Annotated in this window: 48 protein-coding genes (1 of these 48 running past the window's edge); 19 read left to right on the forward strand and 29 right to left on the reverse strand. The window is 59.6% G+C overall.

Features of this window, described 5'->3' with window-relative positions; translation table 11 throughout:
• Window positions 1–368: 368 nt before the first annotated feature.
• Entirely contained in the window at window positions 369–2,315 is a 1,947-nt protein-coding gene (locus BS627_RS20030) for a M23 family metallopeptidase (RefSeq protein WP_077984935.1), read from the forward strand.
• A gap of 68 nt (window positions 2,316–2,383) precedes the next feature.
• Here BS627_RS20030 and clpB read toward each other — a convergent pair whose 3' ends face one another.
• From clpB to BS627_RS20060, 6 genes are all read right to left on the reverse strand, one after another.
• On the reverse strand, window positions 2,384–5,008 hold the full coding sequence (gene clpB, locus BS627_RS20035; protein WP_077984936.1) for an ATP-dependent chaperone ClpB: 2,625 nt from the start codon (window positions 5,006–5,008) through the stop codon (window positions 2,384–2,386).
• A 353-nt stretch (window positions 5,009–5,361) separates the two neighbouring features.
• A complete protein-coding gene (locus BS627_RS20040) occupies window positions 5,362–6,144 on the reverse strand; it encodes a DUF4167 domain-containing protein (RefSeq protein ID WP_077984937.1) in 783 nt (260 codons plus the stop codon).
• A gap of 397 nt (window positions 6,145–6,541) precedes the next feature.
• A complete protein-coding gene (prmC, locus tag BS627_RS20045; protein ID WP_077984938.1) occupies window positions 6,542–7,411 on the reverse strand; it encodes a peptide chain release factor N(5)-glutamine methyltransferase in 870 nt (289 codons plus the stop codon).
• Window positions 7,408–8,487, reverse strand: a complete 1,080-nt coding sequence (gene prfA / locus BS627_RS20050; RefSeq protein WP_077984939.1) for a peptide chain release factor 1 — start codon at window positions 8,485–8,487, stop codon at window positions 7,408–7,410. Before prfA ends, prmC begins: the two co-directional genes overlap by 4 nt.
• A gap of 130 nt (window positions 8,488–8,617) precedes the next feature.
• A complete protein-coding gene (gene ptsP, locus BS627_RS20055; RefSeq protein ID WP_077984940.1) occupies window positions 8,618–10,885 on the reverse strand; it encodes a phosphoenolpyruvate--protein phosphotransferase in 2,268 nt (755 codons plus the stop codon).
• A 175-nt stretch (window positions 10,886–11,060) separates the two neighbouring features.
• Window positions 11,061–12,338, reverse strand: coding sequence for an aspartate kinase (locus BS627_RS20060; RefSeq protein ID WP_077984980.1), 1,278 nt, complete (start codon window positions 12,336–12,338; stop codon window positions 11,061–11,063).
• 390 nt (window positions 12,339–12,728) lie between these two features.
• Here BS627_RS20060 and BS627_RS20070 point away from each other — a divergent pair, with 390 nt between their 5' ends.
• The gene (locus BS627_RS20070) at window positions 12,729–14,576 is read left to right on the forward strand and encodes a DEAD/DEAH box helicase (protein ID WP_077984941.1); all 1,848 of its coding nucleotides are present in this window, start codon (window positions 12,729–12,731) and stop codon (window positions 14,574–14,576) included.
• A 276-nt stretch (window positions 14,577–14,852) separates the two neighbouring features.
• On the opposite strand, the gene BS627_RS20075 is transcribed toward BS627_RS20070, so the two are convergent.
• Both BS627_RS20075 and nspC read right to left on the reverse strand, forming a co-directional pair.
• Complete coding sequence (locus BS627_RS20075; RefSeq protein WP_077984942.1) at window positions 14,853–16,091, reverse strand: saccharopine dehydrogenase family protein; 1,239 nt, start codon at window positions 16,089–16,091, stop codon at window positions 14,853–14,855.
• Window positions 16,092–16,151: 60 nt separating this feature from the next.
• Window positions 16,152–17,249: a carboxynorspermidine decarboxylase gene (gene nspC / locus BS627_RS20080; RefSeq protein ID WP_077984943.1), complete on the reverse strand. Its 1,098-nt coding sequence runs from the start codon at window positions 17,247–17,249 to the stop codon at window positions 16,152–16,154.
• A gap of 277 nt (window positions 17,250–17,526) precedes the next feature.
• Between nspC and BS627_RS20085 the strand changes: the two genes are divergently transcribed.
• The 3 genes from BS627_RS20085 to galE all read left to right on the forward strand — a co-directional run bounded on the left by BS627_RS20085 (window position 17,527) and on the right by galE (window position 19,478).
• On the forward strand, window positions 17,527–17,871 hold the full coding sequence (locus tag BS627_RS20085; RefSeq protein ID WP_077984944.1) for an ElaB/YgaM/YqjD family protein: 345 nt from the start codon (window positions 17,527–17,529) through the stop codon (window positions 17,869–17,871).
• 4 nt (window positions 17,872–17,875) lie between these two features.
• A complete protein-coding gene (locus BS627_RS20090) occupies window positions 17,876–18,313 on the forward strand; it encodes a hypothetical protein (protein WP_077984945.1) in 438 nt (145 codons plus the stop codon).
• 181 nt (window positions 18,314–18,494) lie between these two features.
• Window positions 18,495–19,478, forward strand: a complete 984-nt coding sequence (gene galE, locus BS627_RS20095; RefSeq protein WP_089153274.1) for a UDP-glucose 4-epimerase GalE — start codon at window positions 18,495–18,497, stop codon at window positions 19,476–19,478.
• A gap of 104 nt (window positions 19,479–19,582) precedes the next feature.
• Here the strand turns inward: galE and BS627_RS20100 are convergent, their stop codons facing one another.
• On the reverse strand, window positions 19,583–20,158 hold the full coding sequence (locus BS627_RS20100) for a PRC-barrel domain-containing protein (RefSeq protein WP_077984981.1): 576 nt from the start codon (window positions 20,156–20,158) through the stop codon (window positions 19,583–19,585).
• A gap of 235 nt (window positions 20,159–20,393) precedes the next feature.
• Between BS627_RS20100 and BS627_RS20105 the strand changes: the two genes are divergently transcribed.
• A complete protein-coding gene (locus BS627_RS20105; RefSeq protein ID WP_077984947.1) occupies window positions 20,394–22,118 on the forward strand; it encodes a sensor histidine kinase in 1,725 nt (574 codons plus the stop codon).
• A gap of 260 nt (window positions 22,119–22,378) precedes the next feature.
• Here the strand turns inward: BS627_RS20105 and BS627_RS20110 are convergent, their stop codons facing one another.
• Together BS627_RS20110 and BS627_RS20115 are read right to left on the reverse strand one after the other, a co-directional pair.
• Window positions 22,379–23,371: a sensor histidine kinase gene (locus tag BS627_RS20110; RefSeq protein WP_077984948.1), complete on the reverse strand. Its 993-nt coding sequence runs from the start codon at window positions 23,369–23,371 to the stop codon at window positions 22,379–22,381.
• 95 nt (window positions 23,372–23,466) lie between these two features.
• The gene (locus tag BS627_RS20115; RefSeq protein WP_077984982.1) at window positions 23,467–24,261 is read right to left on the reverse strand and encodes a response regulator; all 795 of its coding nucleotides are present in this window, start codon (window positions 24,259–24,261) and stop codon (window positions 23,467–23,469) included.
• 138 nt (window positions 24,262–24,399) lie between these two features.
• Here BS627_RS20115 and BS627_RS20120 point away from each other — a divergent pair, with 138 nt between their 5' ends.
• Both BS627_RS20120 and BS627_RS20125 read left to right on the forward strand, forming a co-directional pair.
• Window positions 24,400–24,606 carry a NepR family anti-sigma factor gene (locus tag BS627_RS20120; RefSeq protein ID WP_077984949.1) on the forward strand — a complete coding sequence of 69 codons (207 nt, stop codon included), beginning with the start codon at window positions 24,400–24,402 and terminating at the stop codon, window positions 24,604–24,606.
• A complete protein-coding gene (locus BS627_RS20125) occupies window positions 24,606–25,172 on the forward strand; it encodes an RNA polymerase sigma factor (protein WP_003508744.1) in 567 nt (188 codons plus the stop codon). The genes BS627_RS20120 and BS627_RS20125 overlap by 1 nt, the downstream gene beginning before the upstream one ends.
• Before the next feature lie 59 nt (window positions 25,173–25,231).
• Here BS627_RS20125 and BS627_RS20130 read toward each other — a convergent pair whose 3' ends face one another.
• On the reverse strand, window positions 25,232–25,702 hold the full coding sequence (locus BS627_RS20130) for an Lrp/AsnC family transcriptional regulator (protein WP_077984950.1): 471 nt from the start codon (window positions 25,700–25,702) through the stop codon (window positions 25,232–25,234).
• A 177-nt stretch (window positions 25,703–25,879) separates the two neighbouring features.
• Between BS627_RS20130 and putA the strand changes: the two genes are divergently transcribed.
• Complete coding sequence (gene putA, locus BS627_RS20140; protein ID WP_077984951.1) at window positions 25,880–29,554, forward strand: trifunctional transcriptional regulator/proline dehydrogenase/L-glutamate gamma-semialdehyde dehydrogenase; 3,675 nt, start codon at window positions 25,880–25,882, stop codon at window positions 29,552–29,554.
• A 131-nt stretch (window positions 29,555–29,685) separates the two neighbouring features.
• On the opposite strand, the gene amaB is transcribed toward putA, so the two are convergent.
• Window positions 29,686–31,215 (reverse strand): L-piperidine-6-carboxylate dehydrogenase, encoded by a 1,530-nt coding sequence (amaB, locus tag BS627_RS20145; RefSeq protein ID WP_077984952.1) that lies wholly within the window; start codon window positions 31,213–31,215, stop codon window positions 29,686–29,688.
• 201 nt (window positions 31,216–31,416) lie between these two features.
• On the opposite strand from amaB, the gene BS627_RS20150 reads away from it, so the two are divergent.
• Window positions 31,417–32,319 carry a LysR family transcriptional regulator gene (locus tag BS627_RS20150; RefSeq protein ID WP_077984953.1) on the forward strand — a complete coding sequence of 301 codons (903 nt, stop codon included), beginning with the start codon at window positions 31,417–31,419 and terminating at the stop codon, window positions 32,317–32,319.
• A gap of 12 nt (window positions 32,320–32,331) precedes the next feature.
• On the opposite strand, the gene BS627_RS20155 is transcribed toward BS627_RS20150, so the two are convergent.
• Together BS627_RS20155 and BS627_RS20160 are read right to left on the reverse strand one after the other, a co-directional pair.
• Window positions 32,332–33,312, reverse strand: coding sequence for a glutathione S-transferase family protein (locus BS627_RS20155; protein ID WP_077984954.1), 981 nt, complete (start codon window positions 33,310–33,312; stop codon window positions 32,332–32,334).
• 104 nt (window positions 33,313–33,416) lie between these two features.
• Window positions 33,417–34,304: a DMT family transporter gene (locus BS627_RS20160; protein ID WP_077984955.1), complete on the reverse strand. Its 888-nt coding sequence runs from the start codon at window positions 34,302–34,304 to the stop codon at window positions 33,417–33,419.
• Window positions 34,305–34,686: 382 nt separating this feature from the next.
• Between BS627_RS20160 and BS627_RS20165 the strand changes: the two genes are divergently transcribed.
• Window positions 34,687–36,018, forward strand: coding sequence for a UDP-glucose dehydrogenase family protein (locus tag BS627_RS20165; RefSeq protein WP_077984956.1), 1,332 nt, complete (start codon window positions 34,687–34,689; stop codon window positions 36,016–36,018).
• An 86-nt stretch (window positions 36,019–36,104) separates the two neighbouring features.
• Window positions 36,105–37,124, forward strand: coding sequence for an NAD-dependent epimerase (locus tag BS627_RS20170; protein WP_077984957.1), 1,020 nt, complete (start codon window positions 36,105–36,107; stop codon window positions 37,122–37,124).
• Between the two features lie 6 nt (window positions 37,125–37,130).
• Here the strand turns inward: BS627_RS20170 and BS627_RS20175 are convergent, their stop codons facing one another.
• Genes BS627_RS20175 through BS627_RS20185 form a run of 3 tightly spaced genes read right to left on the reverse strand, consistent with a single transcriptional unit; the run spans window position 37,131 to window position 40,892 of the window.
• A complete protein-coding gene (locus BS627_RS20175; RefSeq protein WP_077984958.1) occupies window positions 37,131–38,177 on the reverse strand; it encodes a glutathione synthase in 1,047 nt (348 codons plus the stop codon).
• A gap of 10 nt (window positions 38,178–38,187) precedes the next feature.
• The gene (locus BS627_RS20180; protein WP_077984983.1) at window positions 38,188–40,065 is read right to left on the reverse strand and encodes a flavohemoglobin expression-modulating QEGLA motif protein; all 1,878 of its coding nucleotides are present in this window, start codon (window positions 40,063–40,065) and stop codon (window positions 38,188–38,190) included.
• Complete coding sequence (locus BS627_RS20185) at window positions 40,062–40,892, reverse strand: N-formylglutamate amidohydrolase (protein WP_077984984.1); 831 nt, start codon at window positions 40,890–40,892, stop codon at window positions 40,062–40,064. The genes BS627_RS20180 and BS627_RS20185 overlap by 4 nt, the downstream gene beginning before the upstream one ends.
• A 290-nt stretch (window positions 40,893–41,182) precedes the next feature.
• Here BS627_RS20185 and BS627_RS20190 point away from each other — a divergent pair, with 290 nt between their 5' ends.
• From BS627_RS20190 to BS627_RS20215, 6 genes are all read left to right on the forward strand, one after another.
• Window positions 41,183–41,404: a hypothetical protein gene (locus BS627_RS20190; protein ID WP_077984959.1), complete on the forward strand. Its 222-nt coding sequence runs from the start codon at window positions 41,183–41,185 to the stop codon at window positions 41,402–41,404.
• Between the two features lie 18 nt (window positions 41,405–41,422).
• A complete protein-coding gene (locus BS627_RS20195; protein WP_077984960.1) occupies window positions 41,423–41,983 on the forward strand; it encodes a type 1 glutamine amidotransferase domain-containing protein in 561 nt (186 codons plus the stop codon).
• 62 nt (window positions 41,984–42,045) lie between these two features.
• Complete coding sequence (locus BS627_RS20200; protein WP_077984961.1) at window positions 42,046–42,486, forward strand: PPC domain-containing DNA-binding protein; 441 nt, start codon at window positions 42,046–42,048, stop codon at window positions 42,484–42,486.
• Window positions 42,487–42,539: 53 nt separating this feature from the next.
• Window positions 42,540–43,400: a TIGR02587 family membrane protein gene (locus BS627_RS20205; protein ID WP_077984962.1), complete on the forward strand. Its 861-nt coding sequence runs from the start codon at window positions 42,540–42,542 to the stop codon at window positions 43,398–43,400.
• A 7-nt stretch (window positions 43,401–43,407) separates the two neighbouring features.
• Window positions 43,408–43,818, forward strand: coding sequence for a TIGR02588 family protein (locus tag BS627_RS20210; RefSeq protein WP_077984963.1), 411 nt, complete (start codon window positions 43,408–43,410; stop codon window positions 43,816–43,818).
• A gap of 19 nt (window positions 43,819–43,837) precedes the next feature.
• Window positions 43,838–45,064: an NAD(P)/FAD-dependent oxidoreductase gene (locus tag BS627_RS20215; RefSeq protein WP_077984985.1), complete on the forward strand. Its 1,227-nt coding sequence runs from the start codon at window positions 43,838–43,840 to the stop codon at window positions 45,062–45,064.
• 6 nt (window positions 45,065–45,070) lie between these two features.
• Here BS627_RS20215 and BS627_RS20220 read toward each other — a convergent pair whose 3' ends face one another.
• Window positions 45,071–45,556: an MgtC/SapB family protein gene (locus tag BS627_RS20220; RefSeq protein ID WP_077984964.1), complete on the reverse strand. Its 486-nt coding sequence runs from the start codon at window positions 45,554–45,556 to the stop codon at window positions 45,071–45,073.
• 172 nt (window positions 45,557–45,728) lie between these two features.
• On the opposite strand from BS627_RS20220, the gene BS627_RS20225 reads away from it, so the two are divergent.
• On the forward strand, window positions 45,729–46,229 hold the full coding sequence (locus BS627_RS20225) for a YciE/YciF ferroxidase family protein (protein WP_077984965.1): 501 nt from the start codon (window positions 45,729–45,731) through the stop codon (window positions 46,227–46,229).
• A 72-nt stretch (window positions 46,230–46,301) separates the two neighbouring features.
• Here the strand turns inward: BS627_RS20225 and BS627_RS20230 are convergent, their stop codons facing one another.
• The 10 genes from BS627_RS20230 to BS627_RS20275 all read right to left on the reverse strand — a co-directional run.
• Entirely contained in the window at window positions 46,302–48,638 is a 2,337-nt protein-coding gene (locus tag BS627_RS20230; protein WP_077984966.1) for a glucose/quinate/shikimate family membrane-bound PQQ-dependent dehydrogenase, read from the reverse strand.
• A gap of 103 nt (window positions 48,639–48,741) precedes the next feature.
• Entirely contained in the window at window positions 48,742–49,083 is a 342-nt protein-coding gene (locus tag BS627_RS20235; RefSeq protein WP_077984967.1) for a flagellar basal body-associated FliL family protein, read from the reverse strand.
• Between the two features lie 71 nt (window positions 49,084–49,154).
• Window positions 49,155–49,430: a hypothetical protein gene (locus BS627_RS24745; protein WP_077984968.1), complete on the reverse strand. Its 276-nt coding sequence runs from the start codon at window positions 49,428–49,430 to the stop codon at window positions 49,155–49,157.
• A gap of 152 nt (window positions 49,431–49,582) precedes the next feature.
• Window positions 49,583–50,626, reverse strand: a complete 1,044-nt coding sequence (locus BS627_RS20245; RefSeq protein ID WP_077984969.1) for a helix-turn-helix domain-containing protein — start codon at window positions 50,624–50,626, stop codon at window positions 49,583–49,585.
• Between the two features lie 119 nt (window positions 50,627–50,745).
• Window positions 50,746–51,531: a 3-hydroxybutyrate dehydrogenase gene (locus BS627_RS20250; protein WP_077984970.1), complete on the reverse strand. Its 786-nt coding sequence runs from the start codon at window positions 51,529–51,531 to the stop codon at window positions 50,746–50,748.
• Between the two features lie 4 nt (window positions 51,532–51,535).
• Window positions 51,536–53,491 carry an acetoacetate--CoA ligase gene (locus BS627_RS20255; protein WP_077984971.1) on the reverse strand — a complete coding sequence of 652 codons (1,956 nt, stop codon included), beginning with the start codon at window positions 53,489–53,491 and terminating at the stop codon, window positions 51,536–51,538.
• Window positions 53,488–54,372 (reverse strand): 3-hydroxyisobutyrate dehydrogenase, encoded by an 885-nt coding sequence (gene mmsB / locus BS627_RS20260; RefSeq protein WP_077984972.1) that lies wholly within the window; start codon window positions 54,370–54,372, stop codon window positions 53,488–53,490. The genes BS627_RS20255 and mmsB overlap by 4 nt, the downstream gene beginning before the upstream one ends.
• 13 nt (window positions 54,373–54,385) lie before the next feature.
• Window positions 54,386–55,981, reverse strand: a complete 1,596-nt coding sequence (locus BS627_RS20265; protein ID WP_077984986.1) for a GMC family oxidoreductase — start codon at window positions 55,979–55,981, stop codon at window positions 54,386–54,388.
• A gap of 73 nt (window positions 55,982–56,054) precedes the next feature.
• Window positions 56,055–57,062, reverse strand: coding sequence for a branched-chain amino acid ABC transporter permease (locus BS627_RS20270; RefSeq protein WP_077984973.1), 1,008 nt, complete (start codon window positions 57,060–57,062; stop codon window positions 56,055–56,057).
• A 1-nt stretch (window position 57,063) separates the two neighbouring features.
• Window positions 57,064–57,671, reverse strand: the 3' portion of a protein-coding gene (locus BS627_RS20275) for a branched-chain amino acid ABC transporter permease (RefSeq protein ID WP_077984974.1). 280 nt of this gene lie beyond the right edge of the window; only the last 608 of its 888 coding nucleotides appear in the window; the start codon falls outside the window, past its right edge; the stop codon is at window positions 57,064–57,066.

Raw genomic sequence — 57,671 nt, forward strand, 5'->3', positions numbered from 1 at the left:
AGAACCTCACCAAACAAGTCAACACACCAAATTCGAAAAAATAAAGAAATGTGATATCTGAATGATTCTAAAAGGAAATTTCGTTTTCATGAGCGTATCGGCATAATAAGACGCCACCGAGCTTGTGGTTTTGCACAGGAGAGTACGCCCACGCGCATGAAGGCGGGGCGCGCGCCTTCTTTTAGCCCCCTTCCTCGCTAATTGCTTTGCCAACGAAGCGTTAACACGAGACATGCCGGCGCGTGTCCCTATACAGACGGTTGCGACATGTCTTCCGGTGCGTCGACCGATTTGACTCACGGCTTTGAAAGTTGCACATCTTCGCGTGAAGTTTCTGGAGAGCGCATGACCGACAGGGCACAGCTGGTATGACTGCGGATCGCAATGTGATCCGGTCGCTAGGCACGGAACCGCCAATTCTGGCGGAAGGACGACTTGCACCCGATCGCCGTGAGATTTCGTTGCGCTGGCTTTCGGGCACGTTCCTCACGGGGATTACCTCTTCCATCTTGATGGGGGTTGCGCTGTTTGCCGCTCTTGACGGTCGCCAGCAGCTTGCCATTCCCGCCGAAGCTTTCGCCAAGACGGATATGGGCGACAATGTGACGGAGGCAGCTCGTCGCGGCACTCGCCTTGTTGCTCCGAACATCGCGGCCCGCCCCTCCGATCGCTCGATCATGGAAGTTTCCACGGTTATCAATGAAGGCGACAAGGAAGTGGTCCGCAAAGTCCCCTTCTCTCACGTCAAAATTCCGCTGGCGTCCAATTACGCGAAGCAGGATGACTACCCCGCCTTTGATCCGCTGAACATATTTGCCAGCAACGACGACAAGGATGCGCCCGCTCCGGCGGCGAGCCGCACCGGCACGATCTACGGCTCCGAAGTCGAATCCGAAGTCAGCCTGAAAACTGTCGCCTTTCCCATCCAGCACTCCAAATATGCTTTTGCGGGCTCCCTGAGCTTCGATGAGGTCGAGGAAGCAGTACGTTCAAACGGCTCGATCCTGACGGACGGTAACGAGCAAGTTGCGGCACTCTACTACATCGACCCACGCCGCTTCGATAATGATGATGGCGATGTCGACATTACCGCCGGCCTTGCTGCCCGCGTTGTCGAGCAAAACATGTCTGTTTCGACCCCGCAATCACCCTCGGTTCCCGCCAAGGAATATGCCGACGACGTCATCCCTGCCCGCCAGACGGAGACAATCGAAGCTGCCCTCTTCGGCGCCGGTTATTCGAAGGCTCAATCCTCCGAAATTGCCGGGCTGCTTTCGCCGCAAATCCAGTCGAACAATGTCGAAAGCGGCGACGTTCTGCGCGTCGGCATCATCCAAGAAGACGAAAAGAGCGACATCGTGCGCGTGAGCCTTTATCGCAAGGGACGCCACATGGTCACCATGGCCATCGATGATCGCAAGCGTTTCGTCAAGGCTAGCGAACCGCCGAAGCTCGACGCCGTGGCGACCGCCTTCGACAGTACGCCAGCGCCTGCCGCCGGTCGCGATCTGCCGAGCGTTTATGACGGAGTCTACCGTGCGGCTCTGGCTTACGGCATGAACCAGAGCATGGTTTCGCAGCTCATCAAGCTTCTGGCCAGCAGCGTCGATTTTCAGGCGCAGCTCAAGCCGGCCGATACGCTGGAGGCCTTTTTCTCCGTGGAGGACGCGGACGGCAAGGCGACGGACAAGTCGGAACTGCTCTACGTGAACGCCAAATTCGGCGACAACGAGACACGTTTTTACCGTTTCCAGAACCCGGACGACAACAGCATCGATTATTTCGACGAGAACGGCAAAAGCATCCGGCAGTTCCTGCTGCGCAACCCCGTTCCGAACGGCCGCATGACATCCGGTTTCGGTATGCGCCGCCATCCGGTTCTGAAATTCAGCCGCATGCACACCGGCACCGACTGGGCGGCGCCCCGTGGAACGCCGATCATCGCGACCGGTAACGGCATTGTGGAGAAGGCCGGCTGGGCATCTGGTTACGGCAACCAGACCCTGATCCGCCACGCCAATGGCTATGTCTCTTCCTACAACCACCAGAGCGCCATCGCCAAGGGCGTCACCGAAGGTTCCAAGGTCCGGCAGGGTCAGGTGATCGGTTATGTGGGATCGACCGGCCTTTCGACCGGCGCGCATCTGCATTACGAGCTGATCGTCAACGGCACCAAAGTGGACGCCATGAAGGTGCGCCTGCCGGGCGGCAAGTCGCTTTCCGGCGAGGCGCTGGCGCGGTTCTCCGATGAGAGAAAGCGCATCGACAATCTGCTCAACATCGCGGACAAGCCTAATCAGGTGGCGAGCCGGTAACTCGGCGGACTTTTACGGGTTAAAAAGTTGTCAAATGAAAAGGGCTCCGTTTCCGGAGCCCTTTCATTTTATGCCGCATCGGCCGTTTCAGTCTCAGCCTCACCCTTGGCGGGTTTGACCTTGAACAGCAACCGGTCGGTGCCCGAGGTTACCTTGACCCGCGAACCATCGGGGATTTCACCGCCGAGGATCATTTCCGCCAGCCTGTCCTGAACCGATTTCTGGATCACCCGCTTCAGCGGACGCGCGCCGTAAGCCGGATCGTAACCCTTATTGGCAAGCCAGTTGCGGGCATCCTCATCCAGTTCGAGCGTGATCTTGCGATCTGCCAGGAGCGAGACGAGACGCTTCAGCTGGATTTCCACGATCGCACCCATTTCGTCACGCCGCAGGCGGTGGAACAGGATGATATCGTCGATACGGTTGAGGAATTCCGGCCGGAAATGCGACCGGACCCGCTCCATGACCAGTTCACGAACCGAATCCACATCGTCATTGTCGCCCATCTGCGTCATGAATTCCGAACCGAGGTTCGAGGTCATGATGATGATGGTGTTCTTGAAATCGACGGTGCGGCCCTGGCCATCCGTCAGGCGGCCATCATCCAGCACCTGCAAGAGGACGTTGAACACATCCGGATGCGCTTTTTCGATCTCGTCGAACAGCACGACCTGATAGGGCCGACGGCGAACCGCTTCCGTCAGCGCGCCGCCTTCTTCGTAACCGACATAACCGGGAGGCGCGCCGATCAGCCGCGCGACGGAGTGTTTCTCCATATATTCCGACATGTCGAGGCGAACCATCGCGGTTTCGTCGTCGAACAGGAAGCGAGCGAGCGACTTGGTCAGCTCGGTCTTGCCCACGCCCGTTGGGCCGAGGAAGATGAACGAACCGATCGGCCGGTTGGGATCCTGAAGGCCGGCGCGCGAACGGCGAACCGCCTTGGAAACCGCCTGAACGGCCTCGCCCTGCCCGACAACGGACTTGGCAAGCTCGTCTTCCATGCGCAGCAGCTTTTCGCGCTGGCCTTCCAGCATCTTGTCGACCGGAATGCCGGTCCAGCGGGAAACGACATGGGCGATATTGTCCGCCGTCACCACTTCCTGAACCATTGAGCCGGCGCCGCTGCTGTCGCGGGCTTCCGCCGCAGCCAGTTCCTTTTCAAGGCTCGGAATGATGCCATATGTCAATTCGCCGGCTCGTTGGAACTGGCCGTTGCGCTGGGCGATCGCCAGCTCGTTGCGGGCTTCATCCAGCCGCTTCTTCAAGTCGGCGGCATGGCCGAGCTTCTGCTTTTCCGCCTGCCAGCGGGCCGTCAACGCATCCGCCTTTTCTTCCGTATCGGCCAACTCGTCCTCGAGCTTCTTGAGGCGGTCGGCGGACGACTGATCCGTTTCCTGCTTCAGGGCTTCGCGCTCGATCTTCAGCTGAATGATGCGGCGATCCAGTTCGTCCAGTTCCTCCGGCTTGGAATCCACCTGCATGCGAAGACGCGAAGCGGCCTCGTCCATCAGGTCGATTGCCTTATCAGGCAGGAAGCGGTCGGTGATGTAGCGGTTGGAAAGCGTCGCAGCCGCAACCAGGGCCGAATCCGAGATGCGGACCTTGTGGTGCTGTTCGTATTTTTCCTTCAGACCGCGCAGGATCGAAATCGTGTCCTCAACGGTCGGCTCATCCACCAGAACGGGCTGGAAACGGCGTGCAAGGGCCGGATCCTTTTCCACATGCTTGCGATATTCATCGAGCGTGGTGGCGCCGACGCAGTGCAGCTCACCGCGGGCAAGCGCGGGCTTCAAGAGGTTGGACGCATCCATCGCGCCATCGGCCTTGCCGGCGCCGACCAGCGTGTGCATCTCGTCGATGAACAGGATTGTGCCGCCATTCTCGGCCTGCACTTCGTTCAGAACCGCCTTCAGGCGTTCCTCGAACTCACCGCGATATTTCGCACCGGCGATCAGCGCGCCCATATCGAGCGCCATCAGCTTCTTGTCCTTCAGGCTTTCGGGCACGTCGCCATTAACGATGCGCAGCGCAAGGCCTTCCGCAATCGCCGTTTTACCGACGCCGGGTTCACCGATCAGAACGGGGTTGTTCTTGGTACGGCGCGACAGGACCTGGATGGTGCGGCGAATCTCGTCGTCGCGACCGATGACAGGGTCGAGCTTGCCTTCGCGGGCTTCTTCCGTCAGGTCGCGCGCGAACTTCTTCAGCGCATCGAAGCCCTGTTCGGCGTTGGCGCTGTCAGCCGTGCGGCCCTTGCGGATATCGTTGATGACCTGATTAAGCGCCTGCGCCGTTGCGCCGGCCTTCTTCAGGGAAGCCGAAGTGGTGGCGGAACTTTCAATCGCAAGTGCCTGCAGCAGACGCTCGACAGTGACGAAACTGTCGCCGGCCTTCTTGGCGAGATCTTCCGCAGTCGAGAACACTTTGGCAAGCGGCGCGGTGAGCGAAAGGCCGCCATTGCCGCCGGAAACCTTGGGCAATTTCGCAAGTGCCGCATCATTGGCAAGACGCGCTTCCTTGGCGTCGCCGCCGGCGCGCTCGATCAGCGATGCCGCCATGCCCTGCTCGTCATCGAGCAGTACCTTCAGAACGTGTTCGGGCGAAAATTGCTGATGGTTTTCGGCAAGCGCGAAGGTCTGCGCCGACTGCAGGAAACCGCGAACGCGCTCGGAGTATTTTTCAATATTCATAGTCGAACCTCCATAGACCGGCCCGCCCGCTTTCGGCACGGCACCGGGTGTTAGGGTTGAGGCTCCCTCAAAAGGCAAGCCCCGCTACGACAGCCGTGCTTAAGAGATTTCACGTCCGTCGCCTCTCGCTGGTCGGCACCGACGATGCGGTGTTTGTCCTTCCTGCACGAATATGGGAGCCGTTTTCATCGGTTTAAAGGGGAGCAAATCCGCCATATCGGGAAATTTTCGTTCGATCTGACAGGTGTCAATTCGCCTCGCCGGATGAAGCTGGAGAAGGTGAACTATCGCCGAAAACAAAAAACTCCGGCAAGCCGGAGTTTTTCAATCGCCATGTGATTTGCAGACGCTGCTTATTCGGCAGCATTCTCGAGAGGCGCGACCTCTTCACCCGCAGGCGTTTCTTCGCCTTCGGCGCCTTCCGCCGCGGCGGTACGGCGCGGGCGACGCTGACGGGGGGCAGCTGCACGGCGGGTCTTCGGGGCGCGTTCAGCCGCTGGCGCTTCCGCCTGCTGCTGCTCTTCCTCGACAGCCACTTCCATGGGCGTGCCTTCAATGACGGGCTGCGGCGCCTGGCTGGCGTCGTAAACCGGAGGCTGCTGTTCGGCGGTCACCTGCGGCTGGCGCGGCTGACGCTCCTGCCGTTCGCGGCGATCCGGACGCTCACGACGCTCCTGGCGCGGTTCGTTCCGCTCGTTACGCTCCTGGCGTTCGGGCTGCTGCGCCCGCTCGGCCTGTTCGGCCTGCTGCTGCGGCGCAACGGCACCTTCATCGCCGTCGTTCACTTCCATATCGTCACCGTCGGCGGCATTGTACTCACCGCGGTCGTCGCGCTGGAAGCGTTCCTGCATCTGGGCCTGAGCCGACGCAATGATGCGGTTATAATGTTCAGCGTGCTGCAGATAATTCTCAGCGATCACGCGGTCGCCGGAACTCTGCGCGTCGCGCGCCAGCGCCGCGTATTTTTCCGCTATATGCTGGGCTGTGCCACGGATTTTAACATCGGGGCCGGAACTGTCATAAGTCCTGGTGAGCGGGTTGCCGCCCTTGCGGTTGAAGTTGTTGTTACCGCCACCATTGTTATTGTTGTTGTTTCCACGCCCCCGGCCGCGCTTGTTTTGCTGTCCTGGCCTCATCAATTGCTCACCTGAATTCTGTTTTGCTGACAATCTGGTTGTTTTCATGCAATTCCGGGCGGAAAACCGCTGGAAATTTTTTCCTGAAATTGCTCCATCACGCGCCTTGCCGAAGATAACTCCCGGGCAAGACCTCGCGTATGACGACCGGCTGCGCAAATGCTGCACCGAGCCGCCTGCGAACAAAGTTTACTGATTCACATGCCGGAAACGCCCAGCCTTTCAGGGCTCCTTAAAGAACCCGCTTCGGGACTGACCCATACCCTGACGAATCTCAGTTCGTCCTCAGCCACCCGGCATGTGGCCGCAAACTATCCCGCTTCCCGCGGAAATCCAAGCCTTTTCTTTTGCTGTGCAAAATATCCTTGCAAAAAATCCGCAGACATATCGCGAACAACTATCTCCGGAAGGTCAAAACTCTGTCGTTACCGCCATAATCCTTGACGGCGTCCAGAAGAGAGAAGCCGTGGGAAGCAAATATAGCGGAAACATCAAGCCTTTGATCGAAACCGATCTCCACACCGACAATCCCGTTTTCCACAAGAAATCGGCCTGCATCGGCAGCGATGAGGCGGTACGGTGCAAGGCCGTCCTGACCTCCATCCAGCGCCGCCATCGGGTCGTGGTTACGAACCTCCCGGTCGAGCGTTGCGACGATATCAGTTCTTATATAGGGCGGATTCGACACAATTATGTCAAAGCGGCCAGAGATTTTTTCAAACCAGTCACTGCGAATGGTTTCGAAGCGTGAACTGAGGCCATTTCGAGCGGCATTTCTGGCGGCCGTTTCCAGCGCATCGGCCGAAATATCACTGCCAATACCGGACGCCTGCGTACATTCCTTTAGCAGTGCCAGACAGATTGCACCCGTTCCGGTGCCTAGATCCAGAATGCGGACGCTACCCGTTCGGGAAACCGTCTCCTTTAACGCCGGCAACAGCGTATCGACGAGAACCTCTGTATCCGGGCGGGGTTCGAGTGTTTCCTTCGATAGAAGAAGATCAAGGCCGTGAAACGCGCGGTGGCCGAGAATGCGATGCACCGGTTCGCCCAAGGCCCGCCGCTCGATCATGGCGGTGATACGCGCGTTTTCTTCCGCGGTGACCGGGCGGTCTGGCTTCATCACGAAATCGGTCAATGAAAAACCGACGACTTCCGCAATCAAAAGCCGCGCATCGAGAAGCGGATCATCGATCCCGGCTGTCTGCAGCCTTTTGCGGGCGGCGGCAAGCGCGCTCGCGATACTTGCTTTACCCCCCGTGCTCAAAGCTGTTCGCCGAGCTGGGCGAGTTGTCCCGCCTGATAATCGGCGATCAGCGCATCCACAAGTTCATCGATCTCGCCTTCGATCATCCGATCCAGCTTGTAGAGCGTGAGATTGATGCGGTGATCGGTAACGCGGCCCTGCGGGAAGTTATAGGTGCGGATGCGCTCGGAACGGTCGCCGGAACCGACCTGGCTCTTGCGGTCGGCAGAGCGTTCGCTCTCCACCTTCTGGCGTTCGATATCGTAAAGCCGGGAGCGCAGAACCTGCATGGCCTTGGCGCGGTTCTGGTGCTGCGATTTCTCCGAGCTGGTAACGATCAGGCCCGTCGGAAGATGGGTGATGCGAACGGCGGAGTCTGTGGTGTTGACGTGCTGGCCGCCGGCTCCCGACGCGCGCATCGTGTCGATACGGATGTCTTCCGGACGGATTTCGACGTCGATGTCTTCCGCCTCCGGCAGCACGGCAACAGTGGCGGCAGATGTGTGAATGCGACCACTCGCTTCCGTTTCCGGCACACGTTGCACACGGTGCACGCCGGATTCGAATTTCAGCTTGGAGAACACCCCTCGCCCGCTGATCGTGGCGATGATTTCCTTGTAACCGCCCGCTTCACCTTCGCTTGCGGAAAGAACTTCCACCTTCCAGCCCTTGGTCGATGCGAAGCGCTCATACATGCGAAAAAGATCGCCGGCGAACAGTGCCGCCTCGGAACCGCCGGTTCCGGCTCGAATTTCGAGGATCGCGCTTTTTTCGTCCGCCGCATCCTTTGGCAACAGCAGGACCTGCATATCCTTTTCAAGCTCGCCGATACGGGTCTCGACCTCTGGCAGCTCCATTTCCGCGAGCTCGCGCATATCCTTGTCGGTCGTCTTGTCGGCCAAAAGCGCTTCTAGATCGTTGGCCTCGGAAACAGCCTTCTCGTAGTCGCGGATTTTCTTCACCACCGGCTCGAGTTCGGAATATTCCGAAGCCAGTTTCACATAGACATCCGCTGCCGGGCCGGCCGACATACGCGCTTCGATCTCGCCGAAACGTCGTTCCAACTCGCGCATTTTTTCGACGGGAAGCTTCGCCACCAGTCACTCCAATAATGAAACAGGTCTTTTAGAGCGCTTTCGCTTTTCATCGAAACGCGAAAACGCTCTAACTTTTTGCTTTAACGCATTTCCGGACGGAAAACCGGGGTCCACTCTTCCTGGAAATGCTCTAAACGGGAATGGAATGCGTCGCAGCGAAGCGTAACAACACCTCGCGCGCGCTTTCCAGCGAATTGTGATCGTCCAGCGCCGCGTTCAGCTCTTCGGCAAGGCGCGCGGCATCGAGCCCGAGCAGCATTGCCTTGACCGGACCGATTGCCGTCGGTGACATGGAGACCGAACGGAAGCCGAGGCCGATCAACGCCATGGCCGAAAGCGGCTTGCCCGCCATTTCGCCGCACAGCGTGACCGATGTGTGATGCCTTTCGCCAGCGCGGACGATATCGCGCAGAATGCGCAGGAACGGCTTGCCGAGATTGTCGAAACGATCCGAAACACGCGCATTGCCGCGGTCGACCGCCATCGAGAACTGGAACAGGTCGTTCGAACCGACGGACACGAAATCCACCTCCTGCATCAGCTCATCGAGCTGCCACATCAGGGAGGGCACTTCCAGCATGGCGCCGAATTGCAGCTTTTTCGGCAGCGCATGGCTGAATTTGGAGAGATGCTGCACTTCCTTCTGTAACAGGTCGCGGGCGGCGCGAATTTCTGACACTTCCGTCACCATCGGCAACATCATGCGCAATTCAGCACCGGATGCGGCGCGCAACAGTGCACGCATCTGCGTGCGCATCAGGCCCGGACGGTCGAGCGACAGGCGAATGGCCCGCCAGCCCAGCGCCGGATTTTCCTCTTCCTGGCCCCGCATATAGGAAACGACCTTGTCGCCGCCGATATCCAGCGTGCGGAAGGTAACGCTCTTGCCCTTTGCCTGCCGCAGAACGGAGCGGTAGAAAGCTTCCTGCTCCTCGCCCTTCGGCATGTTGGAGGCGATCATGAATTGCAGTTCGGTGCGGAACAGGCCGATGCCATCGGCGCCGGATTCCTCCAGTTGCGGCAGGTCCACCAAAAGGCCGGCATTCATCTTCAGATTGACCTTCTGGCCGTCCTTGGTGATCGGCTCGACATTGCGAAGCGCGCGGAACTGCTCCTGTCGCTTGGCGCGCAGGCGCACCTTTTCTTCATAAGCGCGCTGCAAATCCGACATCGGGCGCAGATGCACCTGGCCGTCATCGCCATCGATAATGATGGGATCGTTATTTTCCGCCAGCGCGACGATCCCGGTCGCCTGCCCGATGATCGGAATGCCCATGGCCCGCGCGACGATGACGACATGGCTGGTCACCGCGCCGTCTTCGAGCACCAGTCCACGCAGTTTTTCACGCGGATAATCCAGCAGCTCGGCAGCGCCCATGGCGCGCGCCAGAACGATGGCGTCGAGCGGGAAATCCTGCTCCGGCCCACGCCCGCCAAAACCGATCAGCTGGCGCAGCAGCCGGTTGGCGAGATCGTCGAAATCATGCATGCGCTCACGCAGATAGGGGTCAGTGAGCCGCATCATGCGCGCCTTGGTGTCGCTCTGCACCTTCTCGACCGCCGCTTCCGCCGTCAGGCCGTTGCGGATGGCCTCTTCCATGCGCCGCACCCAGCCCTGATCGTGGGCGAACATGCGGTAGGTCTCGAGAACCTCGCGGTGTTCGCCCTCGGTCGGCACGTCACGGCGCTGCAACATGTCGTCGATCGACAGGCGCAGCGAGCCGATGGCGTCGGCAAGACGGCGGATTTCCGTATCGGCATCTTCATTGAGCAGGTTGGTGACGACGATGCGCGGATCGTGCAGCACGACGTGGCCAAGGCCGATTCCTTCGCCATAACCATCGCCATCGATGGAAACCGCGCGCGTCAGGTCCAGCTCCACGCCGGGGCGGGTGATCTTCTTCAATTCACCGCTCGCCACTATTTCAGCGATAAGCATCGCGGTTGTCTCGAGCGCTTCAACTTCATCCTCCCGATACGTTCGGCTGGCCTTGTTCTGGACCACAAGAACGCCAAGAGTGCGACCGGAGCGCAAAATCGGCACGCCGAGGAAGGAATGATAAATTTCCTCACCGGTTTCAGGAAGATAGCGGAAAGCGGGATGCGCCTGCGCATCGGAAAGATTGAGAGGTTGGGCGGACGCGGCGATGGTGCCGACAAGACCTTGCCCCATTTTCAGCTGGGCAAGATGCACGGCATCCTTATTGAGACCTTCGGTCGCATAAAGTTCCAGCACGCTGTCGGAACGCAGCACGTAGACCGAGCAAACCTCCGCCACCATGTTGCTGGCAATCTGACGGACGATCTGGTCCAGACGCTCCTGCGGTTCAAGGTGCTCCGCCATCATTTCGCGCAGCCGCTTGAGCAGGACACGCGGACCTGCGGAAAGGTCTCTCATCGCGTTTGCTCCCCGACGCTTCCGATCCGAATGTCATAATATTCGGGAATCAAAAGGTCATTTAAAAATTTATAGCGCGAGAAGCGCGTCCCGCAAGGGACACGCTTTCATGAAACGCCGCATCGGAAGAACGCAACTCCGAAGAATCGGAGCATCGGGAACCGATGTCTCGGGTTCAAGCTTTATCGAGGCCGTAAGCGGAATGCAAAGTGCGAACGGCAAGTTCGGCATAGGCGCCGTCGATCAGGATCGAAATCTTGATCTCGGAGGTGGTGATCGCCTTGATGTTGATGTTCTTCTCGGCAAGCGCCTTGAAGGCACTGGCGGCCACGCCGGCGTGGCTGCGCATGCCGATACCGATGACCGACACCTTGGCGAGGCCCGTCTCGTTCTGCGCGACGTCGAAGCCGATCTGGGCCTTGTTGTCTTCCAGAAGCTTGATCGCCTTGGCGACGTCGCCCGAAGGAACGGTGAAGGTCATGTCGGTGCGCGAACCGTCTTCGGAGATGTTCTGCACGATCATGTCGACATTGATATGCGCTTCGGCGAGCGGCCCGAAGATCGCGGCGGAGACGCCCGGACGGTCGGCCACGCGGCGCAGCGAGATTTGTGCTTCATCCTTGGCATAGGCGATGCCGGTTACGACTTCCTGTTCCACGATTTCATCCTCGTCACAAATCAAAGTACCGGGCGGGTTGATGAGGTCGCCCATGCCCGGCGCATCGGGATCCTCGAAACTGGAGCGAACGAAGGTGCGCACCTTGTGTACCATGGCAAGCTCGACCGAGCGAACCTGCAGAACCTTCGCGCCGAGAGACGCCATTTCGAGCATTTCCTCGAAGGCGATCTTCTTCATGCGGCGAGCCTTCGGCTCGATGCGCGGGTCGGTCGTGTAGACGCCGTCGACATCCGTATAGATGTCGCACCGGTCCGCCTTGACGGCGGCGGCAATGGCGACAGCCGAGGTGTCCGAACCGCCGCGGCCGAGCGTCGCGATGCGGTTGTCAGGACCGATGCCCTGGAAACCGGCAACAACGGCAACCTGGCCTTCGCCCATGCGTTTGACGATATCGGAACCGTCGATTTCCAGAATCCGGGCGGCGCCGTGCGCATTGTCGGTGCGGATCGGGATCTGCCAGCCCTGCCAGGAGCGAGCATTGATGCCCATGGATTGCAGCGTGATCGCCAGAAGACCTGACGTCACCTGTTCGCCGGATGCAACAACCGCATCATATTCGCGCGCGTCAAAAAAGGAGGCGGCGTTGGCGCCAGCCACCTTCGCGGCGTTCTGCACCCAGTCCACCAGCTCGTTGGTTTTACCGGACATGGCAGAAACGACCACGGCCACTTCATGGCCGGCATCCACTTCGCGTTTCACATGCCGTGCGACATTGTGAATGCGTTCGAGGTTCGCGACGGACGTGCCGCCGAATTTCATGACAATGCGAGCCATAGCCTTGACCAGTACCATCCCATTTTCCCGCCGGCTCCTTCAGGAAGCGGACGGACAAGAACAAACCCAGTCGGCCCTTCCTGAAAAGAGCCTCAAGTTGCGGGTCTCTTAGCGAAAAGGTGGGGGGCACGCAATGCCGTTTATGAACCATGCGGTACGCCTTCTTTCTGGGCCGATAAAACGGACGAAGACAGCATCGAACCGTTAACGAGATAAAGCACCCATAAAAGAGCGTACCGCAGTGCACTGTACAAATGGCCCCATTCGCAGTATGAGCGCGGCAATGCAACCGGCCAGATGGCCGAAATGGCCTGCATCGACTGCCCCGGAGACATTAGGATCTATTGGTTTCGGGCGGATGCGGGCAGCTTCATATCCGAAAGACGGTAGATGACAGACACCCAGGGTATCGCCCCGGCGATCGCGCAGGCGTTGGAAAAACGCGGCTACAAAGACTTGACCCCCGTGCAGCAGGCCATGCTTGCGCCCGAACTCGCCGACAAGGACGCGCTGGTTTCCGCGCAGACCGGTTCCGGCAAGACCGTTGCCTTCGGCATCGCGCTCGCGACCACGCTGCTGCGTGATAATACCCGTTTCGGCCAGGCCGCTGCCCCTCTGGCGCTTGCCATTGCCCCCACGCGCGAACTGGCCATGCAGGTCAAGCGCGAACTGGAATGGCTTTATGAGTTTGCCGGTGTCTCCATTGCCTCCTGCGTCGGCGGCATGGATATCCGCAATGAGCGCCGGGCGCTGGAGCGCGGTGCGCATATCGTCGTCGGCACGCCCGGCCGTCTCTGTGACCACATCAAGCGCAACGCACTCGATCTTTCGTCGATCCGCGCCGTCGTGCTCGACGAAGCCGACGAGATGCTCGATCTCGGCTTCCGCGAAGATCTGGAATTCATTCTGGAAGAATCGCCGGACGATCGCCGCACGCTGATGTTCTCGGCCACCGTGCCGCGCAGCATCGCCAAGCTGGCCGAAAGCTACCAGAAGAACGCCGTGCGCATCGCCACCGCTTCCGAACAGAAGCAGCATGTGGACATCGAATATCGCGCGCTTCTGGTGTCGCCTTCCGATCGCGAGAACGCCATCATCAATGCGCTGCGCTTTTATGAAGCCCGCAACGCCATCGTCTTCTGCTCCACCCGGGCCGCGGTGAACCATCTGACGGCACGTCTGAACAATCGCGGCTTTTCGGTCGTGGCTCTCTCCGGTGAACTAACGCAGAACGAACGCACACATGCCCTGCAGGCCATGCGTGACGGCCGCGCCCGCGTTTGCGTAGCGACCGACGTTGCCGCCCGCGGCATCGACTTGCCCGGCCTCGAACTCGTTATCCATGCCGATCTTCCGACCAATTCCGAAACGCTTCTGCACCGTTCCGGCCGTACCGGCCGCGCCGGTCAGAAGGGCGTCAGCGCCGTCGTGGTGCCTGTCAGCCAGCGCCGCAAGGCCGAACGCCTGCTCGAAGGCGCCAAGGTCAGTGCCGCATGGGTTCACCCACCCTCCGTTGAAGAGATCGTCGAGCGCGACGGCGCCCGGCTTCTGGCCGATCCTACGCTGAGCGAAGCAGTGGCGGATGACGAACGCGATTTCGTCACCAAGCTGCTTGAACAGCATGGCGCGGAAAAAGTCGCCGCTGCCTTCGTGCGTCTTTATCATGCCGGACGTTCGGCGCCGGAGGACATTTTCGAGGTCGCGCTTGACAACACCCGCAAGCCGCGCCGCGACAGTTTCGAAACACCCGAAAACAATGCGCCGCGCCGCGACAGGTCCGATTTCTCCGACAGCGCCTGGTTTTCGCTCTCCGTTGGCCGCAAACAGAGCGCCGAACCGCGCTGGCTCATCCCCATGCTCTGCCGTTTCGGCAAGATCACCCGCCAGGATATCGGCGCGATCCGCATGCAGCAGACGGAGACCTTCGTGGAACTGGCGGCTGATGCCGTCGACCGTTTCACCTCCGCCATCGGCAAGGATATGACGCTCGAAAAGGGCATCCGTCTGAAGGCGCTGGAAGGCAAGCCGGAAGTAACCGGCAGCTTCCGCGAAGACACCCGCCCGGCGAAGGCCCAGCGCAAGTTCAGCAAATCGGACAATGCTGCCGCTCCCCGCGATGACCGCAAGGGCGACGACAAGCCCTGGAAGAAGAAAAAGCCCTTCGGCGACAAGCCGAAATATGAAGGCAAGAAGGACAAGCCTTTCGAAAAGCGTGGGCCGAAGCCGACAAAGGGCTGAAGTCACTCTGCAACTGACGACGACGACGGGCATACCTGCTCTCGACATCATCCTCGGGTTAGTCCCGAGGATCTGGAACCTATTGATGTCATTCAACGTGATTGGATCCTCGGCACAGGGCCGAGGATGACGTCGCGTCACGGGTTAAACTCCTCTTTCCATCGACTGGCGCTACCCTCGTTTTGTGTCCAGTGCGTGATAGATGAGCTGCATAGCCAAGAAAAAAGCCCTGCTTTCGCGGGGCTTTTCTGTCTCTATCCGTTAAGAATGCTGCGCTTAGAACTCCAGCGCGCGATCGCCGTTTTCGTCCTTGATGCGGTTCGGAAGACCGATCTTGTTCAGAAGGTTCAGGAACGGCTTCGGCGGCAGTTCTTCAACATTCGCCATCTGCTTCACGTCCCATTCGCCAGTAGCGATGAGCATGGCGGCTGCGACCGGCGGAACGCCGGCGGTGTAGGAAATCCCCTGCGAGCCGACTTCTTCATAGGCTTCCTTATGGTCAGCCACGTTGTAGATGAAGACTTCGCGCTCCTTGCCGTCCTTGATACCCTTGACGATATCGCCAATGCAGGTCTTGCCGACATAATCAGGCGCCAGCGAAGACGGATCGGGCAGCACGGCCTTGACCACCTTGAGCGGCACGACTTCCAGGCCTTCGGCCGTCTTGACCGGCTTCTCGGACAGGAGGCCAAGGTTCTTCAGCACGGTGAAGACGTTGATATAGTGATCGCCGAAGCCCATCCAGAAGCGCACATCGGCGCCGTCCATGTTCTTGGACAGCGAATGCACTTCGTCATGGCCGGTCATATAGGCCTTCTGCTTGCCGACGACAGGCAGGTCGAATTCCTGTCCGACTTCGAACATCTGGTTCGTCTGCCACTGGCCATTCTGCCAGGAGTAAACGACGCCGGTGAATTCGCGGAAGTTGATTTCCGGATCGAAGTTGGTGGAAAACCAGCGGCCGTGGCTGCCGGCATTGATATCGACGATATCGACCGAGGTGACCTTGTCGAAATACTCATCCTTGGCGAGACGCGCATAGGCGTTGACCACGCCTGGGTCGAAACCGACGCCGAGAATGGCAGTAACGCCCTTTTCCTTGCACTCTTCCGCGCGCTTCCACTCGTAGTTTCCATACCACGGCGGCGTCTCGCAAATCTTGGTCGGATCCTCGTGGATCGCCGTGTCCATATAGGCAACACCCGTGTCCATGCAGGCACGAAGAACGGACATATTGACGAAAGCCGAACCGACATTGATGACGATTTCCACGCCGGTTTTCTTGATCAAGGCTTTCGTCGCCTCGATATCCATCGCGTCAAGCGCATGGGCCTCAAGTTTCACATCTGTCTTGAGGCTCTTCTTTTCGCGTACGGACTCGACAATCTTGCGGCACTTTTCCACGGTCCGTGACGCAATATGAATGTCTCCCAATACATCGCTGTTCTGGGCGCACTTATGCGCCACGACCTGTGCTACGCCACCGGCGCCGATGATCAGAACGTTCTTCTTCATTTCAGGTGATGCCTCCTTTTCCCCGCAGGGATGAGCTTCGTTTCATGTTAAAAACAGGGTTTAAGACAGACTTTGCTCGAAATCGGCAAAGTCGAATTCACGAACGGCGCGAACGGTGCCGTCCAGTTCCTTGATGGCGATGGTCGGCATCCTCACGCCGTTGAACCAGTTCTTCTTGACCATGGTGTAGCCGGCCGCATCCTGGAAGGAGATGCGGTCGCCGACCTTCAACTCCTTGTCGAAGCGAAAATCGCCGAAAATATCGCCGGCGAGGCAGGACTTGCCGCAGACCATATAGGGATGCTCGCCTTCGTTCGGCAAAACCTTGGCGGTTTCACGATAGATCAGCAGATCGAGCATGTGCGCTTCGATGGAGCTGTCGACGATAGCAAGGTTCTTGCCGTTGAACAGCGTGTCGAGAACCGTCACTTCGAGCGTCGTGCTCTTCGTGATCGAGGCTTCGCCCGGCTCCAGATAGACCTGAACGCCATATTTTTCGGAGAAGGCCCGCAGACGGTCGCAGAACTGGTCGAGCGGATAATTATCGCCGGTAAAGTGGATACCGCCGCCAAGGCTCACCCATTCGGCACGCGACAGCAGCGATCCGAACTTTTCCTCAATCTGGGTCAACATGCGGTCAAACAGAGAGAAATCGCCGTTTTCGCAATTATTGTGGATCATGAAACCGGAAATGCGGTCCATGACCTTGTCGACCTTGGCCACATCCCATTCGCCGAGACGGCTGAAGGGACGCGCGGGATCGGCAAGGTCGAAGCTCGAAGAGCTGACCTGCGGGTTGAGGCGCAGACCACGGGTGATACCGGAGGCCTTGTCCGCAAAACGCTCGAGCTGGCTGATGGAATTGAAGATGATCTTGTCCGCATTCGAGATCACTTCGTCGATTTCATAATCCGCATAGGCAACGGAATAGGCATGGGTCTCGCCGCCGAATTTCTCGCGACCCAGACGCACCTCATAGAGCGAAGACGAGGTGGTGCCGTCCATATAGTGCGACATAAAATCGAACACCGACCATGTGGCGAAGCACTTCAGCGCCAGAAGTGCCTTGGCGCCGGATTTTTCCCGCACATAGGCAATCTTCTCCATGTTGCGAAGAAGTTTTGTCTTGTCGATGAGATAATAGGGCGTCTGCAGCATGTCGTTTCACATATTGATTGAAGTCAAGGTACGTCTCGATGATGGGCCTTATAGGATGCTTGTGACAGGAAAACAAATGTCCGGGGGCGAATTCCTGAAAAATGCCTGACCATTCAAGAAGGGCAAATAATCACATGACGTTACGGAACCAAGGCCGGGTCGGCGCGTTTTACTCCCGGACAGGCGGGTTGTTTCTGCCGCCGCAACGATAGTTAAGCGGTGTCAGTCATTGACATGTCGCCATTTCCATCAACGATGTTCAAGAAGGACCTGACCCATGGCAAGTGTGCGCAGCAGCGTTAACGACAAGATCCAGCAATCCCTCGAAAGCGGTGACGCAGCCGATGTGGCCGCACAGCTCGCCCAGCTTCGCGAAGATCTGGCAAATCTTGCCAAGAGTGTGAAAGCGCTTGGCGTCGGCGCGTCTTACGAGCTGAAAGCACAGGCCGCACGGGTCGCAGACGATGCAATTTCCGCGTCGAGCGACATGGCGGATACGGTCCGCAGCGAGATTTCCACGCTGAACGACAACCTCACCGATCAGGTCCAGAAGAACCCGCTGCAGTCGCTCGGCATCGCCGTTGGCGTTGGCTTCGTTCTTGCCCTCCTGACGCGTCGATAAGCTCATGCTTGAGGCATTGCTGGTCTATCTGGGGGAGACCCAGCGTGAAGGGCGTGTCGTCACGAGACGATTGCGCTCCGTCATCATATTATCGGTGCTGGCAGGGATATTTTTCCTGATAGCCTTCGTCGCAGCGGTCGTGGCGGGATCAATCTATCTGGCCCGTCACGTCGGGGCCGGACCGGCAGCGCTCGTCGTTGCGGGCTCTGCCTTTCTGCTCGGTGTTATCATGCTGGTGGCGCTCGCCATCCTCAAACGCCCGAGGGTCTACGCGACCAGACCGATGACACCACTTGCTGCCGCAGCACCTTTAACGGCTGCGCCGCTCGCGCTGCAATCGCTGCTTTCGCTTGCAATCCAGGCACGCCCTTACGCGACACTTGCCGTCGCTGTTGCGGCCGGATTTCTCGCGACGAGGGCGGGTACAAAAAAGACCAAGTAACTTCTTGGCACCCTGACAAGACCAACCGCGCATCCAGACGATGGATGCGCGGTTTTTTTTATGTTACCCGCGAAGGATAGACTGGTTGTTGGCGTTGCCCGCCACGCCGCCCTTATTTGAACAAAGTGACATACAGTCTCGGGCAGTCTCTGCGCGTCCGTAATTTTCTGAAAGGCAATTGATGAAGAAGAAAGTCCTTGTCGTCGGCGGTGCCGGCTATATCGGTTCGCACACCTGCCTTCTCCTGTCTGGGCGAGGGTATGAACCGGTCGTTTTCGACAATCTGTCCAACGGGCATGAGGAGTTTGTCCGCTGGGGGCCTTTCGAACAGGGTGATATTCGCGACCGGGCGCGGCTGGACGAGGTCTTCGCCAAGCACCAGCCAGAGGCCGTTCTTCACTTCGCTGCGCTGATCGAAGTCGGTGAATCGGTCAAGCAGCCCGTGGCTTTCTATGACAACAACGTCATCGGCTCGCTCAACCTGCTTTCCGCCGCCATCGATGCCGGCGTCACGGCTTTCGTTTTTTCGTCCACCTGCGCAACTTACGGATTGCCCGAACAGGTACCGATCGACGAGACGCACCGGCAGGCGCCGATCAACCCCTATGGCCGCACCAAATGGGTGGTGGAGCAGGCGCTGAAGGATTACAGCACCTATAAGGGGCTGCGTTCGGTCATGCTGCGCTACTTCAACGCCGCTGGCGCGGATTTCGAAGGCCGCATCGGTGAATGGCACAAGCCGGAGACCCACGCGATCCCGCTGGCCATCGAAGCCGCACTCGGCCGGCGTCAAGGCTTCAAGGTGTTCGGCACGGATTACGACACGCGCGACGGCACCTGCGTGCGCGACTATATCCACATTCTCGATCTCGCCGATGCGCATGTGCGGGCCGTGGATTATCTGCTTGCCGGCGGGGAGACCGTCGAACTCAACCTCGGCACCGGCACCGGAACGACTGTGAAGGAACTGTTGGCGGCGATTTCGGAGGTTTCCGGCCGCCCCTTCCCCGTCGAATATACCGGGCGGCGCGACGGCGATTCCACGACACTCGTCGCCAATAACGACAAGGCGAAGGAGGTTCTCGGCTGGGAGCCGCGTTATTCCCTCTCCGACATCATCAAATCCGCCTGGGCCTGGCACTCCTCCCGCAATGCGGGCGATTGAACAGCCGGCGATCAGATAGAAAAAAGACACCGGCCTGTTGGCCGGTGCCTCTCGCGGGACAGCTGATAGAAGCCGTTCCCGCTCCTGCCTCCCAGGGACGGGAATTAGGGCTTGGTGGCGGACGTCGTCGTGCCGTCAGGGGCCGCCGGCGTTGCCGCGTTCTTTTCGCTCGCCTGCTGTTCCAGCGTCTTGAATTCGGGAGCGGCCTTCAGCGTTTCCGCCGTTTCCGTCGTTGTCAGGCGGATTGTACCGTCTTGCGCGTTGAGCGTCATCGTTACCTTATCCATCGGAACCGCAACATCCTTTGCGCCGATGCCCAGGAAGCCGCCGACGCCGATCACCGCAGCAACCAGACCGCCATCTTCTTCCATAATCAGGTTGGTGACGTTACCGATGCTTTCATCGGCCGCCGTATAGACCGACTTGCCGATATAATCGTTCGCGCTGACCTGCGTTTCGCCCTGCTCGGTCAAATAGGCGCCACCCATCGTTGTGGCCGCGCTGTCATTGGCAGAAGGGGCGGCAGGCGTCATCGGGGTGGCAGGCGGGTTTGCCGGCTCTGTCTGCGCACTCGGATTTGCCGGTGCGGGCTGGGTCGTACCCTGAGCGATGGCCAGCGGCGCGAAAGCCGTGGTGCCCATCAAAGCAGCTGTGACGAGGATAGTAATTTTCTTTGCCATTTCGTACCTTCCTTTCATCGTTCTCAACTGGCCGGCGGTGATGAATTTCATGCCCGCTGCTCGACCGGTTCGTCAGGCAAACGGGTTGGTCGTTGAAATAGTTCCGATTTTTTCAATCATACCGATGCAATTGTGGCCTGCCACAACGACCGAAGGTAAAAAATCAGGCATTGCTAATGAGGGACGGCACGGTATTATCCGTGCCGTAACAATGCCATAACTGCCGGAGTTTTGTATGCCTCTACCCGGCAACAGACTGAAAGACATGATTTCGGCTTTGCGTCGGCGCAGCGCGAATTTTTTCCCAACGGCTTCCATCGGCACCTATCTGGTGGTGATGGCTACCGTCATCACCCTGCCGCTCATTCTCTTTGGCGGCTATCTGATGCTGCGCCTGGAAGCGGAAAAACGCGACGACCTGCAACGGGAAACCATCGAGGACGTGCGGGTGGCCTCGCGCAATATCGACCGCCGCCTGCAGGAAATCGCCACGTCTCTCAATCTCCTGTCGCAATTCCCGGAACTTGAAAGCGGCAATCTCGCCGCGTTTCAGGGACGCGTCGCCGACAGCCTGAAGCGGGAGGGCCTCTACGCCATTCTCACGACCAAAGATGGCCAGCAGCGTCTCAATACACGCATGCCCTATGGCCAGCCGCTCGGCAAGGTGCCGGCGGAAGCCAACCTGGCCAAAGCGATCGACTCTGGCCGCATCACCGTCTCGAACATGTTTTTCGGCCAGACCAGCAAGGAATGGGTGTTCAACGTCACCTTGCCGCTCGGCCCGGATTTGGACGCCGCCGGAGACGCCCTGATCCTGACGCAGAATACCAGCGACCTGAGCCGGCTCATTCCCACGGAAACCCTGCCACGCAACTGGGCGGTCGCCATCATTGACGGCAACAACCGCGTCGTCGTCTCAAGCGCGCCCGATGAGGCGGAAATGGGCAAGCCGTTTGTCACCCCGGACGTCCTTTCGGAGATGCAGGCCTTCAGCGGCAATTTTTTTGATGGCAAGGGCAATCTCTATGCCTATGCCCAATTACCGGGCTGGCAATGGAAGACGGTGATGTGGGGTCCGCTCGCCGCAAGCCAGGCGGCGCTGATAGATACCTGGCGACAGATGATGATCGGCAGCCTGGTGCTGGTGCTTATCGCCATTGGCGGCGCCTATCTGGTCGGCCGGCAATTGCGCAGCTCCATTCGTGATCTGACCCTGATGGCCGAGCGCATTGGTGAGGGCGAGATCGTCGCACCCATCGATACCAAGATAAAGGAAGCCAACCAGGTCGCCATAGCACTCTCCAACGCGTCCTTCGACAGAAGCCAGTCAGAAGAGCGGCTGCAATTGCTGCTGCACGAACTTGTACACCGTTCCAAGAACATTCTGACGCTGGTTCAGGCGATGATACGGCAATTGGGACGCGAAAATAAAAGTATTCCGGAATTTCAAAAGGAGGTGGATCACCGCCTGCGCGGCCTTGGAATGTCGATCCGGGCCTTGGCGGAGGTTCAATGGCAAGGCCTGCCGATCCGCAAGCTGATCGAGACCCATCTCGAAGTTTTCGGCACCGTGGCGCATCGCGTCCTGCTGATCGGAGATGATTTCATGCTCTCCCCGGAAGCAGCACAGAATTTCGGCCTGGTGATCCATGAGCTGACGACGAATTCCATCAAATATGGCGCATTGTCGGTTCCAACAGGAAAAATCACCGTGCGCTGGCAGCCGTTTGAAAAAGACGGGCGCCAGATGATCCACCTCGTCTGGACCGAAACGGGTGGCCCTCCGGCGAGCGAACCGAGCCGCAAGGGTTTCGGCACCACGGTCATAAAAAGGCATGCGGAAGGCGCCTTCGGTGGGCAGGTGCTGACGGAATATCGTGAAGCCGGCTTCGAGTGGACGCTGGAGGCGCCGATGCGTTATTTCACGCCCAAAAGATCGGAACAGACAGGCCAGCACTGATGCTGGCAAGCGGGTTCAAAAGCAGCTCATTTGTCGATTGTTAAAAAATGCATTTTGCGGGAACCTATTCCCGGCAGGTGCATTCTTACTGCAGGCCAAGCAATTCCCCCGTCCCCGCCTGAAGCTTGGCTGAAAATAAACAGGTTTCACCCCTGAAAACCTGTCATGAAATAGCACGGCTCTTTTCATGAGCCGTGCTATTTGTTTTTGATTTCCAGGACATGAGCGTTAAACCCGGCGTCGCGCCCGATATCGCGATTTCAGGCGGCGTCCACGCTGTCGCCGGAAGGAAATTTCAGCCGGTAGACGATTCGCTTAGCCGTCAACTCGTATTCGGCGCTTCCACCCAGCGCGGAGGGAACCACCTTTTCGAGCACCACGCTGCCGAAGCTGCCACGCCGGGTTTCGACCGGCTCTTTCGACGGCATCATCGGCTCATTCCATTCAACCATATAAAAATCACCCTCCTGACGACATTGCAGGGATATGGGGGGGTGATAGGCAAGATTGCCGCTATGGCTGACGGTGTTGACGACCAGCTCATGGAAGGCGAGCCCGATATAAAGCGCGCCGTTCGGATTTAGCAGCAGGTTTTCGCCTTCCATATGGATGAGGTTCGGATATTCCGGCACATAAAGATCGAATTGCTGGCGCAGCAGCTCGAATATTCGCGCGCCCCGCCAGTCCGAATCCGTGATGAGATCCTGACTTTGCGCAAGAGCATGTAGCCGTCCTCGAAACTTTCTCAGAAAATCGTCCTTGGTCAGGCTGAAGCGGGCCGTCTGGCCTGCAAGGCTCTGGATGATCGCCAGGAGGTTCTTGGAACGGTGGCTGACCTCGCGCAGCAACGAGCGCAGAAGCTGCTCGCGCCGCCTTTCCGCCGTCACCTCGCGAATGGTGGTTTTCATCACCACCTGGTTCGACTGGTTGAAGGTGGAGTGGACCTGAAACTGAAAGACACGATCATTGCCGGCGTTGACTTCCAGCATACCGCGGCTGCCCGCCGTCTTCATGTCCTTTTTAAGTTCGGCAAGCCGCGCGGAGAGATCTTTGCCGAACAGATTTTCATCGGTCGGATGGGAATCGGCCGGAAGTTTCCAGACATCCGGCAGATTGGCCACGAATATATAGTCGCGGTTCCAGTCCTGCAGCATGACTGTTTCACCCGAATCGAGCAAGGCGAGAACGAGCGAATCGTGAAGTTCGCTTTCGTTCCTCTCCGCGTTGTGCCATGCCAGCCGATGCAAATTCATCTCCTTGCAGAACGCCGCAGGCTAGCCCCACGACTGTAACCGCCAACGCCCGGGCGCCAGACTGGTTCCCGGTCAGCCTGCGGCTTCGGCAAAATTCACGCCGCGGCGCGTGAGCTTTCGTTGAAAAACAGGGCCTGGCTGATAAGCGCCTTCACCATGTCCGGATTAAACGGCTTCGTCACGAGGAAGGTCGGCTCCGGCCGTTCGCCCGTCAGAAGACGCTCGGGGAAAGCCGTGATGAAGATAACCGGGAGGGTGGTCATCTCAAGAATGTCTTTCATCGCATCGAGACCGGAACTGCCGTCGGCAAGCTGAATATCGGCAAGGATCATCTTCGGTTGGGTGCGATGGAAGAGATCGAGCGCTTCCGTATGCGTGCGGGCGATGCCAGTGACGCGGTGACCGAGATCGGTGACCATCTGCTCGATATCCATCGCGATCAGAGGTTCGTCCTCGATGATCATGATGTCGGTCGCCACCTGCCGGGCGATCTCGGAGGCTGCCTCATCGATCAGCTTGCCGACCTGATCCTCGGAGACTTTCAGGACCTCTGCGGTTTCCGATGGCGTGAATTCTTCGACCGTCGTCAAGAGGAAAGCCTGACGGGCCAGCGCCGGCACGGCGGAGAGGTTGGCCGAGGCGCGTTTTTCCCATCCCGACAGGTTTTCGTCGGCCTTAATATTGATCGTGACGGAACTAAAGATCGATACGAACAATTGATAGAGCGAAACGCGATCGCTGCTTGTCTGCGGAAAAATGCTGATATCGGCGATCAGAGCTTCGAGTGTTGCCGCAACATAGGCATCGCCCGTCGATTGTGAGCCGCAAACGGCACGCGCGAACCTGCGCAGATATGGCAGGTGCGGTGCGATGCGTGTAGAAACTGACATGGAATTCTCCCCTTTCATGCGGTCTGCAACGCAAACCCACGATAGCAACGTGCGCATGTCAAAAATAGTTCCGGATCGCCGGAACTATTTTTTTCACCGCGCATTCTTTGCCACGACGCAGAAGGAATACCGGACGTTATGAGAATATTTCAATCGGACCAAGACCAGCCGGACAATCCGGCCGCCCCCCAGGTTCCACACTCGGGACGGGCGGTGATTTCCCGCAAGCTCAGGGAGCTTTATGATGCCGTTCAGGATGAAGGCATCCCTGACAAATTCCTCGACCTTCTCGAAAAACTCGATGAAGCCGAAAGCAGAGCCAAGACGAAGGCTTCGGAGGAATGATGGCGAAAGAGCCGGAACAGACAGAATACAATTTCAAGCGGGAAATGCTGGCGGCGCTGCCGAACCTGCGCGCCTTCGCGATTTCGCTCATCCGCTCGAGGGACCGTGCCGACGACCTCGTGCAGGACACGATCATGAAGGCCTGGGCCAAACAGGACAGCTACCAGCCTGGCACCAACATGCGGGCATGGCTGGTGACGATCCTGCGCAACGAGTTCTACAGCCAGATTCGCAAATCCGGCCGTGAGGTGCAGGATACGGACGGCGTCTATACCTCGCGCCTGTCGGTGCCGCCGGAACAGCATGGTTCGGTAGACCTTCAGGATTTCCGCGCCGCACTCGCAAAGCTGCCGGACGACCAGCGTGAAGCCATCCTGCTGATCGGGGCTTCGGGTTTTGCCTACGAGGAAGCCGCCGAGATTTGCGGTTGCCCTGTCGGCACAATCAAGAGCCGCGTGAGCCGTGCGAGACTGCGCCTGCAGGAATTGCTCGGCATCGAGAACGAAAACGAGTTCGGCCCGGATGCGCAGATGAGCGCGGTGACCGCCGCTGCCACGGCGCGCTGAGGAAATTGAACGACAGAAACGGGCAGGCAAACGTCTGCCCGTTTTTCCATGGCCGCTTTTCAGATGCCGGTTTCCTTGACCGATTGCATGACCACGAAGGTCGAAGTGTTGGCCACGGATGGCAGGCTCGAGATTTTCTCGCCGAGTACCCTTCGATACTTGCGAATATCGCTGGTGCGCACCTTCAGAAGATAATCGAAGGCGCCGGCGATCATGTGGCACTCCTCCACTTCCTTGATCTTGCGCACCGCCGCGTTGAACTCCTCCAGCGCCTTTTCACGCGTATCGGAGAGTTTTACCTCGGCGAAAGCGATGTGATCGACGCCGAGCTTCTGCGGATTGAGCATGGCGCGGAAGCCGAGAATATAGCCTTCATCCACCAGCCGCTTCAGCCGCGTCTGGCAGGGCGTCTTGGAAAGACCAACCCGTTTTGACAATTGCAGAACGGACATCCGCCCGTCCTCGCTGAGCGCCTCGAGAATCTTGAGATCGAAGTGGTCCAGACCGTCTGTTTTTTGACTATTTGCCACGCGATTTTACGCCTTATCTGGAAAATAAAAGTTCATATAGCCTGTTTTATCCCGAAAATAGGGCCATAGCAATTTTTGCGATGATGATATTGTCTGTGCCAGAGATGAAAAGCGGCGGGCGGAGGACACGCGGCCGCCGAAGGTCTGTCTCCAACAGCGTTTTCAGGGTTTTTCAGAATGGCCGATGGTGCAAGCAACGCCGGTGTAGTGGCGAACGATATTTTCCAGAATTTTGCGCCGCCGGTGCGCGAGCAAAGCTTGTTGCGCAAGGCGATCACCGCCGCCTATCGTCGCCCGGAAGAAGAATGCCTGGCGCCGCTTATCGAGGCGGCAACGGTGACGGCTGAAGAGGCGAAAGCCATTCGCGACACCGCCCGCAAACTGATCGAGGCATTGCGCGCCAAGACCAAGGGCAACGGCGTCGAGGGGCTGGTGCAAGAATATTCGCTCTCCAGCCACGAGGGCGTGGCGCTGATGTGCCTTGCCGAAGCGCTGCTGCGCATTCCCGACACCGCCACCCGCGACGCGCTGATCCGCGACAAGATCGCACGCGGCGACTGGAAGTCCCATATTGGCGGAGGGCGCTCGCTCTTCGTCAATGCTGCCACCTGGGGCCTCGTCATCACCGGCAAGCTGACGTCGACAGTAAACGATAGCGGCCTTTCGTCGGCGCTGACCAAGCTCATCGCCCGCGCCGGCGAACCCGTCATCCGCCGTGGCGTTGATATGGCCATGCGCATGATGGGCGAGCAATTCGTGACCGGCGAAACCATCGGCGAAGCGATCAAGCGTTCGAAGCCGCTGGAGGAACAGGGCTTCCAATATTCCTACGATATGCTCGGCGAAGCCGCGACCACCGCTAAGGATGCGGAGCGTTATTACAAGGACTATGAAAACGCCATCCACGCCATCGGCAAGGCGTCGGCCGGCCGTGGCATCTATGGTGGTCCCGGCATTTCCATCAAGCTTTCGGCGCTGCATCCGCGTTACGCCCGCGCCCAGGCCGAGCGGGTGATGGCGGAGCTTCTTCCGCGCGTCAAATCGCTGATGCTGCTCAGCAAGACATACGATATCGGCCTCAATATCGATGCGGAAGAAGCCGACCGGCTGGAACTGTCGCTCGATCTTCTCGAAGAACTGGCGCTCGACAAGGATCTTGCCGGCTGGAACGGCCTCGGTTTCGTGGTGCAGGCCTATGGCCGCCGCTGCCCCTTCGTTCTCGATTACATCATCGACCTCGCCCGCCGTGCGGGCCGCCGCATCATGGTGCGCCTCGTCAAGGGCGCTTATTGGGACGCGGAAATCAAGCGCGCACAGGTGGAGGGGCTGGAGGATTTCCCGGTCTTCACCCGCAAGGTGCACACGGATGTCTCCTACATCGCCTGCGCCCGCAAGCTGCTCGCCGCGCGCGATCTGGTCTTTCCGCAGTTTGCCACCCACAATGCGCAATCCATGGCGACGATCTACCATCTTGCCGGTCCAGACTTCAAACTCGGCGACTACGAGTTCCAGTGCCTGCATGGCATGGGCGAACCGCTCTACAGCGAAGTCGTCGGCAAAAAGAAGCTCGACCGTCCCTGCCGTTTCTACGCCCCCGTCGGCACGCATGAGACGCTGCTGGCCTATCTCGTGCGCCGCCTGCTGGAAAACGGTGCGAACTCTTCCTTCGTCAACCGCATTGCCGACCCCGCCGTGCCGGTGGATTCCCTGCTGGAAGACCCGGTCACGGTGGTTAAAACCTACCCCGTTCCCGGCGCGCGTCACGACCGCATCGCCGCCCCTGAAGGTCTGTTCGGCCCTGAACGCAAAAATTCCGCCGGCCTCGATCTTTCCAACGAAACGACGCTCGCCGCACTGGACGGAACCCTCAAGGCAGGTACAGCAACGGAATGGAAAGCCGCCGCGCCGCAGGCAGGCGGTAACACGCGCCCGGTTCTCAATCCCGGCGACCACAATGATATCGTCGGCCATGTGACCGAACCGACTGAAGCCGATGCCGAAGCGGCCATGCAGCGGGCGGCGGCCTCGAACTGGCCTTCCACCCCGGTGGATGAACGCGCCGCCTGCCTGGAGCGCGCCGCCGACGCGATGCAGGCCGAGATGCCCGCCCTGCTCGGCCTCATCATGCGCGAAGCGGGAAAATCCATGCCGAACGCCATTGCCGAGGTTCGCGAGGCGATCGACTTCCTGCGTTATTATGCGGCGGAAGCCCGCAGAAACTTCAAGGCCGGCGAAACGCCGCTCGGCCCGGTCGTCTGTATCAGCCCGTGGAACTTTCCGCTTGCGATCTTCATCGGTCAGGTAGCGGCGGCGCTGGTCGCCGGCAATCCGGTTCTGGCAAAGCCCGCCGAAGAAACGCCGCTGATCGCGGCTCAGGGCATACGCCTGCTGCATGAGGCAGGCGTTCCGGAAGACGCCGTGCAGCTTCTGCCGGGCGACGGTAAAACAGGTGCAGCACTCGTCGGTTCACCATCGACGGCAGGTGTAATGTTTACGGGTTCAACGGAAGTGGCGCGGCTCATTCAGGGCCAGCTTGCCGATCGGGTTCTGGCCAATGGCCAGCCGGTGCCGCTGATTGCAGAAACCGGCGGACAGAATGCCATGATCGTCGATTCCTCCGCGCTTGCCGAGCAGGTCGTCGCCGATGTCATCGCGTCCGCCTTCGATAGCGCCGGCCAGCGCTGCTCGGCATTGCGCATCCTCTGCCTGCAGGAAGATGTGGCGGACCGCACGCTGACCATGCTGAAAGGCGCACTGCATGAATTGCGGATCGGCCGCACCGACAAGCTTTCCGTCGATGTCGGCCCCGTCATCACCGCGGAGGCGAAGGGCATCATCGAAAAGCATATCGAGGGCATGCGCGGGCTCGGCCACCGCATCGAACAGATTTCGCTTGCGGGTGAGACCGGCAGGGGCACCTTCGTGCCGCCGACGATCATCGAGATGAAATCGCTTGCCGATCTGAAACGCGAAGTCTTTGGCCCGGTGCTGCACGTCATCCGCTTCAAGCGCGACAATCTCGACCGGCTGATCGACGAGATCAACGCCACCGGTTACGGCCTCACCTTCGGCCTGCACACCCGTCTCGACGATACGATCCAGCACGTTCTGTCCCGCGTCGCGGCCGGTAATCTTTATGTGAACCGCAACATCATCGGCGCGGTTGTCGGCGTGCAGCCCTTTGGCGGACGCGGCCTCTCCGGCACCGGCCCCAAGGCGGGCGGCCCGCTTTATCTCGGCCGCATGACGCAAAAGGCGCCGAAAATCGACCGCATCGCCAGCCAGCAGGATCAGGCAGCCGTCGATCTCGCCCGCTGGCTGGATGAAAACGGCGAAACCGTCGCGGCCGAAGCCGCACGTCAAGCGGCAGCGCTTTCCGGCCTCGGCTTTGAAACCGAGCTGGCGGGGCCTGTCGGCGAGCGCAATGTCTATGCACTGCATCCACGTGGAAAGGTTCTGCTGGTTCCGGCAACCGAACAGGGGCTTTACCGCCAGCTTGCGGCAGCGCTTGCGACCGGAAACGCGGTTGTCATCGACAATGCTTCTGGACTGGAGAAGTCGATCTATGGCTTGCCGGCAACTGTAACCTCGCGCATCGTCTGGGCGGATGATTGGGAAAAATCCGGTCCCTTCGCCGGCGCGCTGGTTGAGGGAGACGCGGATCGTATCGTGACGGTCAACAAAAAGATCGCCGCCCTGCCCGGCCCGCTCACTCTCGTTCAGGCCGCGGCGACGGAAGCGCTTTGCGGGGAAAGCCAGCCCTATAATCTCGACTGGCTGGTCGAGGAAGTCTCCGTCAGCGTCAACACCACGGCCGCCGGCGGCAACGCCAGCCTGATGAGCATTGGCTGACGATATTGTCCGGCGGGTCTCGGCCCTGCCGGTTCACGCTTTGTCCGTTGGTGCCGCCACGGCGAATAGAAATGCCGGCGTGGATGAAGCCGCGCCGGCATGGTGGATCAATTTCTCTCTGGAAGAGGCGATTATTCGATATCGAACGAAACACCCTGTGCCAGCGGCAGCGCCTTGGAGTAGTTGATGGTGTTGGTGGCGCGGCGCATATAGGCCTTCCAGGCGTCGGAGCCGGATTCACGGCCGCCGCCGGTTTCCTTCTCGCCACCGAAGGCGCCGCCGATTTCCGCACCCGAAGTGCCGATATTGACGTTGGCAATGCCGCAATCGGAGCCTTCCGACGACAGGAACCGTTCCGATTCCTGCATGTCGCGGGTGAAGATCGATGACGAAAGACCGGCGGCAACGGCGTTGTGGTCGTCGATCGCCTGATCGAGATCGCTGTATTTCATGACGTAGAGGATCGGCGCGAAAGTCTCTTCCAGCACAGGCCCCGCCTGCTTCGGCATTTCGACAAGCGCCGGCTGGACGTAATAGGCATCAGGCGCACCCGTATCCACGCGGCCGCCGCCATTCACCACGCCATCATGCGCTTTCGCCGCTTCGAGGGCCTTCTGCATGCCGTCAAAAGCCGCCTTGTCGACCAGCGGACCGACGAGTGCGGAGGTTTCCAGCGGGTTGCCGACGGAAACGGATGCATAGGCCTTTTTCAGGCGCGGCACGAGCTGGTCATAGACACTGTCATGCACGAAGAGACGGCGAAGTGTGGTGCAGCGCTGACCGGCCGTGCCCATGGCGCCGAAGGCGATGGCGCGCAGCGCCATGTCGAGATCGGCGGAAGGGCAGACGATACCGGCATTGTTGCCGCCGAGTTCCAGAATGGCGCGGGCGAAGCGTTTCGCCAGACGCGGGCCGACATCACGGCCCATGCGGGTGGAACCGGTGGCCGAGACGAGCGGCACCTTGGGATTATCCACCAATGCCTCGCCAACGGCGCGGTCGCCGATCAGAAGCTGCGAGAGACCTTCCGGCGCATCGCCGAAGCGGGCGGCGGCGCGCTCAAAGATGCCCTGAACGGCAAGTGCCGTCAGCGGGGTCTTCTCCGAAGGCTTCCAGACCACCGAATTGCCGCAGACAATGGCGAGCGCCGCATTCCACGACCATACCGCGACCGGGAAATTGAAGGCGGAGATGACGCCGACAACGCCAAGCGGATGCCAGGTTTCCATCATGCGGTGGCCTGGACGTTCGGTGGCGATCGTGAGACCATAAAGCTGGCGGGAAAGACCGACGGCGAAATCGCAGATGTCGATCATTTCCTGCACTTCGCCGAGACCTTCGGACGGAATCTTGCCTGCTTCCAGCGACACGAGACGGCCGAGATCGCTTTTGAAGGCGCGCAGTTCCTCACCGAGCAGCCGGATCAACTCACCACGACGGGGAGCCGGCACATTGCGCCATGCCTTGAAGGCGGCGTCGGCCCGGTCGATCACGGCTGCGACACCTTCGACCGAAACGGTCTTCAGGCTCGCGACCTGCTCACCCGTCACCGGGCTGAAGGACGCCATATCGCCGCTGGTATAAAGTTCGCGGGCAACGCCCATCCTGTCGAGCAGGGCCGCCGCTTCCTGTTTCACATCGAGCTTCGTGGTCGCATCCATATCCGTCGTCCTTTTGGCTAAAAAAGGGAGGAAAGGCCGTTTTGACGCGGCGCTTTCAACTCCCGTCACTTTTCTTTCCCCGAATTTGTCATCCGTTCTCTGGAACTGGCGTTTTGCACCGTTCCATTCTTTCCCGTAATCATATATGGCTACAATAACGCTTTCTAATGAGGAAAGCGGGTAAGTTGATGCGAGAATGGAATGGATCCACGCAGAAGACTGGTCCCTGACATCGTTACCCTGCAAGCGTTCGAATGCGCGGCGCGGCACGGCAATTTTACGCGTGCGGCAGAAGAACTCAACCTCACGCAGAGCGCGGTGAGCCGGCAGATCGGTGAACTCGAAGCGCAGACGGGAATGCAGCTTTTCGAGCGCATCCGCAGGCGGGTCGTGCTCTCGGAGGCGGGCCGCAAATTCCTGCCGGACGTGCGACGCCTGTTGCAGCAGTCCGAACAGCTGATGGTGCGCGCGGTTTCAGCCGGAACATCGCACGCATCGCTTTCCGTCGCGACATTGCCGACATTCGGCAGCCGTTGGCTGATGCCGCGCCTCCGCCGCTTCATCGACAACAATCCTGATGTGGCAATCACTATCGGCTCGCGCTCCCACCCCTTCGATTTCGATGAGGAAGGTTTCGATCTCGCCATTCATTACGGCCAGCCGGTCTGGGCGCATGGCACCTGCACATTTTTATGCAACGAGGTGATCGTGCCGGTTGCGAGCCCCACCCTCCTGCGCCGCGCCAGCGTGAGCGTGCCGCAGGACCTGACCGGACAACCGCTCCTGCATGTGACGACGCGGCCGAAACTATGGACGGAATGGCTGGAGATGAACGGTGTGACGGCGGCTAACGCTTATCAGGGTAGCCGTTTCGACCAGTTTTCGATGATCATCGAGGCAGCCGCGAGCGGCATCGGCTTTGCCCTTCTGCCAAAATATCTCATCGAGGCGGAGATCGCCTCCGGCCGTCTCGAAATCGTCTTCGACATTCCCCTGCGGACCGACAAGAGTTATTACGTCGCCCTGCCGGAAGGACGGCAGGACAATGCGCTGGCCCGCGCCTTTCAGGCCTGGCTGCTCGATCAGGTCGGCAAGCCGGTGTAATCCATCATCTGCTCAGAGAAAAGGGCGAAGGGAAACACCGTCAAGTCCCGGAAGATCGGGGCCGACAGGCACGATACGGGTCGGATTGAGCGCCTTGATGGAATAATAACCACGCTTGATGTGATCGATATTGACCGTGTCGCGCACGCCCGGAACGTTCAGCACGCGCATCATATAGGCGTGCAGCGCGGAATAATCGGCGATGCGGCGAAGATCGCATTTAAACAGGCCGTAATAGGCGGCGTCGAAACGCACCAGCGTCACAAAAAGCCGGACATCCGTTTCGGTCAAAAGATCGCCGAAAAGGAAAGGCCCGCCTGAAACAAGACGGTTTTCAAGCTCCTGAAGCGTTGCGAAGACGTCGGCGAAGGCCTCTTCATAGGCCACCTGCGTGGTGGCGAAACCGGTTCTGTAAACGCCGTTGTTGAGGCGCGGATAGATGTGGTCATTGAGAGCATCGATTTCATCGCGCAAACCTTCCGGATACAGGTCCACGCCATCATCGGCCAGAGCGCCGAAACCGGAATTCAACATGCGCAGAATATCGGCGGATTCGTTGTTGACGATGGTTTTTGTCTTTTGGTCCCAAAGCACGGGCACGGTGGCGCGGCCGGTATAATGCGGATCCGCCCTGGTATAGGCCTCGTGCATATAGGTAAAGCCGTTGAGCGTATCGCGGTCCGAACCCGGATAGTCGCCGAATTTCCAGCCCTCGTCGGAAAGCGCCGGCTCGACCACGGAAACGGAAATCACCTCTTCCAGCTTCTTCAGCTTTCGGCCGATCAGCGTGCGCGATGCCCAGGGGCAGATCAGCGCGACATAAAGATGATAGCGGCCACTTTCGGCCGCAAAACCACCCTCGCCCGTCGGCCCCGCCGAACCGTCAGGCGTCACCCAGTTGCGGAAGCCGGAGGTCTGGCGAACGAAGCCGCCCTTCTTGTCCGTCGCCTGCACCGGATGCCAGTCGGCGGTCCATTTTCCATCCACGAGCATTTGCGGCTCCCCGTTCATCTAAAGATGAAAGCCTTATGGGCCGGGTCGCCGCCGCTTCACAAGCCGCGCTTCGGTTGACGCACTGTTTCCGATCAAGGGTGAGCTCAAAGACGATTGCGGAAAAACGGGTTCCAGCGCACGGTGCCGAGCCTTACCTTCTCACGGATCATCGTCAGCAGTCCCGATGCGGCGATGACGGCGAGCCCAAGCACAGCAGTGGCGTCAGGATATTCGTGGAAGAAAGCAATGCCGATCGCCACGGCCCAGAGGATTTGCGAATAATGCGAGGGCGCGATCTGGCTTGCCGGCGCGATGCGGGTTGCGACCAGAAGGGTGATCTGGCCCGTTGCCGTGCAAAGCCCGATGAAAGCGAAGGCGAGCAACTGGTGCAGATTGGGCATGACGAAATCGGGGATCGACGCGATGCCATTAAAGGTCAAACCATAGATCAACAGCACGCCCATGATCGAGGTGCGCTTTTCCTTGCCCGCCAGCGAGCGCAAAAGAACGATGGTCATGGCCGCAAGGAATGCCACGCCGATGGCGGCAATATGCCCGAGCTCCAGTGTCTTGAAACCAGGCCGCACGACGAGAATGACACCGACGATGCCGGCCAGAACCGCCGCCCAGCGCCACGGGCCGATATTCTCCTTCAGCACGGCGGCGGAAAGGACGGTCACGAAGAGCGGCGACAGGAAGATCAGCGCATACGCTTCCGCCAGCGGAATGGTGGTGAAGGCATAGATTCCGAAAATACCGGCGAAGAGACCGGAGATGGCGCGCCCATGCACGGCGAAGGGCCGGCTCATGCGCCAGAATTCACGCCACCTTTCTTCGCGCGGCTTGCTGAAGAAGATGAAGATGCCGGAAAAGAGGATGCTGAAGAAGCCTATTTCGAAGACGCTGATCTGCGATCCCAGCGACTTGATTGTGGCATCGCCCATGGAAAAGGTCGCATAAGCGAACAGACCGAGCAGAAAACCCTTTTGCATTTGACTTCCCCGAACATCGACCGCAATGCAAAGCATCCCCCGGCCGCGTGACACGACCTGGACGCCCCAACCAAGGGACAGACGGTTTGGCAGATTTGATCCTCGACCCTATGGCTAGACCCGGCTACCTATGAGTGCAAGCCGCAAAACAGGTAAAAATGGGCGATCTCACAGCATCGATGCAATCGGCTGCAAGGTGCGGCAAATTTGTCCCGCCACGGCCATCACATCCCCGTCATGGAAAGAGGTTAGCCGGTGTTGATCGCAGCGCTTGGCGACGGACATGAAGGCGGCTAAACATCATCATGCGATTTTTCACCCGCCGATTTCCCCGGCCGGTGCAGCCGCGTTAACATGGCCTCGCTAACCGAAAGGAAAAAGAATGCGGATTGTGATGATCGGTTCGGGTTATGTCGGCCTCGTGTCCGGCGCGTGTTTTGCCGATTTCGGCCATGACGTGGTCTGCGTCGACAAGATGCCGGAGAAGATCGAAGCCCTGAAAAGCGGCCATATCCCCATCTTCGAGCCGGGTCTCGAAACAATCGTCGCCAACAACGCCAAAGCCGGTCGGTTGAGCTTCACGACCGATCTTTCCGCAGCTGTGGCCAATGCCGATGTCGTCTTCATCGCGGTGGGCACCCCCTCGCGGCGCGGTGATGGCCATGCCGATCTCGGTTATGTCTATGCGGCGGCGAAGGAGATCGCCCATGCGCTTGACGGGTTCACCGTCATCGTCACCAAATCTACTGTTCCCGTCGGCACCGGCGACGAGGTGGAGCGCATCATTCGCGAAGAAAACCCCTCGGCCGATTTCGCCGTGGTCTCCAACCCGGAATTCCTGCGCGAAGGGGCCGCCATCGAGGATTTCAAGCGGCCGGACCGTATCGTCGTAGGCCTCTCGGACGAGCGCGCCCGCCCCGTCATGACCGAGGTTTACCGCCCGCTTTACCTCAACCAGTCACCGCTGCTCTTCACCACAAGGCGCGCTTCCGAACTCATCAAATATGCCGCCAACGCCTTTCTGGCGATGAAGATCACCTTTATCAACGAAATGGCTGATCTCTGCGAAAAGGTCGGCGCCAATGTGCAGGACGTCTCGCGCGGCATCGGTCTCGATGGCCGCATAGGCCCGAAATTCCTGCATGCCGGGCCCGGTTATGGCGGCTCCTGTTTCCCGAAGGACACGCTGGCGCTCGCCAAGACCGCGCAGGATTATGATGCGCCGGTGCGGCTGATCGAAACCACCATCGCCATCAACGACAACCGCAAGCGCGCCATGGGCCGCAAGGTCATCAACGCTGTGGGCGGCGATGTGCGCGGCAAGAAGATCGCCGTGCTTGGCCTCACCTTCAAGCCGAATACCGACGACATGCGCGACAGCCCGGCAATCGCCATCATCCAGACCCTGCAGGATGGCGGCGCGAAGGTGGTGGGCTACGATCCGGAAGGCATGGCGAATGCCCGGCACCTGATGGAAGACATCGACTATGCGGCCGGCCCTTACGAAGCCGCGGAAAACGCCGACGCCGTCGTGATCGTGACGGAATGGAACCAGTTCCGCGCGCTCGACCTGCCGCGCCTCAAAGCCATCATGAAAAGCCCTGTGCTCGTGGACCTGCGCAATATTTACCGAACGGATGAAGTTGCCGGCCATGGCTTCATCTATGCCGCCGTCGGCCGCCCGCATGAAGGCAGCCCGGGCAACGGCACCTGAAGACTGCGCTTTCGCAATTTCATCAAAAGATTTTCCGCGCTTCGGTCTAACCGCAAACGCACCAACGGATTCGGGACTTAGTCATCATGCGTTATCTGGTTACCGGCACGGCAGGATTCATCGGCTTTTACGTTGCGAAACGGCTGCTGGACGCCGGCCATTTTGTCACCGGCTTCGATGGCATGACGAAATATTACGATGTCAGCCTCAAGGAAAAACGCCACGCAATACTTGCCCGCTCCAACGGCTTCCGGGCCGAGATCGGCATGTTGGAAGATACCGATGCGCTGAAGCGGGCGGCAGAAGCAGCAGAACCGGAAATCATCATCCACCTCGCCGCACAGGCCGGTGTTCGTTACAGCCTTGAAAATCCGCGCGCCTATATCGATTCCAATCTCATCGGCTCGTTCAACATGCTGGAGCTCGCCAGAAGCCTGGAGGTCAAGCACCTGATGCTGGCGTCTACCTCCTCCATCTACGGCGCCAACGAGAAAATCCCGTTTGCGGAAAGCGACAAGGCCGACGAGCCGATGACGCTTTACGCCGCCACCAAAAAATCCATGGAGTTGATGGCGCACAGCTATGCGCATCTGCACAAGCTGCCCACCACCGCCTTCCGCTTCTTCACGGTCTACGGCCCGTGGGGACGGCCGGACATGGCACCGATCAAATTCGTCGATGCCGTTTCCAACGGCCGGCCCATCGATATTTACGGGCAAGGCAATATGAGCCGTGATTTCACCTATATCGACGATCTGGTGGAGGGCATTGTCCGGTTGAGCCAGATCATCCCCTCCGAGGAAAACCGTGTGACGCAGGAAGGCGTGACCGACACGCTTTCGCACCACGCACCTTTCCGCGTCGTCAATATCGGTGGCGGCCAGCCGGTGGAACTGATGCATTTTGTCGAAACGATCGAAAAGGCCGTTGGCAAGCCGGCGATCCGCAACATGCTGCCGATGCAGCAGGGCGATGTTCCCCGCACCTTCGCCTCGCCCGATCTCCTGAGGGCATTGACCGGTTATGTGCCGCAGACCCCGGTCGAGGAGGGCATCAAGGCCCTCGTCGCCTGGTATCGCGACATGAACGGCAAACTGAAAGAATAATAATAATCAGAGTGTCGCCAGCAGCCTGTTCGACAGGGCACCACCGGATGCCGCCTGCATCGACACCTTGGTTTCCACCGCCTCGATGATTGTATCGCTGAAGTCCACATTGGTGAGTTCAAGGATATTCGACAGCCCGCCCGGCGAAAACACGTTCACCTCCAATATCTTGTCGCCGACGATATCGAGGCCGACAAGGAACATGCCATCCTCCACGAGCTTCGGACGCATCATTTCAGCCAGTTCGACAATCTCATCCGTCACCTTCACCGCCTCGGCGGTGCCGTTGGCGTGGATGTTGGAGCGCAGGTCTCCCTTGGCCGGCACCCGTCGAAGCGCGGCATATTGGCCATCGCGCATCAGGGGCCTGCCGTTCATCATGAAGAACCGAACATCACCCTCTTTCGCGGCAGGCAGATAGGCCTGCGCAATCAGATAACCCTCAAGGCTCACCGCCTCGAAAATCTGATTGAGATTGGTCTCCTTGCTCGACCCGATCTTGAAAACATTCTTGCCACCGGAGCCCTGCAGCGGCTTGACGATGACGCCCTTCGGGTGCGCATCGGCAAAGGCGCGGATTTCCTCGACGTTGCGGGAAATCAGCGTCGTCGGGCGAACGATTTCAGGAAAGCTCTGGAAATAGAGCTTGTTCTGCGCAAGCGCCAGACCTTCGGGGTCGTTCAGCACCACCACACCGCGCTGCTCGGCAAGCCTGCCGAACAGAATACCGGCATGAACGGCCCATGGCCGGGTGGTCTGGTCGAGCGACGGATCGTTGCGCAGCATCAGCGCGTCGATTTCCTCCACGTCCATGGTCATGCGCTCAAGCGCCTTGTCCTGGAGTGCCGCATGGAAAGCCTCGGGCTTTTTGTATTTGCCCTTGCGGACAACAGTGGCATGAACCGCCAGCGTGTCATCGGAGCGCAGGGTAAAATCCCCCGGTGTCAGATAGACCACATCATGGCCGCGATTGAGCGCGGCCATGGCCAGCAGGCCCGTGGCGAAGGTCGGCCCCTCGGTTTCGATGGAATTGACGAAAAATGCGATACGCATGAAGCCCCTCCTATAAAGTCGCCAGTTCGGCGATGGATAATCCCGCCCGGATTTTCTCCAGGCGCTCATTGGCCTTGGCGGGCAATAAAAATGCAGGCCTGACCCCAGGGGGACGTAACAGACCGCGCAACGCCAGCTCCTGCATGACAGGAAAATGCTGAGCGGCGATCTTACCCATCCAGAACGGATCGAGCGCCCCGCCCTTTCTTAGATGGTCCATCACCTCGGCCAGCCCGCGCAGATAAATCGCATCCTTGGAGAGACCGCCGCCGCGATAGATGCGCAGCACCATGTTGAAGGCGCCGGCCTCATCGAACCCGTGATCGCGGGTCATGATGCGGAAGGTCTCCACGAAGCTTGCACCATCCAGCATGGCGGCGCATCCGACAACGCGGCCAGCGATCAGCCGCAGGCGCTCACGCGTCATGCCGCCAGCCAGATATTCCGCCAGCACTGCCAGCCCCTCCTGCACGCCTTCGTAACCGGAAAGGCCGGTGCGGAAGAGCCGCAACCCCTGAAACGAGCCATTGAAATAGGTGAGAAGATGCACCCCGATCTCATGCGACAGCAGCGCCTCGACACGGCGCTGTTCCATGACGGTATGGCGGGAGATCAAGAGCTTCTCGCCCGTCACCATCATGCCCGGCGGCAGGTCGTCGCGGATTTCGACGCGCGCCTTGAACTCCGGTTCTTCCGCCAGATAGGTCTCGACCATCTCGCGCGACTTCTTCGCGACAGCATAACAATCGACCATGGCGATTTCGCCATTTTCCTGCCCGCGCGGGCAATCCTTGAGCACATGAAGCGCCAGCGTCAGAAGCGCGGGTTCGACGGCACCGTAGAGCGCGCGGGAGAAATCGGTGAAGGTACGATGATGCAGGCTGGCCAGCATCGTCAGCTGCAGATCGATCTCCCGCTGTTTCTCCCGATAAAGATGATAGAGCACAGGGTCTTCGAGGTGATCGAAGGCGACGGAATAAAGCTTGCGCTTCTGCTCTTCCACATCCACGCCCAGCGGTCGGTAAAGCAGGCGCGGCGCGTATTGGAAGCCGCCGTCGCGAAACTCCTCGAAGGCCCGTCGCGCATTGATGGGCGTGACGGAGAGTAGAAAATCGAACGACGAGACGATGTCGTCGATAGATCGGTCGGCGCGTTTCACCGCATCTACAAAGGCCTTGCGACCCAGCGCCCTGTGACTGGCGACGTTTAACGCATCCATATCGGAGGAAAAAGACGAAAAGGCCTGCAAACCCGCATCGAAAAGATCGGCGATCATCGTCTCCCGCAAACCGGGATAATCGGCACCGGATTCCGGCTGGCGATAGATCGGCGCAAAACGCACGCTGATGCAGGGAAAATCCAGCCCGGCATTCTGAAACCGGAGGATCGGATCGGCTTCCGGTTCCGGCCGGGTGATGCGCGGCGTACGAAAGCGTACCTCGGCATCGCAGACTGCCTTTATGAAGACCCGACGCGCTTTCTGGGTTTCCGGTTCTGACGTGGCGGAGACCGAAACCTCAAAATGCGGCAGGAAAGGTGAATCGTCGGCCAGCAGGATGTCATGCTCCAGTTCGCCGATATCGAGCACGATGAAGGCGCCGAAACGCTGCCGCACGACCGTGCCAATAGCCTCGATCAGCGGCGCCGCCTCCTGAATGGTCGGCACGATCAGATAGGAGGCATGGGCGGCGGCGATATCGCGGGCGGCGAGATTTTTCGTGCCGCCGGTCAGATGCAGGCACAGGAACGGCAGCGGCCGGTCGATATGCAGACGACCGTCTTTGCCGACATCGCGGCGGATGGCCTTGCCGGCCTCAAGGCAGGACACGACGTCATCGACCAGATCGGCGATGGGAGAGGGCGGGCTGGGGGCGGATGAAGGGTTCATCGCCGCGACCTCAGACATTCTTCGATTACTGGCTGGAGTGCCGCGATCGCTTGGCGAATATCCGCCACCACACGCTCATCCGGCTTTCCCGTCCACTCGTCCATGAAAAATTTCTTGAACTCGATTGCGATGGCGCAGCCATTTTCTGCGAACCTTTCGTGGATGAAACGGGTCTGCTCTCCCTTGCCCTGAAACGCCACGTTCTCGCGAACATCGAGGTGGCGTTCGCCGATGGTCGCTGACGCGAAATGGCGCCCGACCGCGCTCACGATATCGCCCCAGCGGCTGCGATCCAAGGAGAAGGTGCCTATATTGATATCGGGCGCTTCCGCCTGCGCCGTCGGTGGCGCGGCCGCACCCTGCCGGCGATGATTATAGCTGTGTATATCGAGCACCACGAAAGCCCCATGCCGCCTTTCGATTGCGGAGAGCATAGTCTCCAGCATCGTGTAATAGTCGGCGTGAAAGTCGAGCGACTGCCGGACGGCTTCCTGCGCCGGCTCTTCTTTCCAGACCTCAAGCCCCCAGGATTGTTCCGGCTTCAGATAGATCGCCTGATCGGCCGCTCGGTTGAGATCGATTTCGAAACGTGAATGGTGAACGACGATACGGTTCGTCAGCCCGGCGATCATCTCACCGGTGAAAGGGTCTTCCTCCCTCAGCCTCTGTTCCGGGGAAAGGGCCATGAGCCGCGACACGTCAGGTCTAATGCGATGGCCGTCATGGATGGCCGTGCCGATAACGGGCGAACCGCCGAAATCGATCGACCAGAAGCCTTTGTTTTCGTGGTTATTCCGGTATTCACCGTCGCTCTGTCTGGCTGCCATGCCGCCTCCCCTGCATCGGGGATAAAACAGCCGGACATGCCCGTTTGTTCCGGTGAAAAATTGCGCGCGATACATTCCGCTCGGCAATGACGCCGCCGGAAAACTACGGAACCTTACCGGAAAGATCACGTTGTTCCAACTGGAGGGGCCGCCGTGTCAAACGGACGCGATGGTGCTGAAGAACATCGGGATTTTTCCGTTTTCTCCCGATGGCCAACGAAACGGCAGCCGAGCTTCTTACCCATCCGGCGCCCCTCCGTTCCCGCTTTCGACGCACAAGGAGCCGCGACATGGAAAAGACCGAAACACGCAAACTTGCGGAAGAATATCTGCGTCTCGGCGGCACGCGTCAGGTGATGATCGACGATAACAAGACCTTCGTGCGCCAATGGGAGCACGAACCGGCGGAGGCCGAACGGTTCTGGCAAACGCATATCGAAAATCTCGATGCGGAGCGCCGCAAGGACGTGGAGTTTTTCCTGCCATCTATCAATTCCGACAAGGACGACTAAACCTACAAGGAGAAAGACATGACTGCCATCAACGCCGCAAAAATCCTCATTCTCGCAACGGACGGCTATGAGCGTTCCGAATTGCGCGTGCCCTATGACCAGCTGAAGGCCAAAGGTGCAGACGTGAAGATCGCCTCCATCGAGGAGGGCGAGATCAAGAGCTGGGACAAGAAGAACTGGGGCGACAGCATCGCCGTCGATCTCTTGGCGAAAGCCGTCGAAGCGGAAGATTTTGACGCGCTGGTTCTTCCCGGCGGCCAGATCAACCCAGATATTCTGCGTCACGACGAGGATGCGATGCGGGTGGTCCGCGATTTCGTCAAATCCGGCAAGGTGGTGGCCGCCATCTGCCATGCACCGTGGCTGCTTGTCGAAGCCGACGCCCTGCGTGGCCGCGACGCCACCTCCTATTGGTCGATCAAGACCGACCTCAAGAATGCCGGCGCCAACTGGAAGGATGAAAAGGTGGTAACGGACAAGGGGATCGTTACCTCCCGCAGCCCTGACGATCTCGACGCCTTTGTCGCCAAGATCGTGGAAGAGGTCGAGGAAGGCCGCCACGAACGCCGCGCCGCTTAAGACACGCACCTTTATTCCCGTGCCGCCGGTTTTCCGGCGGCACTTCTATTTGGGAGGAAGACATGAAAAGCAGATTGCTGGCAAGCGGCGCGGAGCGTACCTTCATCCTCGTCATTGATCCCGAAGAAGAAGCATTCGAGGCTATCAGGCGCTTTGCCAAGGCCGAGAACATCAACGCCGCCTCGGTGAGCGCGATCGGGGCTTTCGCCACGGCGACCCTCGCCTTTTTCGACCTTTCGACGCGGGACTACAATGAAATACCGGTCACCGACCAGAGCGAGGTTCTGAGCCTGCTCGGCGATATCACCCTTGACGAGAACGACACACCCAATCCGCACCTGCATGTGGTTCTGGGCTTTGCCGACGGCTCCACGAAGGGCGGCCATTTTCTCAAAGGAGTGGTGCGGCCAACGCTGGAAGTCGTCATCCGCGAAACACCTGCGGAGTTGCGGCGCAGTTATCGCCGGGAATTCGGCATCGCTCTCATCGATCCCGCGAAATAAATCCACGGAACCGGAAAAACACCATTGCGTTATCGCTCTGGACAGGGGGTCGCATGGTGGCGGCGATCAATCGAAGAGATGCGGATGATGACGAGGTCGGGCAATTTCTGATCGGTCTCGCACGCGGCACGGCGGGTGCATTGCTGTTTGCCCTGCCCATGCTGATGACCATGGAAATGTGGTTTCTCGGCCTTTACATCAATTCATGGCGGCTTTTTCTGCTTTGCATCCTCAACCTGCCGCTGCTGCTGCTTCTCGCCCGCCGCATCGGTTTCGAGAATGTTAACTCCTGGAGCCAGGCGCTGCGCGACGCGATAACGGCCTATGGGCTGGGCATCGCCGTAAGCGCCGCCGTACTCCTGCTGTTCGGCATTCTGAACGACCAGATCACCGCCTCCAACTTCATCGCCAAGATTGCGTTGCAATCCGTTCCAGCCAGCATCGGCGCGCTTCTTGGGCGCAGCCAGCTCGGTCAGCATTCTGATACGAAGGATGAGGAGGAGGGCGAATATTCGGGCGAGACGGGTTATCTGCACGAACTGTTCATGATGATGGTCGGCGCGCTTTTCCTCGGCCTCAATGTCGCCCCGACGGAAGAAATGATCCTGATCGCCTATAAGGTGACGCCCTATCACATTCTGGCGCTTTGCCTACTGTCGATCGCCATCATGCATGGCTTTGTCTACGCGCTTCACTTCAAGGGCTCGCACCAGCTGCACGAAGGGCAGAAGTGGTGGCAATCCTTCATCCGCTTCACCCTGCCCGGCTATGTCGTCGCCATCGCCATCAGCATCTATACGCTTTGGACCTTCGAGCGCCTCGACCACACCTCGCTATCGCAGATCATGAATGCCGCCGTCATTCTCGGCGTGCCCGCCTCGATCGGCGCGGCGTCGGCCCGGCTGATCCTGTGAGGACAAGATGACGATATCCAAAAACGGAAAACAGATGGAAAGCGCCGATCCGCATTGGATCGAATGGGTGACGGGAACCATCTGCACGCTTCTGGTCGCCGCCATGCTAGGCTCGATCGGTTATGACATTTATCGCTACAGGCCGGAGGATGCCCGCTTCGACATCGCCGTTACCGGCGTAGAGGGTCAACCCGGGCAATACCGGGTGAAATTCGACATCCGCAACCTTTCCATGACGACGGCGGCGCAGGTGCAGGTGCGCGGCGACCTGCAGCAAAACGACGCAACGCTGGAGAGCGCCGATGTGACATTCGATTACGTCGCCTCGGAGTCTCGCGACACCGGCACGCTTTTCTTCCGCAACGATCCCCGTAGCGCAACGCTCACCATCAATGTCGCCGGCTATACCGAGCCGTGACACCTTTCAGGATGATTTCATGCCGACATCGGAACTGACAAAAGAACGTGACCTCAGGGACTCAAAACCCGTGTGGGCGGATAGCCCGCGTATCGGAGTCCGCAGCAGGCGCATGCCGGAGGCCGACCATTACGATACGATTGTCGTCGGCGCCGGCATCAGCGGCGCACTCGTATCCCACGCCCTGCAACGGCCAGGTCAATCCATGTTGATCGTTGACCGGCGTGAGCCGGTCATGGGCAGCAGCGTCGCCAGCACCGCGATGATCCAGCACGAGATCGATACGCCGCTGACGCAGCTTCGAAAGATGATCGGCAGGCACGCGGCTGACAGGGCATGGCAGCGTTCCGCCCGCGCCGTCCTGCGGCTGGAGGAAATCGTCTCCTCGCTCGGCATTTCCTGCAGCATGAAGCGCAAACAGGCGCTTTATCTCGCCGGAGACGACATGGGATCGCGCGCGTTGAAAGCCGAAGCGGATGCCCGCAAAGAAGCGGGCATCGAGGCCCGTTTCCTCACCGCTGCGGAACTGAGAGAGCAATACGGCATGCACCGGACCGGGGCCATCCTCAGCGACATCTCGGCCTCCGCCAATCCCGCACAGCTGACGGCCGGCCTTTTGCGCCACACGGCGGGCGCGGGCGCCGAAATCGTCTCGCAGCTTGAGATCACCGATCTTAGAAACTTCGGCGACGCGGTTGTCCTTGCCACCGCCGGTGGCAAAATCCTTTCCGCACGCAATGTCGTTTTCTGCACCGGCTATGAATTTCTGAAAATGCTCGAAAGCCCGAAGCACCAGATCATTTCCACCTGGGCGCTGGCGAGCAGAAAGGGGCTTGACCTGCCCGACTGGCTGGAGAACCATATCGTCTGGGAGGCCTCCGATCCCTATCTCTACCTGCGCACCGACCGGGAGGGGCGGATGATCGCCGGAGGCGAGGACGAGGAAAACCCCACCGCCTACCAGTCGGAGCGCAAGCTCGCCGCCAAGGCGGAAACGATCCGTCGCAAGATCGAAAAGCTTCTCGACATCGATGTGGGAGAACCGGAATATCGCTGGGCGGCGGCCTTCGGCACGACCACCACCGGTCTGCCGCTGATTGGCCCGGTGCCCGGAATGAACAACGTTTATGCAGTGATGGGTTTTGGCGGCAACGGCATTACCTTCAGCCAGATCGCCGCTGAAATCGTGGCCGCCGCCGTCAATGGCGGCAAGGACCCCGACGCCGATCTTTTCCGCTTCGACTGATGTCGTTTAGTCCTCCTTGATGCCCGCCGCCACCTGCATGCGGCGCAGCGTCCACAGGACGACAATACCCATCCCCGAAGCAAGAAGGGCAAGCGGCCACATGCCAAGGCCGGCCGAAAGGCCGATTGCCACCGAAAGCCACATGCTGGCACCCGTCGTCAAGCCTTTGACATCGCCTCTGGTATAAACGACCACACCCGCCGCGAGAAAGGCGATGCCGGCCGTCACCGCCTCCACCAACCGGATGGGATCGAGCCGTGCGGCTTCATGACCTTCCGCCATTGTCTCCATCATATGAACGGTGATGACGCAAAAGGTGACGGCGGCGAGGCCGATCAGCATGTTGGTGCGCAGTCCAGCGGTGTTCTTGTGAAACTCCCGTTCCAGACCGATCAGGCCGCACAGGATGACCGCGCCGAACACACGCACCAGCAGCACCTCGAAGGGGATGGAAATATTCATCGAAAATTCTTCTGCTAGGCTTTGGGGCAAGGTCGCATCTCCTCCGGCAATTTCTTCACACTAAGTTTAAGGAGACGTGTTGGTTCCACTCGGCAATATAAACGTTGCGCGCAACAGAGCCGGAACTATGGCCGAGGCAAAGGGTTTGCCTCCCGTGCGCATGGGCGCACGTCACATATTTTCACACATGGGAGAAGGACCAATGGCCGAGAAGAAACTCGACGACCTGTTTTATGACACGCTGAAGGATATTTATTACGCCGAGAGGCAGATCCTGAAAGCCCTGCCGAAAATGGCCCGGGCGGCCACCGACCCGAAGCTGAAACAGGCTTTTGAAAAGCACAAAGAAGAAACCCAGGGCCAAATCGAACGCCTGCAGGAAGTGTTCGAAATCATTGGCAAGCGGGGTCAGGGCAAGACCTGCGAAGCCATTCAGGGCATCATCGCCGAAGGCGAAGAGATCATTGAGGATTTCAAGGGAACGCCCGCTCTCGATGCCGGCCTTGTCTCCTCGGCACAGGCGGTCGAGCACTACGAGATCGCCCGCTATGGCACTCTGAAGGCATGGGCGGAAAAGCTTGGCCACACAAAGGCCGTCGCACTGCTGGATGCCACGCTCAAGGAAGAGTCCAAGACCGACGAGGCCCTGACAGCGCTCGCCAAGACCTCCGTTAATGCCGCCGCAGAGAAAAAGGCGGCGTAAGGCGCTCTCATCCAAAACAAAAACCGGAATGGTCACCCATTCCGGTTTTTTGTGCCTGAAGACCCGTAGACCCTATGGCAGCGTATAGGCGATGACGTAATCGCCGGGCTTGGTTCCAACCGAACCGTGGCCGCCCGCTACCATCACAACATATTGCTTTCCGTTTTCCAGCGAATAGGTCATGGGCGTTGCCTGACCGCCGGCCGGCAGACGCGCTTCCCAGAGCTGCTTGCCGGTCGTCAGGTCATAGGCGCGCAGATAGTTGTCGACGGCAGCACCGAGGAAGGCGACGCCGCCCTTGGTGATCATCGGCCCGCCAATGCCCGGCACGCCCAATTTGAAGGGCAGCGGCAGCGGCGTCATGTCATGGACCGTGCCGTTCTTGTGCTTGTAGGCGATATCGCCGGTGCGCAGGTCAGCGCCCGCGACATAACCCCATGGCGGGGCCTGGCAGGGAATCTGCAGCGGACCGAGGAACGGGCCCATGAACACGCCATAGGGCGCACCGTCGTTGCGGTTCAGGCCCTGTTCGCTGCCTTTTTCGTCCTGACCCTTCGGCGGAATGTCGGCGCGCGGCACGAGCTGCGAGGTGAAGGCCAGATAGGTCGGCATGCCGAACATCACCTGGCGTTCGGGATCGACCGCCACGCTGCCCCAATTGAAGGTGCCGAAATTGCCGGGATAGATGATCGAGCCGTTCAGCGAGGGCGGCGTATAGCGGCCCTTGTAGTTCAACTGATGGAAGCGGATGCGGCAGGCGAGCTGGTCGAACATGGAAACGCCCCACATGTCCTTTTCCTGCAACGGCTCCGGCTTGAAGGACAGCGCCGTCGTCGGCTGAGTCGGAGAGGTGAAATCCTCGGGGATTGCCCCGCCCGGTGCAGGCTCTTCGGTGATCGGCAGCAGCGGCTCGCCGGTGCGCCGGTCGAGAACGTAGATATCCCCCTGCTTGGTCGGGCCGACGAGGGCCGGCACGGTCTGGCCGTCCTTGGTGATGTCGAGCAGCACCGGCTGAGCCGGCACGTCCATGTCCCAGAGATCGTGATGAACCGTTTGGCGCACCCAGCGATCCTTACCGGTATTGATATCCAGCGCGACGATGGAGGAGGAGTATTTCTCCACATTCTCGCTGCGACCCATGCCGAGCTGATCCGGCACCTGATTGCCGAGCGGGATATAAACGAGACCGAGGCCTTCATCGTAACTGAAGACCGACCAGCTGTTGGGCGAATTGGTGGTGTAGGTCTCACCCGCCGCAATCGGTTCGGTTTTCGCCGGATTGCCGGAATCCCAGTTCCAGACGAGCGCGCCGCTGTTCACATCGAAAGCGCGGATGACGCCGGACTGTTCCTGTGTGGAATAGTTGTCGTTCACCGCACCGCCAATAATGATCTTGCCCGCGGCGATGACGGGTGGCGAGGTTGAATAATAATAACCGGCAGGATTGTATTTCATGCCCTGCTCAAGATGCAGCACACCCTGATCGGCAAAGGACGTGCAGACCTGACCGGTGGCAGCGTCAAGAGCAATCAGCCGCGCGTCCGAGGTCGGCAGGTAGACGCGTTGTGCGCAGGCCGTGCTTTCAGCGGCATTCGGCTCGGCATAATAGGAAACGCCGCGGCAGGTCTGGTGCTGGCGGTCCGGATTGAGACCGACATTGGGGTCGTATTTCCACTTTTCCTTACCGGTGGCGGCGTCGATGGCGATCGCCCAATTATGCGGCGTGCAGATATAAAGCATATTGCCTATCTTGAGCGGCGTCACCTGATAGGTGGTTTCACCCACGTCATCTGGCAGCTTCACATCGCCCGTCTGGTAACGCCAGGCTTCCTTGAGCTGCGAGACGTTGTCGACATTGACCTGGGTGAGCGGTGAATAACGCTGGCCATAGGGCGTGCGGCCATATTGATGCCAGTCACCGTCAGGGACATCGCCACCATAAACGGGCGTGGCCGAGGCCGTTTCCTGCGGCAGGGAACCTGCCGTATCGTGCGGATCCTGCGCCATGGAATATCCGGCCACGACGATGGAGGCGAGGACGGAAAGGGCAAGCGGCCAGGCATTCGGCCCATAGCTATGTCCGGTCGGGCTTGCAAAACCGAGCGGCTTTCTGACCCATGGAACCAGAAGCCAGAGACCGATGAGAATGATGACGCCGCCGCGCGGGCCAAGTTGCCACCAGTCGAAGCCGACTTCCCAGATGGCCCAGGCAAGCGTCGCGACAATGAAGACGGCGTAGACATGGAGGGCTGCGCGATTGCGCTTGAACAGCAGAAAGGCCGTCAGCAGAAAGGCAAGCCCGGAAAGAACGTAATAAAAGCTCCCGCCCAGCATGACGAGCTGAGAGCCGAAACCGAACAGCGCGAGGCCGATCAGCGTGAGAAAAACTGCAGTGACGGTGACTGCCATGAATGAAACCCCCGATTCCTGTCACTTTGCGTGAAATGAAATCGGGCGCGATATGGTTCCATGAAAATCATCGTCGTCGCGAAAAAACTTCACGCCATGGTGGTCACGGGTTTTGTGGGGCTCCGGTCGAATCCTGCGGTACGGGATTTGTCTCTGTCGACGATGGCGGCTGGGCACGGCCATTTGCCGGATTGTTGTCGAAGGTTCCGGACCCGGACGGCTGCTGCGGCACGGGCGCTGTTTCTGTCTGCGAATTCTGCGGCCGGTTTTCGTCTGGTTCGAAAACCGAATATTCGACAACGGCCCACACCACCAGTGCAAGAAACACGCTGACGATCAGAATGACAAGGACGGGACGCCCGCGCGATCCCTGCCGCGCACGTGTTGCCGTTTCGCTTTTCGGCGCATCCCGACCGCGAAGATAGCTGGCATTATCTCTGGCCATGTCTTTCACTCCCTGTAACCCTGCTGATCTAATCCCCGGGGTCAGGGTTTTGTTCCAGATCACCGGAGCGCCTAACCGCACTCGACCGGTATACGAGACCTCTCTGAGCCGTCGCAGCCTGTCACATCCACCGCGCTGAAGCTTTGCCCGAGCCCAAGCCAGGAGACCGGCAAGTGCGCTCCGTCATCATCCATTTCCCATAACTCGTCTGGCAGGCCGTCCAAATCCGCCAATAGCGAGGGCGATGGCGCCTTGAGAAATTCGGCGTCCGAAAAAGAAAAGTATTTTTTCACCGCAGGGCGCCATCCGCGCCACAGGTCCAGAAAAGCAAGAATTTTCAGCATCATGATTGTCAGGCAATATATCTAAAAAAATAACCTCGCCTTTTTGGCACGTCTGGCGGCCATGCGCATCCCCGTTGCGCCGCAACTGCGGCGAATGGTCGAATTGTGCCAACAAGCCGCCATTGAGTGCCAGATTAACGCCCGACCAGGCGTGATCAGCGGCCGAGCCGTACGATCCAGCGTGTCCACTCGGCGCTATCCGGCTTCAGAATATCCGGTGCAATATCATGGCTTTCCAACGCGAAATGCCGCATCTGGCGCGGCGAAAGGCCGAAGGTCTTCTTGAAGACGCGGCTGAAATTTTCCGGATTGGTGAAACCATAGGACGCAGCCACCTCGGCAATCGTCATATGCGCCGATTGCGGCGCCCGCAGGAAATCCATCGCGCGCTCGAGACGCCGGTGGGTGATGAAGGCCGAAAACCCACCCAGCGGCTCGAAGAGCCGGTAGACGGTGCGTCGCGACACGCCGAATTCGCCCACGACCTTTTCCACTGACAGCGCCGGATCGAGCAGATGATTGTCGATATAACGCCGGATGGATGCCCTGAGCGCCCGCTGCACGCCCTGCGCATTGCCGTGCCCGACATGATTGTTGATGGCGGCCGCAGCAAGTTCCAGAAGCGGAGAGACCGTGGCTGCGCCTTCACTGGCGTTCATGACGTCGAAATGGCGATAGATGCTCGTCATCGTTTCGCGCAGCAGCGATACCAGCGGCAGACCGGCCGGCAGCACGCGTTCATGATGATTGCCGGAACCGCAAAGCCTGCCTTCCAGCAGCCGGCGCGGCACGACGAGGCTGAGATGATCGTGATCCGACGTGGTAGTGGCCAGCGGCTGCGCCATATCGATGAGATAGAGGTCGCCGGGGCCTGCTGTCTCGCCCGATCCGCGCCGCGACATGCTTTGTCCGCTGACGTAGAACTGCAGGAGAAAACCATCCATGCCGTCGCGGGCGATCTTATGGCGCGAACGGTCGAAATCCTGCGCGAACGACTGGGTGCGGCCAAGCGCGACATTGCCGATGAAAGCGGCATCGACGCTGGCGAAGAAACCGTCATCCTGCGATCGCCGCAGGCGGGCATCGAACAACACATTGATCGAATCCCGCCACAGCGCCATGGCGTCGCGTTTCAGTACTTGGCGCGTATCAAAGCGTGAGCGCGCCAGCGGCGCCTCAAAAGACCCTGTGTTCGTCATCCCGCTTTTCCGTGAATACGGCGCTGAACCCCGCCGTCCACGAAAATTATACAGGATTGAAACCGTTCAACAATGACGGAAGTCGACGAGACGGTTCGCTTAAAGCGGGTATGCGAAAATTATTTCGCGGTCCAGCCGCCATCGATGGAGATGGTGGCACCGGTGATGGAGCGGGCCATATCGCCCGCGAGATAGAGCGCCATTTCCGCCACTTCTTCCGGTTGTACAAACCGTCTGGTCGGCTGCGGCGCAAGCATTACCTTTTTCACCACGTCCTCCTCGCTCATGCCATGCACGCGCGCCTGATCGGCGACCTGGGCGGCGACAAGCGGTGTCCAGACATAACCGGGGCAGATGGCGTTGCAGGTAATGCCAAGTTCGGCCACCTCCAGCGCCACGCTTTTCGTCAGGCCAACCACCGCGTGTTTGGTCGCCACATAAGGCCCCTTGAAGGGCGAGGCACGCAAACCATGGGCGGAGGCGATATTGACGATGCGACCCCAGCCCCTTTCCTTCATGCCGGGCAAGGCCGCATGGATGGTGTGAAACGCGCTGTCGAGCGAGATGGCGACGATGCGGGAGAAATCGGCGAAATCGAACTCGTCGATCGGCGCGACCTTCTGAATGCCGGCATTGTTGACCAGGACGTCGATATGGCCGAACTCGGCGATGACGGTTTCCGGCAGATGCGCGCTCTCGTCATAATGGGCGAGGTTGGCGGCAAAATAGACCGGCCTGTGCCGCGCCACCTTCGCGACCGCCTCCAGCGCCGGCGTCGCCTCCTCAGCCGTCTCTATGCCATGCAACGCGACCCGAAATCCCGCTTCGGCGAAACGCTTGGCGATGGCAAGTCCAATGCCGCTGGTGGAGCCCGTGACGAGCACGGTTTTCGGTTGATCCTCCATAGGCCTAGTCCTTCAGCTGCGGCAGGTTGCGGAAAAGTTCAAGCGCTTCGGGATTGGCCAGCGCATCGACATTCTTCACCGGCCGGCCATGGATGGCGTCGCGTACCGCGATTTCGGAAATCTTGCCGGAACGGGTGCGGGGAATGGCGGCAACGGCAATGATCCTTGCCGGCACGTGCCGCGGCGTCGCGCCTGAACGGATGCGGCTGCGGATGGTCTTTTCCAACTCCTCCGTCAGGGCAGTGCCGCCCTTCATGCGCAGGAAGAGAATAACCCGCTGGTCACCCTCTATATCCTGCCCGACGGCAATGGCCTCCTCCACTTCGGGGACGGTTTCCACCTGCCGGTAGATTTCCGCCGTCCCGATGCGGACCCCGCCGGGATTGAGGGTCGTGTCCGAACGCCCATGAATGACGTATCCGCCGGAGGGGCGCAGCTCGGCAAAATCGCCATGCGCCCAGATGCCCGGAAACCGGTCGAAATAGGCGGCCTGATACCGTGAACCGTCCACATCGCCCCAAAATTTCACCGGCATGGACAGATGAGCGTTGCGGCAGACAAGTTCACCGGCGACGCCGCGAACGGAACGGCCCTCGTCGTCAAGCGTATCGATATCCATGCCGAGCATCGCGCCCTGCAATTCGCCGCGATGCACCGGCTGCAAAGGGTTGCCGCCGAGGAAACAGGCGCAGATATCCGTGCCGCCGGAAATGGAGGCGAGGTGCACGTCGGCCTTCCAGTCGCAATAGATATAATCGAAGGATTGCGGTATGAGCGGCGAGCCTGTCGAAAGGATCGTCCTGAGCGATGAAAGGTCATGGCTTTCACGCGGCTTCAGCCCAGCCTTCAGGCAGGCGTCGATGAACTTCGCCGATGTGCCGAAAGTGGCGATCCGTTCGGCGTCGATGAGATCGATCAGCCGCGCGGAGGTTGGATAACCGGGATTGCCGTCATAGGTGACGAGCGTTGCGCCGAGCGCCAAACCGGATACTTGCCAATTCCACATCATCCAGCCGCAGGTGGTGAAATAGAAGAAACGCTCGCCTTCCTGAATGTCGCATTGCAGCTTCTGCTCCTTCATGTGCTGAAGAAGCAAACCGCCGCCGGAATGGGTGATGCATTTCGGTTTGCCGGTCGTGCCCGAAGAATAAAGGATCGCCAGCGGCGCCTTGACGGGCAGACGGTTGAAGGCAATCTCACCCCCCGCATAAGGCGCGACGAAATCCGTAAGCGTCACGCAGCCGAGATCGGCAAGGCTTTTGGGAACGGCATCGCCGATCAGCACGATCTTTTCGGGACTTGCACTTTCCGCCACCGCACGGATGGTCGGGGCTACATCGATGCGCTTACCAGCATAACCATATTCCGGCACGGCGATGAGGACTTTCGGGTCGATCTGGGAAAGGCGGTCCGAGGCCCCGGCGGGGCCGAAATCGGGGGAGCAGGACGACCAGATCGCCCCGATGGCGCTGACAGCCAGATAGCTGACGATCGTCTCGATATCGTGGGTGACGATGGCGCCGACACGGTCGCCTTCCCTCACACCGGCTTGGGCAAGCGCCTGCACCATGCGGGACACTTCGGCGTAAAGCTCTTTGCGAGTAATCTCGCGCCTTGTTCCAGCGTCGCGATAGGCGATGATGGCCAGCCGCTCATCCGCATCGCGCAGCAGGTTTTCGGCATAATTGAGCCTCGTGCCCGGATAGAACTCGGCCTCCCGGATCGTCGCGCCCGGTTTGAACGCCACGTCGCCTCGCGTGCCGATAATGCCGAGTTCGTCCCACAGAGCATCGTAAAATTCATCCGGCGCGTCGATGGACCAGCGCAGCAGGCCGGCATAGTCATCGGCGGCCTGCCCGTGCAGCTTTGCCGTTTTCGTCGCGAAGGAAAAAAGCGACGAATGCTCCAGCCTTTCACGCGGCGGCACCCACAGAATATCGGAAGGCGTGGCGTCCATCATGCATCGCCCCCACGCAGCATCTCAACGATGGCGGAAAAATCGCGCCCGCCGCTTCCCGCATCGACGAAGTTTTCATAAAGCGCCGCCGCCGCCGCGCCGAGCGGGGTGGAAGCCCCGGCTCCATTCGCCGCCTCCTGCGAAAGCTTCAGATCCTTCAACATCAGGGCCGCCGCAAAACCGGGCTGGTAATCCTTGTTGGCGGGCGATGTCGGCACTGGTCCCGGTACCGGGCAATAGGTGGTGAGCGACCAGCATTGCCCGGAAGAAGTGGCGGCGACATCGAACAGCGCCTGATGGGAAAGCCCGAGTTTTTCGCCCAGCACGAAGGCTTCCGAGACTGCGATCATGGAGATGCCGAGGATCATGTTGTTGCAAATCTTCGCCGCCTGGCCGTTACCGCCCTTGCCGCAGTGCACGATCTTCTTGCCCATCGCCTCAAGCACCGGCTTTGCCGCAGAGAAGGCCGCAGCCTCACCGCCGCACATGAAGGTGAGCGTGCCGGCGGCAGCTCCGCCCGTTCCGCCCGATACGGGCGCGTCAACCGAGGAGCAAGCGGCGGAAGCGGCGAGTTCATGCGCCTTCAGGGCGCTTTCCATATCCACCGTCGAGCAATCGATGAGAAGCGTTCCAGCAGGGATTTTCCGAACCAGATCGCCATAGACCGACACGACGTGTTCGCCCTTCGGCAGCATGGTGATGATTACTTCAGCGGCTTCGATGGCCTCGGCCGAATCCGAGGCGACGGGAACGCCCGCCTCTTTCGCCGCCGCACGGCAGGCGTCGGCAAGATCATATCCCCTGACGGCATAACCTGCCTTGACGAGATTGGCGGCCATCGGCAGGCCCATATGTCCCAGCCCGAGAAAAGCGACGGTCTTCATAGGTGCGCTCCTTTCAGCGATTATCCGCAAGGATCATGTCGGCAGCCTTTTCGGCAATCATGATCGTCGGCGAATTGGTGTTTCCGGATGTGATGCGCGGCATCACCGATGCGTCGGCGACGCGCAGCCCGGCGAGCCGGCGGAATTTCAGCCGCGCATCGACAACGCTTTCCATATCCGACCCCATGCGCAGCGTGCCGACAGGGTGGAAGATGGTGGTGCCGATATCGCCCGCCGCTTTGGCAAGATCATTGTCGTTTTCAAAGGAGGGACCCGGCTTGTATTCCTCCGGCTTGAAGCGCGCGAAGGACGGCTGGGCCACGATGCGGCGCGTCAGCCGCATGGCGTCGATGGCCACCTGGCGGTCGCCTTCGGTGGAAAGATAGTTCGGGCGGATTTCCGGCTGCATGGCGAAATCCGGTCCTTTCACATGCACTGAACCCCGGCTTTCCGGCCGCAGATTGCAGACACTTGCGGTAATGGCCGGAAAATTGTGAACCGGATCGCCGAACTTGTCGAGTGAAACCGGCTGGACATGATATTCCAGATCGGCGGTTTCCTTTTCCGCCGAGGAGCGGGTGAAGACGCCGAGCTGGCTGGGTGCCATCGACATCGGCCCGGAGCGCGTCAGCGCATATTCCAGCCCGATCCTCGCCTTGCCGAACAGGGTGGAGGCCCTTTCATTCAGCGTCAGGACGCCGGAGACCTTGTAGACCATGCGCAATTGCAGATGGTCCTGCAGGTTCTCGCCCACACCCTGAACCTCGGCCACGGTGTCGATACCGGCCGCCTGCAGCACATCGCCGCGGCCGACGCCGGAAAGCTCCAGAACATGCGGCGAACCGATCGCGCCGGCGGACAGCACCGTCTCGCGCCGCGCCCGCATCGTTTTCAAGACGCCGTCATGGTGAAACTCGACGCCGGTCACCCGGCCCTCTTCGATGATGAGACGCTTAACATGCGCCTTGGTCAGCACCGTCAGGTTCTTGCGACCAAGCACCGGCTTCAGAAAGGCTTTCGCCGTGTTCCAGCGCCAGCCGGCCCGCTGGTTGACATCGAAATAACCGGCGCCTTCATTGTCGCCCCGGTTGAAATCATCGGTCGCTGGAATGCCCGCTTCGCCCGCTGCCTTCTGGAAGGCGTCCAGCACATCCCAGCGCACCCGCGCCTTTTCCACGCGCCATTCGCCGCCGGCGGCATGCAGATCGCTCTTGCCGCGATAGAAGTCTTCCGACTTCAGGAAATAGGGAAGTATATCGTTCCACCCCCAGCCCTCGCAGCCGAGCTGCCGCCACATATCGTAGTCGCGCGCCTGGCCGCGCATATAGATCATGCCATTGATGGAGGAGCAGCCGCCAAGCACCTTGCCGCGCGGATAGATCAGCGAGCGGCCGTTAAGCCCCGGCTCTTCCACCGTTTTGAAACACCAGTCGGTGCGCGGATTGTTGATGCAATAGAGATAACCGACCGGAATGTGGATCCAGTGGTAATTATCGTTGCCGCCCGCTTCCAGAAGCAAAACGCGGTTGTTCGGATCTTTCGAAAGGCGGTTGGCGAGAACGCATCCGGCACTCCCCGCTCCGATGACGATATAGTCATATTCGCCCATGCTCTTCTCCACGCGTCACCCTTGCCGCACCGTTCCGGACGCGGAGGCCGCCTTCCAAGTGTTTTAAAAATGTCTAGCTGCGGTGCTGAAAGCCGAGTTTTCTCCCGAGCCGCGACGCGTAAAATTCGCCGATAAGACCACGCCGGAACACCAGGACGCAGGCCATGAAGACAAGGCCGGTAATGATGGTGACCGGGAAATCCGATGTCGCGAGATAGTTCTGCAAGGTAACGACAAGGCCTGCGCCAAAAATCGGGCCGATCATGGTGCCGATACCGCCGAGCAACGTCATCAGGATCACTTCGCCGGACATCTGCCAGGTGACGTCGGTGAGCGTTGCGAACTGGAACACCAGCGCTTTGAGGCCTCCCGCAAGACCGGCCAGCGTCGCCGACATGACGAAAGCACCGAGCTTGTAGCGCTGCACGCTGTAGCCCAGCGAAATGGCGCGCTGCTCGTTTTCGCGGATCGATTTCAGGATCATGCCGAAGGGCGAATTGACGAAACGCCAGATGACCAGCAGTGCCAGCACAAAGGCTGCAAGCACCGTGTAATAGATATTGAGCGGCGCATTAAGGTCGAGAAGGCCGAAGAGATGGCCGCGCGGCACGCCCTGCAACCCATCCTCGCCATGGGTAAACGGCGCCTGAAGGCAGAAGAAATAAAACATCTGCGACAGTGCCAGCGTGATCATGGCGAAATAGATGCCCTGGCGGCGGATGGCGAAAAAGCCGATGACCAAGCCGAGAAGGGCCGCCCCTGCCATGCCGATGACAAGGCCGATTTCCGGCGTGACGCCCCATTCCTTCACCGAATAGGCCGTGAAATAGGCCGCACCGCCAAAGAATGCCGCATGGCCGAAGGACAGCAGTCCCGTGTAACCGATCAGCAGATTGAAGGCGCAGGCAAAAAGCGCAAAGCACAGCAGCTTCATCAGAAAGATCGGATAAACGAACATCGGCGCGGCGACGAGGACAGCAAGGCCAGCCAGAATAAGCACGGTCTTGATGGTGCCGGCGGTCGCAGAGACTTCGGTTTGCGGCATCGCACCGGCGGTGGGGTTGTGGATGGCTTTGGACATATCAGGCGTCCTTTCCGAAAAGTCCGGCGGGGCGGATGAGCAGCACAAAGGCCATGATGACGAAGATGACGATGTTGGAGGCTTCCGGATAAAACACCTTGGTCAGGCCTTCGGCGACGCCCAGCATGTAGCCGGTGACGATGGCGCCCATGATCGACCCCATGCCGCCGACGACGACCACGGCGAAGACGACGATGATGAGGTTGGTGCCCATCAGCGGCGAGACCTGATAGATGGGCGCTGCGAGAACTCCGGTGAAACCGGCAAGGCCAGCGCCCAGGGCATAGGTCAGCGTCAGCAGCACCGGCACGTTGATGCCGAAGGCCTGCACCAGTGTCGGGTTTTCCGTCGCAGCACGCAGATAAGAGCCGAGACGCGTCTTTTCGATCAAGGCCCAGGTGGCGATGCAGACGATGAGCGAAATCACGACGACAAAGGCGCGGTAGTTCGGCAGGAACATGAAGCCGAGATTGGTGCCGCCGGCAAGCTCACGCGGCACCGAATAAGGCTGGCCGGCAGCGCCGTAAAGCCAGCGGAACGTGCCTTCCACCACAAGCGCCAGACCGAAGGTGAAGAGCAGCCCGTAAAGCGGATCGAGATCATAAAGCC

The sequence above is a fragment of the Agrobacterium salinitolerans genome (assembly GCF_002008225.1).
GTDB lineage: Bacteria > Pseudomonadota > Alphaproteobacteria > Rhizobiales > Rhizobiaceae > Agrobacterium > Agrobacterium salinitolerans.

Bases quoted from the DNA above. Each gene is read 5' to 3' on its own strand.
- BS627_RS20030 (WP_077984935.1), top strand. From the start codon at position 369: ATGACTGCGGATCGCAATGTGATCCGGTCGCTAGGCACGGAACCGCCA.
- clpB (WP_077984936.1), bottom strand. From the start codon at position 5,008: ATGAATATTGAAAAATACTCCGAGCGCGTTCGCGGTTTCCTGCAGTCG.
- BS627_RS20040 (WP_077984937.1), bottom strand. From the start codon at position 6,144: ATGAGGCCAGGACAGCAAAACAAGCGCGGCCGGGGGCGTGGAAACAAC.
- ptsP (WP_077984940.1), bottom strand. From the start codon at position 10,885: ATGAGAGACCTTTCCGCAGGTCCGCGTGTCCTGCTCAAGCGGCTGCGC.
- BS627_RS20060 (WP_077984980.1), bottom strand. From the start codon at position 12,338: ATGGCTCGCATTGTCATGAAATTCGGCGGCACGTCCGTCGCGAACCTC.
- BS627_RS20070 (WP_077984941.1), top strand. From the start codon at position 12,729: ATGACAGACACCCAGGGTATCGCCCCGGCGATCGCGCAGGCGTTGGAA.
- BS627_RS20075 (WP_077984942.1), bottom strand. From the start codon at position 16,091: ATGAAGAAGAACGTTCTGATCATCGGCGCCGGTGGCGTAGCACAGGTC.
- nspC (WP_077984943.1), bottom strand. From the start codon at position 17,249: ATGCTGCAGACGCCCTATTATCTCATCGACAAGACAAAACTTCTTCGC.
- BS627_RS20085 (WP_077984944.1), top strand. From the start codon at position 17,527: ATGGCAAGTGTGCGCAGCAGCGTTAACGACAAGATCCAGCAATCCCTC.
- BS627_RS20090 (WP_077984945.1), top strand. From the start codon at position 17,876: ATGCTTGAGGCATTGCTGGTCTATCTGGGGGAGACCCAGCGTGAAGGG.
- galE (WP_089153274.1), top strand. From the start codon at position 18,495: ATGAAGAAGAAAGTCCTTGTCGTCGGCGGTGCCGGCTATATCGGTTCG.
- BS627_RS20100 (WP_077984981.1), bottom strand. From the start codon at position 20,158: ATGGCAAAGAAAATTACTATCCTCGTCACAGCTGCTTTGATGGGCACC.
- BS627_RS20105 (WP_077984947.1), top strand. From the start codon at position 20,394: ATGCCTCTACCCGGCAACAGACTGAAAGACATGATTTCGGCTTTGCGT.
- BS627_RS20110 (WP_077984948.1), bottom strand. From the start codon at position 23,371: ATGAATTTGCATCGGCTGGCATGGCACAACGCGGAGAGGAACGAAAGC.
- BS627_RS20115 (WP_077984982.1), bottom strand. From the start codon at position 24,261: ATGTCAGTTTCTACACGCATCGCACCGCACCTGCCATATCTGCGCAGG.
- BS627_RS20120 (WP_077984949.1), top strand. From the start codon at position 24,400: ATGAGAATATTTCAATCGGACCAAGACCAGCCGGACAATCCGGCCGCC.
- BS627_RS20125 (WP_003508744.1), top strand. From the start codon at position 24,606: ATGGCGAAAGAGCCGGAACAGACAGAATACAATTTCAAGCGGGAAATG.
- putA (WP_077984951.1), top strand. From the start codon at position 25,880: ATGGCCGATGGTGCAAGCAACGCCGGTGTAGTGGCGAACGATATTTTC.
- amaB (WP_077984952.1), bottom strand. From the start codon at position 31,215: ATGGATGCGACCACGAAGCTCGATGTGAAACAGGAAGCGGCGGCCCTG.
- BS627_RS20150 (WP_077984953.1), top strand. From the start codon at position 31,417: ATGGATCCACGCAGAAGACTGGTCCCTGACATCGTTACCCTGCAAGCG.
- BS627_RS20155 (WP_077984954.1), bottom strand. From the start codon at position 33,312: ATGCTCGTGGATGGAAAATGGACCGCCGACTGGCATCCGGTGCAGGCG.
- BS627_RS20160 (WP_077984955.1), bottom strand. From the start codon at position 34,304: ATGCAAAAGGGTTTTCTGCTCGGTCTGTTCGCTTATGCGACCTTTTCC.
- BS627_RS20165 (WP_077984956.1), top strand. From the start codon at position 34,687: ATGCGGATTGTGATGATCGGTTCGGGTTATGTCGGCCTCGTGTCCGGC.
- BS627_RS20170 (WP_077984957.1), top strand. From the start codon at position 36,105: ATGCGTTATCTGGTTACCGGCACGGCAGGATTCATCGGCTTTTACGTT.
- BS627_RS20175 (WP_077984958.1), bottom strand. From the start codon at position 38,177: ATGCGTATCGCATTTTTCGTCAATTCCATCGAAACCGAGGGGCCGACC.
- BS627_RS20180 (WP_077984983.1), bottom strand. From the start codon at position 40,065: ATGAACCCTTCATCCGCCCCCAGCCCGCCCTCTCCCATCGCCGATCTG.
- BS627_RS20185 (WP_077984984.1), bottom strand. From the start codon at position 40,892: ATGGCAGCCAGACAGAGCGACGGTGAATACCGGAATAACCACGAAAAC.
- BS627_RS20190 (WP_077984959.1), top strand. From the start codon at position 41,183: ATGGAAAAGACCGAAACACGCAAACTTGCGGAAGAATATCTGCGTCTC.
- BS627_RS20195 (WP_077984960.1), top strand. From the start codon at position 41,423: ATGACTGCCATCAACGCCGCAAAAATCCTCATTCTCGCAACGGACGGC.
- BS627_RS20200 (WP_077984961.1), top strand. From the start codon at position 42,046: ATGAAAAGCAGATTGCTGGCAAGCGGCGCGGAGCGTACCTTCATCCTC.
- BS627_RS20205 (WP_077984962.1), top strand. From the start codon at position 42,540: ATGGTGGCGGCGATCAATCGAAGAGATGCGGATGATGACGAGGTCGGG.
- BS627_RS20210 (WP_077984963.1), top strand. From the start codon at position 43,408: ATGACGATATCCAAAAACGGAAAACAGATGGAAAGCGCCGATCCGCAT.
- BS627_RS20215 (WP_077984985.1), top strand. From the start codon at position 43,838: ATGCCGACATCGGAACTGACAAAAGAACGTGACCTCAGGGACTCAAAA.
- BS627_RS20225 (WP_077984965.1), top strand. From the start codon at position 45,729: ATGGCCGAGAAGAAACTCGACGACCTGTTTTATGACACGCTGAAGGAT.
- BS627_RS20230 (WP_077984966.1), bottom strand. From the start codon at position 48,638: ATGGCAGTCACCGTCACTGCAGTTTTTCTCACGCTGATCGGCCTCGCG.
- BS627_RS20235 (WP_077984967.1), bottom strand. From the start codon at position 49,083: ATGGCCAGAGATAATGCCAGCTATCTTCGCGGTCGGGATGCGCCGAAA.
- BS627_RS24745 (WP_077984968.1), bottom strand. From the start codon at position 49,430: ATGATGCTGAAAATTCTTGCTTTTCTGGACCTGTGGCGCGGATGGCGC.
- BS627_RS20245 (WP_077984969.1), bottom strand. From the start codon at position 50,626: ATGACGAACACAGGGTCTTTTGAGGCGCCGCTGGCGCGCTCACGCTTT.
- BS627_RS20250 (WP_077984970.1), bottom strand. From the start codon at position 51,531: ATGGAGGATCAACCGAAAACCGTGCTCGTCACGGGCTCCACCAGCGGC.
- BS627_RS20255 (WP_077984971.1), bottom strand. From the start codon at position 53,491: ATGATGGACGCCACGCCTTCCGATATTCTGTGGGTGCCGCCGCGTGAA.
- mmsB (WP_077984972.1), bottom strand. From the start codon at position 54,372: ATGAAGACCGTCGCTTTTCTCGGGCTGGGACATATGGGCCTGCCGATG.
- BS627_RS20265 (WP_077984986.1), bottom strand. From the start codon at position 55,981: ATGGGCGAATATGACTATATCGTCATCGGAGCGGGGAGTGCCGGATGC.
- BS627_RS20270 (WP_077984973.1), bottom strand. From the start codon at position 57,062: ATGTCCAAAGCCATCCACAACCCCACCGCCGGTGCGATGCCGCAAACC.